A 57671-nucleotide genomic window follows, 5' to 3' on the forward strand; every position below is an offset into this window, starting at 1 on the left:
CGCCCGCCCCGGCCGGGTCAAGGAAATCATTGACGTCCCGTTCGGACGCCCCCGCAGCATGCAGATCGAAGCAAGCCCCGAGTTCGCGTCAATGAAGCAGGATATCTGGGATTCATTGCGCGACGAAGTCCAAGCATCTCTGAGGTATTCCTAACATGACTACAACCATCCACGACCAAACCAAAGCCCCGGCCGACGTCGAACTTCAGGGTGCTATTCAGCGTGAGTTCTCCCGGGAGCAGCGGCTCCGCTTCCGTGACCTCTCCCTGTCCATCCTGACTCCGGTCCTGCTCCTTGCCCTCTGGGAGCTGCTGGCCCGCAGCGGTGCCGTCGATGCACGACTGTTTACCCCGCCCACCCAGATCGCGGTGCAGGCGTGGAGCATGATGGAAAGCAACGAACTCTGGAAGCACACAGGAGCCACCGTGGCGCGGCTGAGCGTTGGTTTCGCGTGTGGCGCCGTGGCAGGCATCGCCGTCGGCCTGTTGATGGGTGTCTGGCGGCCTCTGCGCGCCGCACTCGGCCCGACTTTCACGGCCCTCTACGCCCTGCCCAAGATCGCGATCCTTCCGCTGCTGCTGCTCATCTTCGGCCTCACCGAGACTCCCAAAGTGCTCAGCGTTGCCATTTCGGTATTTTTCGTCATCCAAATCAACACCCTCGCCGGCATTGTCCAGATCGATGCGCGCGTGCTGGAAGCTGCCCGCGCTTACAAGGCCACCGGGTTTAAGTTGTTCCGGCATGTGCTGCTCCCCGGAGCAACGCCGGCGATTATCACCGGCCTCCGAGTCGCTGCTGGAATGTCCGTCATCGTTATTACCGCTGTGGAGTTTGTGGCGTCGAACGACGGTCTCGGTTACCTCATCTGGAATTCCTGGCAGCTGTTCCAGCCCGCCAAGATGTACGTCGGGCTGATTGTTGTTTCCCTCGTGGGCGCGCTGGTGACAGCACTGGTGCTTCTCCTCGAGCGGGCAGTACTTCCCTGGAAATATTCCAATGGATCAAAAAAGAAGGATAAGAAGTGAAAATCAGACTAAAATTTTCTGCCGCAATGGTGCTGGCAGCCCTCGTGACGACCGGATGCAGCGCCGAATCCGGTGCGGAAGCCGAAGGACCCGAAATGACGGGGGTGAGCGTCGGCATCGTGCAGCTGCCCATCTTTGCTCCCATCTACGTTGCCGATGCCAAGGGATACTTCGAAGACGAAGGCCTGGAAGTGACCCTGGAAACGGTTAAGTCCGGCCAGGATGCCATTCCTTTGGCTTCCAGCGGCAAGCTCGACGTCGTAGCCGCCGGTTTCTCGGCTGGAATGTTCAGCGCCATCGAAACCGGCCTCGACATCAAGGTTGTAGGTTCGATGGGTGTTGCAGACGGCAATACTGAAGAGAGCCCTACCAGCCTGGTCGTTTCGAAGGCATTGGCCGATGACAACCAGATCAACGGAGTCGAAGACCTGCGTGACCGGAAGGTCGGCGCTGCCGGCGGTGCCGGTGGAACCGGCGCGTTCCTCCTGGCCTTGGCACTGGAGGAAGCAGGCCTGGGCATCAACGACGTCGAGGTCGTCAACCTCGGCAACCCGGATATGCCTACGGCCATTGCCAACGGCAGCCTCGATGCAGGCTTGATCTCCGCTCCGTTCTCTACGCTGGCCATCAGCGACGAGACGGCTGTCCAGCTCAGTGTTCCCCCGGCAGGTACCTCCGGTACCGGAATGATCTTCGGCGGGCACTTCGCAGGCTCCGACAACGCGCAGAAGTTCTTTAATGCCGTAGCGCGCGCGGCCAAGGACCTCCAGGGTGAGGATCGCTACTCGGACGAGAACCTGAAGATCATCGGTGACGCCACCGGACAGACTGCCGAGGAAGTCAAGGCCGTCCCGCTCTACACCTGGCTTCCCAACCTGGCACCCCTCCCTGAGCAGCTGGCCAAGATGGAGGAAGTGTGGATGGCGTCCGGCGCGATCGAGTACGCAGATCCGATTAAGCAGGACAGCTATGTCGACTCCAGCTTCTCGGAGAATGCGAAGTAGCTGACCTTTCTAGTTCATAGGGCGGGTTTCCATTCGGGGACCCGCCCTCTTCGCGCTTCGAAGCCTGCCCCAGGGAGGGACGCTCGGCACGCCTTTGCCTTTCGGATATCACCATGAAAACCCGCAGGCGCGGAACCGTGTTCGCCATATCGGAGCTAACATGGGGCACTCGAGCAAAGGAGAGTCCCGTGGGCAAGGTGGTTATGTACGCCTCGGTGTCGGTGGACGGCTTCATCGCGGACAAGCACGACCAGCCCGGACCACTGTTCGACTGGTTGCTCAGCGGTGACGTGCCGTTGGACGATAGCGGCGAGTTGAAGGTGTCGCAGACGTCCTATGACTACATCCGGCCGTACTGGGACCAGATCGGGGCGACAATCGCGGGCCGTCACGTCTTCGACCTGACTGATGGCTGGGACGGGAAGCCCCCGGGCGGGGTCGCCCATGTGGTCGTCGTGACTCACCGGCCGAAGCCTGAGGGCTGGGACCCCGAGGCGCCGTTTCACTTCGTAGACAGCATCAAGGCAGCCGTGGCCAAGGCGCAGGAGCTTGCGGGTGAGCGTATCGTCGAGGTTGCCGCGGGCGACGTCGGTGGCCAGGTGTTTGCCGCCGGCCTGGTCGACGAGGTGCGCATGGACGTTGTGCCCGTCGTATTTGGGTCGGGCAAGCGCTACTTCGGGTCGGTCCACGCACAGCACCTGCTGGAGGATCCCGATGTCGTGATCCAGGGCAACCGGGTGCGACACATGCGCTATCGGGTTCGGCGCTGACTAATCTCCAACCAACAGCCGAAAAGGCCAACGGAGCGTTGCAGTAATTGAGCTGCCGGATCATCGCCACAACCGCAGACCTGCCTAAAGGATGTTCCCGCACTCCCAGGCCTCTCCGTTCATTTGCAAGCAGGCAACCAGTTAGCCGCGGAATTCTTGGGCTACGGTTACTGCCCCGGCACCAAGAGCCTGCTGTCCTAGGATTCCCGTTTCACGTGAAACGACAGCTCTCTTGATTGGGCACAACCATTCCCGGGGTCCACTACAGGTCGTGATTGGTCGGCTGGGTCTATCGAGCAGTCCGATCTTCGGTCCCGCTCTCCAGCTGCTCGCCGTCCGCACCAGAAGTGCACTCACAACGGCTACCGATATTCTCACTACCTCGGTGTGGTGTTTCTCCGGCGCAGCGGTCAGCGTGGGTGATGCGTGGGAAATCCTGTGGCGTGGAGTGCACGGCGGCCACCGTGTTCAAATGCAGTGGCGTTCAAATGCAGTGGCCACTCGGGTACCGGGCCTCGCAGAGCGAGTGAAGAGGGTTCCAGGAGGCCTTGCGCCAGCCCATCACGGCAACCCATCGAGAGGGGTACGGTCTCCGGCATCTTGAACCGGCGTCAGCCTGCGGCCGTTGAACATCTTGATGACCATGTTGCCTGCTCCAGGGATTTGCCCTGAGTACCGATTCCACCAGCTGACAACCTCTTTCATCCCGTTGCTGCGCTCTGGAAGCCTAGAACTCCCCACAGCGCGGATGGTCCTCCGCTGCTTTTATGAGCTGACTTGCCCTGCGGCCTTGACCCCGACTCCCTCTCGGTCAGCATGGGACGCCTTTAGAGATGGTTGATGAGTCGCGAGATCATGACAGTGACGAGTGCTTTCTGAGACTGGGCGGCCGTTTCCCCTCCGATCCACGGCTGGCCTGACACCCCTAAATTCCCTCTCGGTCTATGGAATACTCCGCGGGGTCCATGCCGGATGCCACCGAGTAGGACAGTTATTCACCACTATCCGATATCCCTGGGCGACCGGTCCGTGAAAAGCTCAACCAGATGGCCTCAGCCCGCTGAGTCACTCTGGAACGACACCGGGACCACAAAGGACGTGCATATCCCTTGTTGCCAGCTTCTACCGCTCCACAGAACCGTCGGCATGAACGCTGCCGGCCACGACCACGTGTTTGCCTGCAGGACCCCACGTGCAGGCTGTCCCAAGCAAGGGCTGACCCTGGATGGTTAACCATCGCCTCGTACCCGGCCATTTGCTCCCACGTGAATGCGACACCCATCGCAACAGTGCCCACAGCAAGGGATTCTCTTATGTCGAGTGCACCATTCCCTGAGGCTCCTCCAAGCCTGACTCGGGGGGGGGTAGGTCGCCTCAGTATTCCAACACTTCGCTCCTCGCGATGTCGACGCACCCCTAGCACTCTCGTCCCCCCCTGTTCGATAGCCCGCGGAAGCCGGAGGGGACACCCACTTGGCATCAGCCATACCTCCCGCCCCATGCCCCATATCTCCCCGCATCCCCGCTCCTACGAGTATCAAGTCGATCCCCGTTGTTACCCCGCTTTAACCGCCTCATCGCTAGAAGCGGCAATGCTGCCGCCAAGCGTTTCACGTGAAACATTTGCCTGCTCAGTGAGACTCTGTGCTTTCAACTGAGTGCTCCTTATGGTGGTCAGCCCATGGGAGTCCCTACTCGCCGGCGCATATCCCCAGCGAGTAGACCTGGCAACCCACCTTGTGGTGGATTCTGCTTCCGGCGCATGAGAATACGAAGGACGGTGATCCTGACAAGACGGTCGGTACAAGGTGACGGTCCGGGTCATAAGTGGTTTGTTGCGGAGCACTGGCCAGGGCATCGCCCGGACCAAGCGCGACAATGTTTCACGTGAAACAGCGGGCAAACGCGGCGGTCCACAATGCAGCGCACCCGTGGGCCAGCGTGGTGCGTCGGCTCACCCCCACTCTGCTTTGCTCTGCTCCGCTCCGCTCTCATCTGCTCTACTCCGCCGCACCGCACTGTCCTGCACGGGACTGCTCGGGACTGCGCAGAAGCCTCAGTAAGCATCCCTGGCGGCAGGAAGGAATCCTTAGGCAGCGAACCCCAGGAGCATGCCTCGGCGATAATCGCCCCGCAGCCTTTGGGTGGCACTGAGCCCCCGTATTGAGAAGGGAGCCGCTTGCTACAGCGGTGGCCCAGGCATGCAGAGACTGGCGGGCAGGGCATCTCTGGAATCGAGGGCGGTCCTCCCACTCTTCAAGGTCAAGGCATTCCATCACTGATAGTCGTTCCTTGAACAGCAACGGGAACGGTTTTTGTTTACGGACGATAAGTGATGAAGTCTTTTAGATTTGCGTCCTGCGCGTCTACTGGACGGAGAGCCCAGTGGAATCCGGTGAGCCATGCTTTCACGCCCAAGGTCCGCAGAATCTATGAGCGCGGGTTCTGGGAGCCCATGCTCAGTTTCGCCAAATCAGCGCTGAGGCCTTCGTGTTTCACGTGAAACCGAACTCATTCTTGCTGTCATCCAGGCGCGCGTAATGGGAAGGCAGTTCCCATAGGGGGTTACTGTCAGGATCTTTGACTGCATGCCGATGCTCTGCATATTGGCTGATACTCATACAGGGTCGCTTCATGGAAGCGTACACTCCCGAGTGGGTAACCTGTAGCCAGAGACTTCTGCACCAAGCGGCGTTATTCGGTGTTTAGCGATTGCTTATCAATAAGGGTAGATACTCAAGATATAGAGCTTCTAAGGCAAGCGCCTATTCTCTCTCCAGTAATCGGCTAGGGCCCCAAGACACCCCTAATCTCCGCCCATCTCTTCGTTATACCCCGCCGTACATGACCAGACACTTGTTTCACGTGAAACGGGACAACGAATCGCACCCGTTCTCCGGCGATCATCAGGCTCAACCCAAGCATCGATACTGCCTGTTCGACCGGTGAATCGGCTAGCTGAGAGCGCGGTATGTGGAGGATTATATGAAGGCGGTAAGTCTCCGCCTGGGCAGTACGTCGAGCCCGTTGTCTACGCTGCAGCCCAGCCCACGGTCCCTTGCCCGAGGTTCCACAGCTCCTTGCTTCTTTCTTGTTTCTTCTTGCAATCGCTCTTGTGTACTCCATTTTTCAATCGGGACAGCTGTTTTCGGTTGTGCTGACGGTGCTTGTGGATTAGCGTGTAGTCCTTTCGGGTAGTCGACGGTAGTCAAACCGGAACGGCCCGCGAGCAGAGAAGTTTGAGTAGCGTCTCCATCCGCTATCGCCTGAGGTCGGCAGTGGACCTGCGAAACTTTCGGTACGCAGTGCGCGGAGACGAGCGCTTCCCTGCGCAGAAGGCCGCCTGTATCTGACCCAACTACAAAGATTCGGATCGGTCACCCGTCCATGTTTCACGTGAAACGTCCGCAGTATGAACATGTTGTAATGCTGAACTCGCGTCTAGAGGCCTTCTGAAGTCTTCCAATTTGATTCGAATGCGAGGATCACGTCTGCAGCAGGTAGAAACTGATCGAATTCAGGACCGATATGGTCGAACCGAACCGCTTCACATCTCCAGACATAAAGCTGTCGTGGCTCTGCAGTGCCAAGAGACGAAAAAGGCCGCCTGTTTCACGTGAAACAGGCGGCCTTTCGAGTCAAAACTACTCCGCTGGCGCGGGGTTCAGAACCCCCATGATCCGGTTCAGGTCCTCAACACTGGCAAACTCAATGCTGACTTTGCCCTTCCGTGCACCCAGAGTGATCTTCACGCTGGTATCCAGGCGGTCTGAGAGGGAATTTGCAAAGTAGTCGAGGCGCTCATGCCGTGCGCCTGCTTTCGGCTTCGCTTCCTTTGCTGGCCGGCGGATACCGTCGGAAAGGGATACAACCTCTTCCGTCGCCCGAACAGACATACCCTCAGCGACGATTTTCTGAGCGAGCTTCTCCATTTCGGCTGGGTCGTTGAGTCCCAGGAGCGCGCGGGCGTGGCCGGCAGACAGGACACCGGCCGCCAGGCGACGCTGCACGAGCGGAGGCAGCTTCATCAACCGGAGAGTGTTGGAGATCTGCGGACGGGAGCGTCCAATCCGTTCCGCCAGTTCTTCGTGCGAACACTCGAAGTCGTCCAGGAGCTGCTGGTACGCAGCGGCCTCTTCAAGCGGATTCAGTTGGCTGCGGTGCAGGTTCTCCAGAAGCGCATCACGAAGCAGATCCACGTCCTGGGTGGAACGGATGATCGCAGGAACGAAATCAAGTCCAGCCTCGCGGCTGGCACGCCAACGCCGTTCACCCATAACAAGCTCGTAGGGATGATCGGCATCGCCTTCGGCGGACGGACGAACCACAATGGGCTGCAGGACGCCGATCTCACGGATAGAGTGCACCAGCTCGGACATGTCTTCTTCATCGAAGACGCTGCGCGGCTGCTTGCGGTTGGGATGAATGGAATCAATGGGCAGTTCAGCAAAGCGCGCGCCCGGAACTTCCAGAAGCGTTTCACGTGAAACGTCATCAACGGACGTATCCGCTGCGGAAGGTACGTCGCCGGGCGTTGGTTCCACTATCTCAGCGGCCGCTGCCGCGTCCCCTGTCGCCTCAGACGGCTCAGCTGGGGACGGGGTGGCTGCAGGGCGCTTAGATGCCGCTGCAGGCCGCTTGGCTGGCTTTGCAGCGGCTTTAGGTGCTTCCTTGGCCGCAACGGTGGAGGCCTCTGCAGCTTCAGGTGCCTCGGCTGGCTCGGCCGCTGCCTTGGCACGGGCACTTGCCGACCGGGTTGCTGTGCCGCGGCCCGCAGACTTTTTGGGTACGGGTGCCCGGAGGGCATCCTTGTTGATTCCCGCACCGCGGCGGCTGCCGCCAGCACGTCCGGGAGCAACTTCATCGCTCGCCGCCGCGAAGAACAGGTCCACAGGCCTCCCGGCACGGGATCCCTGCGCGGTTTCAGTTGTCTCAGAAGCCTCGGCAGTACTGGGAATCAACGCACCCAGACCCCGGCCCAAACCCCGACGCTTCTCGGTCATGGGTAAGTCCTTCCCTTATGCACACAGCAAGCGGCATGGATTGATTGTGAGAGTATTCTACGGTTCGCCGGCAGGATCATCCGGCAACCCTGAAGGGGGTGTCTAAGAACGCTGGGCGATCTCAGCAGCGGCCTCGAGATACGAAAGAGCGCCGGTTGAGGACGGATCGTAGGTCATAACGGTCTGCTGGTAGCTGGGCGCCTCGGAGATTCGTACGGATCGCGGTACAACGGCAGCCAGGACCTGCTGCGGGAAATGCTCCCGGACCTCGGCAGCTACCTGAGCGGCCAGGTTGGTGCGGCCGTCATACATGGTGAGCAGGATCGTAGAAACAACCAAATCTGCATTCAGGTGTTTCTGGATCATCTCAATGTTCTTCAGGAGCTGGCTCAGCCCTTCCAGTGCGTAGTACTCGCACTGGATGGGAATCAGAACTTCCTTGGCAGCCACAAAAGCGTTGACAGTCAGCAGGCCCAGGCTCGGCGGGCAGTCGATGAAGATGTAGTCCAGGCGCTCTTCACCGGCTTTTTTGCGTTCAGCGGCGTAGACGTCAATAGCGCGGCGGAGGCGCTGTTCCCGGGCAACCAACGAAACGAGTTCAATCTCCGCTCCGGCCAGGTGGATCGTCGCAGGCGCGCAGATCAGGTTCTGGATGTCCGGGCACTGCGCAACCACCCTGCCCAGCGGCAGGTCATCAATGAGCACATCGTAGATACTCTCAACCTCTGCCCGGTGGTCAATGCCCAGTGCGGTGGAAGCATTCCCCTGCGGGTCAATGTCGATAACCAGGACATTCAGTCCGGCCGACGCCAGAGCGGCCGCCAGGTTAACGGTGGTGGTGGTTTTACCCACGCCGCCTTTCTGGTTGCTGACCGTCATAACGCGCGTTTCGGCCGGACGCGGCAGTACGCGTCCGCGGAGCCGTTCGCGCCGCCGGTTTTCACTGGCAAGCTCGCGGGCCAGTGGGGTGCTTTCATCCATCAGGTCCATAACGTCTACCGACTCGGACGGAACGACCGCCTGGCCGGCTACACCACCTTCGCTGGTCTCGGAAACAGGCACATGGGATGCGCCGGCAGACAATGTTGCAACAGCATGTCCTGTTTCACGTGAAACAGGCAAGGGCGGCTGTGGTTCTGCAACTTTTTCGGGTTGATTCCTTGAAAACGTGGATGAGAAGGCAGAACCCAGCGCAGCAAAGGGGGGAATTCGTTTTGCGGCAGAATCGCGCACACTCACCTGGACATGCTCACTTTCACAACATAAGGCATTACAGCCACCAGCCTATCGGCTGCCCCGCCAAAACCCCGGATCGACCGGGGTATGTACACAACGCGTTTAGTCCCTAAACCACGATCCGGACGACCGTGGTGTGTTCTTCCAGCACGTCCTCCCCAGCCGTCACCACTGAGGTTTCCTTCCCGCCGAGCTTACGGATCTGCTTGGCGGCCTTTTCAATCTCTTCCGCAGCACTGCGGCCCTTGATGGCCAGCACCTCGCCGTGGCCCTGCAGCAGCGGAATGGTCAGCCCGGCAAGACCAGACAGGGCGGAGACAGCCCGCGCCGTCACGACGTCGACCTTGACCTTGCCAACCACCTGTTCCGCGCGGCCGCGGATCACCTCGACGTTGTCCAGCCCCAGGTCTTCCACAACCTCGTTGAGCCAGGTGACCCGGCGCTCCAGCGGTTCGATCAGCGTCATGTGCAGATCCGGCCGGGCAATCGCCAGGCAGAGCCCCGGAAGGCCGGCGCCGGAACCGACGTCGGCCACCTTGCTTGAGTCCGGGATTAGATCAGCGACGACAGCACAGTTCAACACGTGCCGGCTCCACAGGCGTGGAACTTCGCGCGGACCCAGCAGCCCGCGTTCCATGCCGGATGTGGCCAGGTGCTCCACATAGCGTTCGGCCAGCGGCAGCCGGGAACCGAATACCCTGACCGCTGCAGCATGCTCGGCAGGCGTAATTTCAACCACGAAAACAGATCCTTGTCTTAGCGAGTCTGAGAGATTTTCCGGCCCGCAAGCCTAGGAATCGGCGAGGGAGACCACAATATGCCGGGAAGGGCCTTCACCCTCGGACTCGCTGATGAGGCCGAGCTCCGCAACGGCGTCATGGACGATCTTCCGCTCATAGGCGCTCATCGGTGCCAGCGCGATGTCCTTGCCGGCGGTCTTGGCCCGGGAAACGGCGTCTTCCGCAATCCGGTGCAGCTCTTGGCTGCGCTCCTTGCGGTAGCCGGAGATATCCAGGACCAGCCGGGAACGGTTATCCGTAGCCGTCAGCACCGAGAGCCTGGTTAGCTCCTGGAGGGCTTCCAGGACCTCTCCGTCCTGTCCCACCAGGGACTGCAGCCCGGAGTCGTCCCCTTCTTCGGAGACTACGGAAATGTAGGTGCGTCCGCTGCGTACTTCGATGTCGATATCGCCATCGATGTCGGCAATGTCCAGCAGCTCTTCCAGGTAGTCGGCTGCGACGTCGCCTTCTTCCTCGAGGCGGCCCGCTGCTCCGCTTTCAGCGGGCTCCGGCAGTTCTTCCACAGACTCTTCGACGTGCTCAGTGCTCATCTTTTCTTCCTGTTCTTGCGCTGGGGCTGCTGGCGCTGGGCCTTGGACAGTGCGGGAACTTCTTCAACCGGCTCGGCCTTCTTCTCGCCCAGCAGGGGAACCATCGGCAGCCCCTTCCGGGCACGGCGCTCGGCGAGTGCCTTCGCTGCGGGAGAACCCGGTGTGGGCATCCGGCGGATGACAAAGAACTGCTGCGCCATGGTCCACAGGTTTGTGGTGGTCCAGTAGATGAGGACACCAATGGGGAAGTTGATGCCGCCGATGCCGAAGACCAGGGGCAGTACATAAAGCATCATCTTCTGCTGGCGCATGAACGGGCTCTGCAGCGCCTCTTCAGACATGTTCTTCGACATGATCTGCTTCTGCGTGATGAACTGCGACGCGGTCATGGCGATGATCATGATGACCGAGAGGACGACGACGGAGACGTGGCCTTCGGTGCCGAAGCCGTGCAGCAGCGAAGAGGAAAGCGGAGCGCCGAGGATGGTCGCTTCATCGAACTGCGTGATGGCGGCCGGAGTCAGGGCACCAATACCCTCTCCGCCTGCGCTGGCGCTGGAGACGCCGTTCAGCACCTGGAACAGCGCGAAGAAGAACGGCATCTGGATCAGCATCGGCAGGCAGGCAGCGAACGGGTTGGTCCCGTGCTTCTTGTACAGCGCCATCTGCTCCTGCGTCATGGCCTGACGCGAGAGCTGATCAGTCTTGCCCTTGTACTTCTGCTGGAGCTTGCGCAGGTCCGGCTGCAGCGACTGCATGCCGCGCTGCGCCTTGATCTGCTTGACGAAAACAGGAATGAGGGCGGCCCGGATGACAATCACCAGACCGATGATGGACAGCGTCCAGGTCCAACCCGATGCGGCATCCATCCCGAGGAAAACGAATCCCTCGTGGAAGATCCACATGATCCATGACACCACCCACTTGAAGGGGAACAGTATCGTGTCGAAGAAACCCATTTACTCTCCTAAGCCGCCGAGCGGCTGTCTTCGTCTGCCGGAATCACGGGATGATTCAGCACAATGATCCTGGGGACCGATTCCTGCGGCCACGTCCTGCGGCCTTCGGGCACATGGTCCACTCCGCCGTCGTTCCACGGATGGCAGCGGACAAGCCGGCGCGCGGCAAGCCACGTTCCCTTGACGGCACCGTGAATGGTGACGGCTTCGAGGGCGTACGCCGAGCATGATGGAAAAAACCGGCACACCGGCCCGTAGAGCGGGGACACCACCTTGCGGTAGCCCATCAGAAGTCCGATCAGGACGTTCCGGGGAAGGTGCCAGAAAAAAAGCATGATGGGCAGGAAAAAGGCAGCGGGAAGAGAAGCCTTCGCCGGTTTGCTACCGGTTCGGCCCATCTTTAGCCCCTCCCTCACCTTTGTGGTCACTGCCGCGAAAGCTTGCCTATGCATGCAGAGAGGGCACCAGCGTAGTCGGCGCTTAGTTGCGCCCACGATGCCGATGCCGCCGGCGGCAGTGCCCTGACCACAATGTCCAGCCCCGTAGGGTGGTCGGCCAGGCTCTGCGCTGCTGCTTCTCTCAGTCTTCTCTTAACGAGGTTACGTGTCACGGCGTTCCCGACCGCCTTCGACACAATGAACCCGACGCGCGTTGGCGCGGCCGGGTTGGACACTGCGTATAAGACTACGTTCCGGCGCCCGCAACGGGCACCGGAACGTACGGTATGGGAAAAATCCGCCGCCGAACGCACCCGGTTCCTCGCGGCCAGCATTCAGGACGCCAGGAGGGTGGGACAGAGCTGCTGAGGCAGCATCGGCAAACCTAAGTCTGTTTTATGCCGACAGTTCGGTACGGCCCTTGCCACGGCGTGCGGAAAGAATGGCACGGCCGGCACGGGTACGCATGCGAAGGCGGAAGCCGTGCTTCTTGGCACGACGGCGGTTATTCGGCTGAAAAGTCCGCTTGCTCACGGTGGTTACTCCAAGACAATCTGCGCTGGCGCTTGCTGCATCAAGGGGAAAGCACAAGCGGCGCTCTTTTCATGTGACTGACTACACTCAACCCGGACCTGGACCCTGATTCCCAGAACCCTGATGGGCATGAATGAGTGCAGATAGCAGACACAAAGGACTACTCAACGTTAGGTGAGACCCCGTTTGCAGTCAAACCGGGGGCCGCGGGGGCTGTTCATACAGAATTTTCCACACCTGTGGACAAGTGCCCGCATGGGTCCTTCCCGGTCAAATGTGAGTCCCGCCCCAAGTCAAGCAGGGACGCCGGATTCCGGCTACCGACAGCCGAACTGATGCTCTAGGCTTGGCGCTGGGTGTTTATCCACGACTGTGTATAACTCTGTGGATGACTCTTCCGGATCCAGGCCTGGATTCCGGTTTCTTAAACCGCCCCCTGCGGGCGTCACGAGAGGTTTTTGTGGGTACGGACGAAATCAACGACGTCGGCAGTTCCTGGCGCAAGGTCATCAGGACGCTGGAGACCGATGACAGGGTTTCACCCCGGCAGCGCGGATTCGTGGTTCTTGCCCAGGCCCAGGGCCTGATCGGCACGACCCTGCTTGTGGCTGTTCCCAATGAGCTGACCCGCGAAGTGCTGCAGACCCAGCTCAAGAACATCCTTGACGAGGTCCTCAAGACTGTCTTCCAGGCGGACATCCAGTGTGCCTTCGTCATTGACGCGGATCTGACTCCCGTCGCCCAGGCCGAACCGGAGCCCGAGCCCGAAGAAGCAGCCCCCTCGCCAGTGCCGACCGGCGAAAGCGCTCCGTCGCCCACGCCGCCGAGCACCTCACAGGAATTTGGCCGGCTGAACCCCAAGTACGTTTTTGAGACATTTGTCATCGGATCCTCCAACCGGTTTGCCCACGCCGCCGCCGTTGCCGTGGCCGAAGCTCCGGCAAAGGCCTACAACCCGCTGTTCATCTACGGGGATTCCGGGCTGGGCAAGACCCACCTGCTGCACGCAATCGGGCATTACGCCCGCCACCTCTATACCGGGATCCGTGTGCGGTATGTGAACTCCGAAGAGTTCACCAACGATTTCATCAACTCCATCCGGTACGACGAGGGCGCCAGCTTCAAACAGCTCTACCGCAACGTGGACATCCTGCTGATTGACGACATCCAGTTCCTGGCGAACAAGGACGCGACGCAGGAGGAGTTCTTCCACACCTTTAACGCGCTCCACAACCACAACAAACAGGTGGTCATCACCTCCGACCTGCCGCCGAAGCAGCTCTCCGGGTTCGAGGAACGGATGCGCTCACGCTTCGAGTGGGGTCTGCTGACCGACGTTCAGCCGCCGGAACTGGAAACCCGGATCGCAATCCTCCGGAAGAAGGCGATTGGCGATTCCCTGAGCGCCCCCGACGATGTGCTGGAGTACATCGCCTCAAAAATCTCCACCAACATCCGTGAACTGGAAGGCGCCCTGATCCGGGTAACCGCCTTCGCCAGCCTGAACCGCCAGCAGGTCGACGTCGGCTTGGCTGAGATTGTGCTCAAGGACCTGATCACCGACGACGGCGCCCAGGAGATTACGGCCGCCTCGATCCTCGGTCAGACGGCAGCCTACTTCCAGATCAGCCTCGAGGAGCTGTGCAGCAAGTCGCGGACGCGGACTCTGGTCACTGCCCGGCAGATCGCGATGTACCTCTGCCGTGAGCTGACTGACATGTCGCTGCCGAAGATCGGGCAGGAGCTTGGCGGGCGGGATCACACCACTGTGATTCACGCGGACCGCAAGATCCGGGAACTGATGGCCGAGCGGCGGGCCATCTACAACCAGGTCACTGAGCTGACCAACCGAATCAAGCAGCAGCAGCGCGAGGCTTAGATCCGCGTCAGCGCGCGGATTAGAGGGCCCCTCAGGGGCTCGAAATTAACACGTGTGGACAAGGGTGTGGATAACTCGGTGGATAACACCTCTCAGCGGGTATTGCCCTGTGGATACGCGGAACTGCAAAATAGTTCCCAACAGCCCCGCCCTGCACGTAGGCTGAGCGTCCACAGGTTATCAACAGGCTTAAAACGCCGGAACGCCCGGCAGGGTCGAGTTATCCACAGTATCCACAGCAGTTATTAACACTACGAATCTTAAGAAATTGGGTTCCACCAAATAACATCCGACCTTCCGGACCAAACATCCGATGTTCCATCTGCCTGCTCCGCAGGTCCTGGAACGGGTGGGGTGAACCCCTTTGGGCATTGGCACAATGGCCGCTGTGAATGGATCCTCGTCCCCCGGTAAATGACAACCTGCCGGCGGTAAGCTGGCACAGGGTATTGTTGTGATTCCCAGCGGGCAGACCGGGCGTCCTGGCAGCCCGAAATGCTCCCTCACGTGTTCATGAAAGTTCAGTAGTACTGATAAGTACGTTGTGAAAGGCGGCACCCTGCAGTGAAGTTCAGAGTTGAGCGGGATGTCCTGGCCGAGGCGGTTACGTGGACAGCACGGTCCCTCTCACCCCGTCCGCCGGTTCCCGTCCTTTCCGGGCTGTTGATCAAGGCCGAAGCCGGTGCCTTGAGCATCGCCAGCTTCGACTACGAGATCTCAGCCCGCCTCCAGATCCCGGCAGATATTTCCGACGAAGGAACCATTCTGGTCTCCGGACGCCTGCTGGCAGAGATCTGCCGCAGCCTCCCGTCAGCACCGGTTGAAGTCGAAACCGACGGATCGAAGGTGACTCTCACCTGCCGCAACAGCCGTTTCAACCTGGCTACGATGCCGGTTTCGGAATATCCGGAACTTCCAGCACTTCCCGACGTCAGCGGCGTCGTCGACGGCGACGCATTCGCCCAGGCAGTTTCCCAGGTGATCATTGCCGCCAGCCGTGACGACACCCTGCCCATCCTGACCGGTGTCCGGATGGAAATCGAAGACGATCTCATCACCTTCCTAGCTACCGACCGGTACCGTCTCGCCCTCCGCGAGCTGTCCTGGAAGCCGGCAACGCCGGGGATTTCCACGAGTGCCCTGGTCAAGGCCAAGACCCTGAACGAGGTTGCCAAGACCCTCGGCGGCGGAGGAGACCTGAACATCGCGCTCTCCGGAGACAGCGAACTAATCGGGTTCGAAAGCGGCGGACGCCGTACGACCTCCCTGCTGGTCGACGGCGATTACCCCAAGATCCGCTCACTCTTCCCGGAAAACACACCCATCCACGCAACTGTGGAAACCCACGCGTTGGTCGAAGCTGTCCGCCGCGTTTCCCTGGTTGCGGAGCGCAACACCCCGGTGCGCCTGGCCTTCACTGACGGACAGGTAACTCTCGACGCCGGAACCGGTGAAGATGCCCAGGCCTCCGAAGCCCTCGAAGCTTCCCTGGTCGGCGACGAGATCACCGTCGCCTTCAACCCGCACTATCTCAGTGAGGGCCTTGGGGCTTTCCCCAGCAAGTACGTCCGCTTTTCCTTCACCACCCCGCCGAAACCTGCAGTAATTTCCGCGCAGGAAGAACTCACCGGAGATGACCAGGAAGACTACCGGTACCTCCTGATGCCGGTAAGGCTTCCGAACCAGTAAAGGCTTTCATCTGCATTTCGAGAGCCTTTCCGTCCACTGACGTGGACGACGGAGAGAGGAACCGACATGCATATTGGCCTTATCGGACTGGGAAAAATGGGTTTCAGCATGCGCGAGCGGCTGAGGCAGAACGGAATCCAGGTCACCGGCTTCGACCGGGACCCGGTAATCAGCGACGTTGGGTCCCTCGCGGAGCTCGCTGCTGAACTGCCGCCGCCGCGCGTTGTATGGATCATGGTTCCCAGCGGCGAAACGACGGCTGCAGTCATCGGCGACCTCGCTGCACTGCTGAGCAGCGGAGACCTGGTGATCGAGGGAGGCAACTCCCGGTATACCGAGGACAGCCGGCACGCGGACCTGTTGGCGGCCAACGGGATCCGGTACCTCGACTGCGGGGTTTCCGGAGGGATCTGGGGCAAAGACAACGGTTACGGGCTGATGGTCGGCGGTAATCCTGCAGATGTGGCGGAGGCTATGCCGGTCTTCGACGCGCTGCGGCCTTCCGGACTGCGGGCAGACAGCTTCGTCCACGCTGGAGCCACGGGAGCCGGGCACTACGCCAAAATGGTGCACAACGGCATCGAATACGGCCTGATGCAGGCGTATGCCGAGGGTTATGAGCTGCTTGCTGCCCAGAAGATCATCGGCGACGTTCCGGGGGTCCTCCGCGCCTGGCAGGACGGAACGGTCATCCGCTCCTGGCTCCTGGAACTGGCAGTGCGTGCTGTCGAGGAGGACCCGGGACTGACCCGGATCACCGGTTTCGTGGAAGATTCCGGGGAAGGCCGGTGGGCCATCGAAGAAGCCCTGTCAGCTGAGGTCCCGGCACCGGCGCTCACGGCCGCCGTTTTTGCCCGGTTTGCCTCCAGACAGGAGGATTCCCCAGCCATGAAACTGGTGGCAGCGCTGCGCGGACAGTTTGGCGGGCATGCCGTGAGAGCAGCCGATTCCGCGGCACCAGGACAAAACGCCGGGCCTCCGAACGCTGCCGAGCAGGCAGTAGGGGACGCGGGCGGGCCGGAATAGCTGGGCGGTAGGCTGGGAACAGACCCGGAACGGCACCGGCAGGACAGGACTTGAGGACACTGACAGGACGGAAATACCAGGTGGAGCAGCGTGTACGTTGATTACCTTTCGCTGACGGGATTCCGCAGCTACGGGCAGCTTGATCTGAGCCTGAAACCCGGAGTGAGTGTTTTTGTCGGCCCTAACGGCACCGGCAAAACCAACATTGTCGAATCCATCGGCTACCTCGCCTCGCTCTCCTCCCACCGGGTGAGTTCGGATGCCCCGCTGGTGGCCTTCGAGGCCGAACAGGCCCTGGTCCGGGCCCGCGTGGTCCGCGGAAACCAGGCCACGGCCCTGGAACTTGAAATCAATCCGGGCCGGGCGAACCGGGCCAGGATCAACCGGGCCAATCCCGTCCGCGCGCGGGACATCCTCGGTATCTGCCGCACGGTGCTTTTCGCACCCGAGGACCTGGCCCTGGTCAAGGGTGATCCCTCCGCCCGGCGCCGTTTCCTGGACGACCTGATCGTGTCCCTGGTGCCGCGGCATGCAGCCACCCGTGCCGACTATGAGCGCGTGCTGAAGCAGCGGAACGCCCTGTTGAAATCGGCCAGGGCAAGCGGGCGCTTCACCTCTGCCCACGAGGCAACACTGGAGGTCTGGGACCACCACATGGCAGCTGCCGGAGCGCAGCTGGTGGCTGCACGCCTGCAGGCCCTGGACCAGCTCAGTCCGCATCTCGCGGGGGCCTACAAAGACCTGACCGACGGTTCAAAGACTGCCCGGGGCATCTACCGCTCGACGTTGCTGGGGCAGGTGGACGACGACGGCGCTGCGGACGGAGCCGCGGACGCCGCCGATCTGCTGGGGCTCAGCCAGGAGGAACTGCAGGAACGTTTCCTGCAGGCCTTCGCCGCGAACCGGAAACGCGAAGTGGAACGGGGGATTTCCCTGGTCGGACCGCACCGGGACGAAGTCGAGCTCGTCCTGGGACAGGCGCCGGCCAAAGGTTATGCCTCCCACGGGGAGACCTGGTCGCTGGCGCTGGCCATGCGGCTGGCTTCCTTCTACCTGCTGCGGGATGACGACGATTCTCCGGGCGCCGGGCCCATCCTGATCCTGGATGATGTGTTCGCCGAACTCGATACCGGACGCAGGGAGCGGCTGTCGGCGATTGTTGCCGGCGCCGAACAGGTGCTGGTGACCGCGGCGGTTGCGGAGGACATCCCCGCTGCATTGGACGGGGAGCAGATTCCGGTCATTCCGGGAGGCGTCAGTGTCGCCGCCGGATGAGACCCCGCAGCCTGCCGATTCCGGTGACGACCGCCCGGACGCCGCCAGGGAGCAGCTGAACCGGATGCGGCAGGCAGCCCAGGCCCGCGGCAACCAGCGGGCTCCGGTGAGCCGGCGCAAACCGGGCCAGCGCCGTCAGGCCCCTTTCGTTCCGGGGGAATACACCGGGCGGGATCCCCAGGGACTCGGCAAGGTCTTCACCCGTTTCGTCAACGAGCGCGGCTGGAACTCCCCCGTCGCGGTGGGATCCGTGATTTCACGCTGGGAGGAGCTGGTGGGCCCTGATGTCAGTGCGCACTGCAAGCCGGAGTCCTTCTCCGACACCACCGTCCAGGTCCGCTGCGACTCGACCGCCTGGGCCACGCAGCTGCGCCTGCTCCGCTCCACGCTGATTGCACGATTTGATGCAGAACTGGGTCCCGGCGTCGTCACCCGGATTGAGGTCATCGGTCCGGCAGCACCCAACTGGCGCAAGGGACTGCGCAGCGTCAAGGGCAGGGGACCGCGGGACACCTACGGCTAACCGGCCCGGTGTTGCCTGAGGGAAAAAAGTTGTTGATATATAGCCGCATTTGTGCTCCCCTTCACACCCGCTGGGAGGTGCTTAGCGGGGTGAAAAACCCTCCGGACGTATCGGGCCTCATCGGACGGCAGGAAAATGGCTCAAAACCTGCTTTGGTGGCCGCTGGTAGGGTGTTTTGGCGCGCAAAGATACCCGCAGCACGGTAGAATTGGTACAGAGGCACCCTCTCCCGCTGGACAGGGTGCCAAATTCTGACCGACACAAGAGGAGTCGACAGCACCTGTGGCTAACGACAAAGAGCTAGACAACACGGAGTCCGCACCCCAGGAACGCAGCGACCAGCCGGCCCCGCATGAATACGGCGCCAACGAGATCACTGTGCTGGAAGGCCTCGAGGCCGTTCGCAAGCGTCCGGGCATGTACATCGGCTCCACCGGTCCCCGCGGCCTGCACCACCTGGTTTACGAGGTGGTGGACAACTCGGTTGACGAAGCCCTGGCGGGTTTCTGCGACCGCATCGATGTGACGCTCCAGGCCGACGGCGGCGTCCGGGTCTCTGACAATGGCCGCGGCATCCCTGTTGACATGCACCCGACGGAGAACATGCCCACCGTCCAGGTGGTAATGACCATCCTGCACGCCGGCGGCAAATTCGGCGGCGGCGGGTACGCCGTCTCCGGTGGCCTGCACGGCGTCGGCATCTCCGTTGTCAACGCCCTGAGCGCGCGCGTGGAAACCGAAATCAAGCGTCAGGGTTTCACCTGGCAGCAGAGCTTCGAAAACGGCGGCCACCCCGTGGGCGGACTGCGGCAGGGCGATCCCACCGACGAAACCGGCACCACACAGACGTTCTACCCGGACCCGGAGATCTTCGAGTCGACGGAATTCGACTTTGAGACCCTGCGTGCACGGTTCCAGCAGATGGCCTTCCTCAACAAGGGCCTGCGCATCGTGCTCACCGATGAGCGTGCCCTGGACGAGACAGCCACGGAGATCGCCGAAGCGGATACCGGGTCCGAGGACGCTGCGCCCAAGCACCGCACCGTGGACTACATGTACGCCAACGGGCTGCTGGACTACGTCCAGCACCTGAACAGCTCCAAAAAGGTCGAGGTCATCCACGACGACATCATTGCCTTCGAAACCGAAGACAATGACAAGAAAATGGCCGTGGAAATGGCCCTGCAGTGGACCACAGCGTACTCAGAGAGCGTCCACACCTACGCGAACACGATCAACACCCATGAGGGCGGCACGCACGAAGAAGGGTTCCGTGCAGCCATGACCTCACTGATCAACCGGTACGCGCGCGAAAAAAACATCATCAAGGAAAAGGACGACAACCTCACCGGAGACGACATCCGTGAGGGCCTCACCGCCGTCATTTCCGTGAAGATCGCCGAACCGCAGTTTGAAGGCCAGACCAAAACCAAGCTCGGCAACTCCGAGGTCAAGGGCTTTGTGCAGCGCGTGGTCACCGACCAGCTGGGCGACTGGCTGGAACGCAACCCCGGCCCCGCCCGCGACGTCATCCGCAAATCCATCCAGGCCTCCCAGGCCCGGCTGGCCGCACGCAAGGCCCGCGAGTCCACCCGCCGCAAGGGCCTGCTGGAATCCGGCGGTATGCCGGGCAAGCTCAAGGACTGCTCCTCCAAGGACCCCTCGAAGTCTGAAATCTACATCGTGGAGGGTGACTCGGCCGGCGGTTCGGCTGTCCGCGGCCGGAACCCCGAAACCCAGGCAATCCTGCCCCTGCGCGGCAAGATCCTCAACGTGGAGCGGGCCCGGCTGGACCGGGCGCTCGGCAACGCCGAAGTCCAGTCCATGATCACGGCTTTCGGCGCCGGAATCGGCGAGGACTTCGACGTCGAGAAGGCCAGGTACCACAAGATCGTGCTGATGGCTGATGCCGACGTTGATGGCCAGCACATCACCACCCTGCTGCTGACGCTGCTCTTCCGCTACATGCGGCCCCTGATCGAACAGGGCTACGTGTACCTGGCGCAGCCGCCGCTGTACCGGATCAAGTGGTCCAACCACCCGCATGACTACGTCTACAGCGACCGGGAACGCGATGAGACCGTGGCCCGCGGCCTGGCGAACAACCAGCGCCTCCCGAAGGAAAACGGAATCCAGCGCTACAAGGGCCTGGGTGAAATGGACTACACCGAACTCTGGGACACCACCATGGACCCGGATCACCGCACCCTCCTCCAGGTCACCATGGATGACGCCGCCTCGGCGGACCAGATCTTCTCGGTGCTTATGGGTGAGGACGTCGAATCCCGCCGAAACTTCATCCAGCAGAACGCCAAGGACGTGCGCTTCCTCGACATCTGATGCCTTTGGGCCGCTCCGGCGGCCCGAACGCAGCGGCAGCCGGAGCGAATTGTCCGGCCCAGGTAACGCACATGGACTTGAACTTAGAACGGAACAGAACCAATGAGTGATGAGACCCCGGAAGTTCCCGGCGGCGAACTCGAACCCGTCAGCGGGAACGTCCTCTCCGACCGCGTAGAGCAGATCGACCTGCAGACCGAGATGCAGCGCTCCTACCTTGACTACGCCATGGCGGTCATCGTGGGACGTGCGCTTCCGGATGTGCGCGACGGCTTGAAGCCGGTGCACCGCCGCGTGCTCTACGCCATGTACGACGGCGGCTACCGCCCCGACCGTGCCTTCAACAAATGCGCGCGCGTGGTCGGCGAAGTCATGGGCCAGTACCACCCGCACGGTGACTCGGCGATCTACGATGCGCTCGTGCGTCTCATCCAGGACTGGGTCATGCGTGCACCGCTGGCGCTGGGCCAGGGCAACTTCGGTTCCCCCGGTAATGACGGCGCTGCCGCACCGCGATACACCGAAACCAAGATGGCGCCGCTGGCCATGGAAATGGTCCGTGACATCGACGAGGAAACCGTCGATTTCATGGACAACTACGATGGCCGCAACCAGGAACCCACGATCCTGCCGGCCCGTTTCCCCAACCTGCTGGTCAACGGCTCCTCCGGCATCGCCGTCGGCATGGCCACCAACATTCCGCCGCACAACCTGCGCGAGGTCGCTGACGGCGTGCAGTGGTACCTGCAGCATCCGGAAGCATCGAACGAGGAACTGCTCGAAGAGCTGATCAAGCGGGTCAAGGGACCCGATTTCCCCACGGGTGCAACCATCCTGGGCCACAAGGGCATCGAAGATGCCTACCGCACCGGCCGCGGATCGATCACCATGCGTGCCGTGGTCAACGTCGAAGAGCTCCAGGGCCGCACCTGCCTGGTAGTGACGGAACTGCCGTACATGGCTAATCCGGACAACCTGGCCATCAAGATCGCCGAGCTGGTGAAGGACGGGAAGATCACCGGCATCGCCGATATGCGCGATGAGACCTCCGGCCGCACCGGACAGCGCCTGGTCATCGTGCTCAAGCGCGACGCCGTGGCGAAGGTGGTGTTGAACAACCTTTACAAGCACACCCAGCTGCAGGAAAACTTCGGTGCCAACATGCTGGCGATCGTGGACGGTGTGCCGCGTACCCTGAGCCTGGACGCGTTCATCCGCCACTGGGTCACGCACCAGCTCGAAGTCATCGTCCGCCGCACCCGGTACCGGCTGCGCAAGGCCGAGGAAGTCGCGCACATCCTGCGCGGTCTGCTCAAGGCCCTGGACGCCCTGGACGAGGTTATTGCCCTGATCCGCCGTTCCTCCACCGTGGAGGAGGCCCGCAACGGCCTGATTCAGCTGCTCGATATTGATGAGCTGCAGTCCCAGGCCATCCTGGATATGCAGCTGCGCCGCCTCGCTGCGCTGGAGCGGCAGAAGATCCAGGACCAGCACGCCAAGCTGGAACTGGAGATCGCCGAGTACAACTCGATCCTGGCCTCCGAGGAGCGCCAGCGGCAGATCGTCAGCGATGAACTCGCGGAGATCGTCGACAAGCACGGCGATGACCGCCGCACCAAGGTCCTGATGGGCTACGACGGCGACATGAGCATGGAAGACCTCATTCCTGAAGAGGAAATGGTCATCACCATCACCCGCGGCGGCTACGTCAAGCGGACCCGGAGCGACAACTACCGGGCCCAGCACCGCGGCGGCAAGGGAATCCGCGGCGCCCAGCTGCGCGGCGACGACGTCGTCGAGCACTTCTTCGTCACCACCACCCACCACTGGCTGCTGTTCTTCACGAACCTTGGACGTGTCTACCGCGCCAAGGCCTACGAACTGGCTGAAGCCGGCCGTGATGCCAAGGGGCAGCACGTGGCGAACCTGCTGGCCTTCCAGCCCGGTGAGCACATCGCCCAGGTGCTGGACCTGCCCGACTACGACGCCGCTCCCTACCTGGTGCTCGCCACGAAGCGAGGACTGGTCAAGAAAACCCAGCTCCGGGACTACGACACGAACCGGTCCGCCGGTGTTATCGCCATCAACCTGCGTGAGGGCGACGAAGTTGTGTCAGCCCAGCTCGTCAGCGAGACCGATGACCTGATGCTCGTTTCCCGTAAGGGCCAGTCCCTGCGCTTCACCGCCACCGACGAGGCCCTGCGCCCGATGGGCCGCGCGACGTCCGGCGTGACCGGCATGAAGTTCCGGGAGGACGATGAGCTGCTCGCAGCGGATGTCATCACCGAGGACTCCTACGTGTTTATCGTCACTGAGGGCGGCTACGCCAAACGCACCAGTGTCGAGGAATACCGTGTGCAGGGACGCGGCGGCCTTGGCATCAAGGTTGGCAAGTACAACGAGGACCGCGGACACCTGGTCGGCGCAATGATTGTGCAGGAAGAGGATGAGGTCCTGGTGGTCATGCAGGGCGGCAAGGTTGTCCGCTCCGCTGTCGCCGGTGTTCCGGCCAAGGGCCGTGACACCATGGGCGTCATTTTCGCCAAGCCGGACAAGAACGACAGGATCATCGCTGTGGCCCGGAACTCCGAACGGGACCTGCCGGTGGACGCTGCGGAAGGCGAGGCCGGCTCCGGCAGCGAGTCTGTGGAGGCACCAGTGGATGAAGTACCGTTGTCAACAGAGGAAATGGCTGGGCCCGACGCGCAGTCAGCAGACGATGGAGGTAGCGAGTGAGCTCGACCAACTCAAATGCCAGGCCCAGCGGCGGCCCGCGGGTGAAGACCCCGGCACGGCCCGCACAGCGGCCTGGAACGGGTCAGAGCGCGTCCGGCAACCGGCAGCCACTGGTTAAGCCGGCTCCCAAGGCCAAGGCCCGCAAGGCCCGCCTGCTGGTCAGCAAGATCGACCCGTGGTCGGTGCTGAAGATGTCCTTCCTGCTCTCCGTCGCCCTCGGCGTGGTTACGGTGGTCGCAGCAATCGTGCTGTGGACCGTCCTGGACCTCACCGGCATCTTTGACCGCGTAAATGACCTGCTTGGTGAAATTGCCGGGTCCGAGTCCGGTGGATTCGACCTTCGGGAGTTCGCCTCGCTGGGCCAGGTGGTGTCCTTTGCCACCATCATCGCCGTGGTCAACGTTCTGCTGCTGACGGCCCTGTCGATGCTGTCAGCCGTGCTGTACAACATTGCCTCGACCCTGGTCGGCGGCATCGGCGTCACCCTCACCGACGACTGATTTTCCGGGTTTCCGGCGCAGGATCCTGTCCTGCGCCGGGGGCCCGAAGGGCCCGATTTGGGTTCCGGCCGGGGGTACGGTAAAGTCATATCTCGGCCCGGTGAGGTATCGGGGCGTATAGCTCAGGCGGTTAGAGCGCTTCGCTGATAACGAAGAGGTCCCAGGTTCAAGTCCTGGTACGCCCACGGACGATCATGAAAATTGATCGGCCACAACGGCAAGGAGACACTGTGAAGAAGTTGTTCGCAATTGCAGCAGCCGCAGCAGCAGGCGTCTTCGTCTTCCGGAAATGGCAGGAAACTGCCGCGGAGAAATCCGTCTGGAAGGCTTCGACCGACAAGGTCGAATAGCTCCGCACGGACTGGATTGGTTTGAACACCCGCGCGGGTGGGATATACTGAATCAGTTCCAATTCGGGGGCATGGCGCAATTGGTAGCGCACCTGCTTTGCAAGCAGGGGGTTCGGGGTTCGAGTCCCCGTGCCTCCACCGAAAGAAAGTCCCGGCCACATCGGCCGGGACTTTCTGCGTTGAAGACCGGGCCAGCCGAAAGCCCCTGGGCTCCCGCCCCGGCAGGACACCAAGCAATAACCTTTTCCCATGACATTTTTCCTTGCGGTGGTTGGCGTGCTCGGAGTCTCTGCCTCCGGCCCCATCATGGCGGCAACAGCAGCCCCCGCCCTGGCCATCGCTTTCTGGCGCAACGCCCTGGGCGCCGTCATCATGGGCGTACCCGCCGGCCTGCGGGACCGTAACGGCTTCCGCAGCCTCAGCCGCGCCGAGGTCAAGTGGGCAGCACTGGCGGCCCTCGCCCTCGCGCTGCACTTCGCCTGCTTCATCACGTCCCTGCGGCTCACATCCGTAGCGGCGGCCACCGCCCTTGTCTGTCTGCAGGCCGGATGGATCGCGCTCTTCGACGTATTCCGCGGAAGACGCGTCGCTCGGCAGACCCTCGCCGGCTTGCTGGTGGCCTTCACCGGCGTCGTAGTCATCACCGGCTTCGACGTGGCGCTCTCGCCCGAGGCCCTGATGGGTGATGCGCTGGCACTGGCCGGCGGCGCCCTGGCCGGTCTGTACACCCTGGCAGGCGGCAAGGCCCGCCGGACCATGTCCACCGGTACCTACACCACCCTCTGCTACGGTGCCTGTGCCGTGATTCTGCTGATAATGTGCGCGGTTTTCCAGGAGCCCCTGATCGGGTTCGAGCCGGCGGCCTGGGCCGGAATCCTGGCAGTGACCGTGATGGCACAGCTGCTCGGCCACACGGTATTCAACCATCTGCTTGCTGTCATCAGCCCCTTGGTGGTGTCGATGATCATCCTGCTCGAGATTCCCGGTGCCGCCGTCCTGGCAGCTCTCTTCCTTGCCGAAGAGCTTCCCGGCGGCACATACGCCGGGCTGGGTATCATTCTGGCCGGGCTCGCGGTCGTCCTCTGGGGACAGGCCCGGGGGCGCTCCCTGTCCTCCCGGGGAGCGCCGGAAAACCAGCTTCCCCCGGCGCCGCCGGCGCTGGGCGGAGACATCGAAAAATAGTCTCCGCCCAGGTGCGGAAACCGGCTTAAAAAGGAAGGACCCCGGATACCCGGGGTCCTTCCGCTGCGTTGCCTTTGCTGTTACTTCTCCGGCTTCTCAGCCTTCGCCTCAGCGGAGGTATCCGCGTGGGCGCCCGGCTTCGCAGCCGTGGCTGCGGCGTCCTTGCTGTGCTTGGCGGCGTCGGCAACCTTTTCACCGGCCTTGGCCGCGGAAGAGGCAGCAGCCTCCTTCACACCCTGTGCGGCTTCCTTCGTCTTCTCAGCAGCCGTTGAGAGGCTCTCCTGGGCCTTCTCAGCGGGAGCGGCGGGCTTAGGACCTGCGGGCTTGCTGCCCTCGGCCGGAGCAGGCGGTGCCGGTGCGGGGACCGGAACAACGGCGGGCTTGGGCTGGGCCGGTGCAGGCGTCTTCCAGGGATCTTCGACCGGGCGGGAAGCCCGCCATGCGGCAACTGCCGCTACAACTGCTGAAGCGATGATGCCGAAGACGAGCCAGCCCTTGCCGCCGCTCTTCTGCTGCTTCTTCAGTTCCTTGGCGGCCTTGGCCGCGGCCTTCTGAGCCTGCTTCAGTGCCTTCTTGTTGCCGGTGGCCTTGGCCACGGCAGTCTGTACGGGCACAGAGGCATTTCCGAGTCCGCGGGAGACGGAGTCAGCGGCGTCGCCAAGCCGGGTTGAGATCGTGGGGATGTAGCTGTCCACGACCTTGTCCTTGGCATGGGTCAGGGCCGGTGTCGCCTTGTCGAGGGTGGTCTGGATCCGCGGAGTGGCGTCGTCAACGACCTGGCTGATCCTGGGGCCGACCTTGTGGAGTCCGTCCTGGAGCCGGGGAGTCACGACTGCAACACCCTGAGCGATCTCGTCTGCAGCACGTTTGAGCCCGTCCTGAATTTTCGGTGAAGCGGTTTCGATCCCCTTTTCGATGCGGGGAACTGCCCAACCGACGGCGGCCTCTACCTTGGGGGTTGCCCAGTCACGTGCCGATTCCACGCCTGCGGTGACATTCGCTTCGAAGTCACGGGCAATGCGGTCCTTCTTATTCAAAACTACCTCCCGGGATAGTGACGGTTCAGCCTTAGCCTACGTGCAATGGCTGTTCTGTGCTATCAGCGGACCGCTGGGCCCGAAGTTTTCACTGTGCGCTGAACAGCCCGGTTTCCGCGCGCTCAAAGGGCTGCCGTGGAAGAATGAGGTCATGACTGCTATTCCTACCGCAAAAGCGACCCTCCATACCTCCAAGGGCGATATCCGGATCAATCTCTTCGGTAACCATGCCCCGAAGACGGTCAAGAACTTCGTCGGCCTGGCAACGGGTGAGATCGAGTGGACCGATCCGGCCACCGGCGAGAAGACCAGCCGGCCGCTCTACGACGGCACCATTTTCCACCGCATCATCAAAGACTTCATGATCCAGGGCGGCGACCCGCTGGGCCGCGGCACCGGCGGACCGGGCTACCAGTTCGACGACGAGATCAGCCCCGACCTGGACTTCACCAGCCCGTACAAGCTGGCCATGGCCAACGCCGGCATCCAGATGGGCCGCGGCACGAACGGTTCCCAGTTCTTCATCACCTCCGTTCCCACCACCTGGCTGCAGGGCAAGCACACCATCTTCGGTGAAGTAGCCGACGATGAGTCCAAGGCCCTGGTCGACGAACTGAACGCAGTTGCCACTGACATGCGCGACAAGCCCACTGAAGATGTCGTTATCAACAGCGTTACCGTGGAGCAGCTCTAACCTGTTTGGCAGTACACCCCGGCCGGGCCTCCGGCCGGGGTTTTCCCATAAAAGCCCCTGGAGCCCAACCCAACATGTCCTACGGAATTCCGGCCGGCCCGCCGGCCCCTGAAGTACCTGTCTGCCCGCGGCATCCCGACCGCGTCAGTTATATCCGCTGCCAGCGCTGCGGGCGGGCCGCCTGCCCTGAGTGCCAGCACAGCGCACCGGTGGGCATCCAGTGCGTGGACTGTTTCCAGGACAGCCGCCGGAACACCCCCGCCTACCGGACTCCCTACGGCGGCGCCGCCCGGACCGGCAAACCGGTGGTCACCACAACGCTCATGATCCTGTGCGGAATCGCTTACGCCCTTCAATGGCTGGTGCCGGGCTTCGCGGAACAGTTCCTGTTCGCTCCCATCCTCGCAGCGTCCGAACCGTGGCGGCTGATCAGCGCTGCGTTCCTGCACTCCCCCGGGTTTATCCTGCACATCGCGTTCAACCTCTATGCGCTGTGGCTCCTGGGCCGGACCCTGGAACCACTGCTGGGGCGGGTCCGGTTTATCCTGCTGTACCTGATTTCCGCGCTTGGCGGCTCTATCGGTGTCCTCATGCTGGCACCGGCCTTCCAAGCCGTGGTGGGCGCTTCAGGCGCCATCTTTGGGCTGTTCGGCGCACTGTTCGTCATTCAGCGTCAGCGCGGCGGGGATGTTAAGGCATTGCTGATCCTCATCGGGATAAACCTCGTGCTGGGGTTCGTCTATCCGAGTATTTCCTGGCAGGCGCACCTGGGCGGATTGGTGACAGGTGCTGCCTGTGCCGCGGTGCTGGCATATGCTCCCAAGGGCCCGCGCAGGTCGCTGGTGCAGTTCGGCGGCCTCGCCGTGATCGCCCTGGTGCTGCTTGGCCTCGCCTTCTTCTGGACACCCAGCTTCTAGCTGCCCGCCGTCCTTCTCTCAGCAGGCCTCCGGTAAAGCCGGGGGCCTGCTGCGGTTAACCGCCTTATCCCGGTCCTGCCTCCCACAGCCGGATGGTTATCCACAGAGATACCCACATTGTTAATAACTTACAGGCGTGTAACTCAGCGCTCCGCAGGTGCCGAAACTGGCACCATCCGGTTCATTCTATGGACCCGACCGCGTTATCCACAGGCTTGGCTCAGAGTTATGCACACTCGGTGGGAAACTCTCTTCCGAAGTTATCCAGTGCTGCGTCTGAGTTACACACATGTAATTCCACAGCTGTGGATAACTATATTCCCCGGCAACACGGCAAATCTGCTCGAACTGACCACAGAGTTACCCACAGTTGTGGATAACTCTGTGCACATGGTGGGTACAACCTAGGCTCGGTTCAGCTCAAGTTATCCCCAGCTTTTCCACCTGGTCCTGTGGAAAAGCCGGGGATGGGGCCCCCGGGGTAGCTGCCGGTCAGGTGGCGCCGTTCTGAACAGGTTATGCACGCCTGTGGATAACGCCCTGTGGAGAAGTTGCCCCGCTGTGGGTAAGGCTGTTTAAAACACGAAATCCCGGCAGGCGGATGACCGCATACCGGGAGTTGTGGTTAGTGTGTGGGAGGGTTAGCGCCAGCGGGTAGTCATCAGGAAGCCGGCGATTGCGAGTCCGAAACCGACCAGGATGTTGCCTGATCCCAGTGCAGGGACCGGATACACGCCCTCGGAGATGTAAAAAACGATGATCCAGATCAGCCCGATCAGCATCAGGCCAAACATCACCGGCTTGTACCAAACCGGATTGGGTTTCGGTGCGGTTTTTCCCTTGGCAGCAGCGGGTGCCTCGGCGGCTGACGGCTTCTTGCGGGACTTTGACTCGGGCACGGATCCTCCTAGCGGAACCGGCTCACTTCATGCCGGTGCGGTTATGGTCTGTGGGAAGGTCCGCGTGCCTCGCCCCTCAGACCGGTGCAGCGATATCCTGACTGGGTATCGGCGGTGAGCTGGGTGGCTTGCAGGTTCCCCTCTGCCAATCGTAGCGAATGACCAGCACCAAAGTGCCCGGTACCACCGGCAGAGCAGAGAGAGGACCGGGACCGGTTGCACAGTTCAACGGATGACATCGCGGGAACCGAAACCAGTGTGCCCGAAACCCGCCGGACACGGCGGAACTCCTTGAAGGGTGCAAAGCGCGGACGGGGCTCCCTGGCAGTCCAGGTGATTGGCGAACTGCTGATTACCGCAGGGTTGGTGCTGGTCCTGTTTGTGGTCTGGGAATTGTGGTGGACCAACATCGAGTCAGACCGCCGGCAGGAACAGGCCATGGAGCAACTCTTTTCCGGGTTTGACACCCCGCCGGCCTCCGCCGGCGCGGGGGCTCCGGAAAACTACGGTGATCCGTCGGTGCTGCCCGTCCCCGGCGCTGAAGGCGACACCTTTGCCGCGATCTATATCCCCCGGTTCGGCCCGGAGCATGCCCGGCCGGTTACCCAGGGCGTGGGAACGGAGGTCCTGGATACCCTGGGTCTTGGCCACTACCCGGAAACGGCCATGCCCGGCGAAGTCGGCAATTTCGCTTTGGCGGGCCACCGGCAAACCCACGGCCAGGTCCTTGACGCCGTCGACACCCTGGTTCCCGGGGATCGCATTTATGTGCAGACAGCGGAGGGTTATTACACCTATGTCTACCGGAACAGCCAGATTGTCCTGCCGGACCAGGTCGACGTTCTGGCCCCGGTCCCCACACAGCCCGGCACAGTGCCCTCAGAGCGGATCCTGACGCTGACTACGTGTAATCCGCGGTTTGGCTCGCAGGAACGGTTCATTGCGTACGCGGTGATGGAGTCCTGGCAACCCGCGTCGGCGGGACCCCCGGCTGAGATAGCAGCAATTGCAGCGGCCAAGACAGGAGGACAAGGATAAAATGTACGCTTGGATCTTCCGGCATCTGCCCGGCCCGCTGTGGGTACGCATCATCACGTCTGTAGTGCTGGCCGCGGGCGTGGTGCTGGCACTGATGGTCTATGTTTTTCCCTGGTTCTCGGAATTCAGTTTCCTGGGCCCACTGACGGATTCAACGATTGGCGGTTCCTGAGGCAATGAGCACGCGTATTCTCGTGGTCGATAACTACGACAGCTTTGTCTATACCCTTGTGGGCTATCTGCAGCAGCTGGGCGCCCAGACGACTGTGGTGCGCAACGACGACCTGAGCCTGGCGGAAGCCAAAGAGCTGGCGGCAGCCCGGGACGGTGTGCTCGTCTCCCCCGGACCAGGGGCCCCAGCGGACGCCGGGGTCTGCATCGAGCTCATCCGCTGGTGCAAGGAGAACGCGAAGCCGATGCTGGGGGTCTGCCTGGGGCACCAGGCACTGGCCGAAGCCTTCGGCGGCACCGTCACACACGCCCCGGAACTGATGCACGGAAAAACCTCCGAAGTAGAGCACCACGGGACGGATGTCTTCACCGGGCTGCCCAGCCCGCTGACGGCCACCCGCTACCACTCCCTGGCTGCAGTCGCGGACCGGATTCCGGCGGAGCTCGAAGTCACCGCACGGACTGCCAGCGGCATCATCATGGGACTGCGGCACCGGACAGCCCCGCTGTCCGGCGTGCAGTTCCACCCGGAATCCGTGCTCACCGAGGGCGGCTACCAGATGCTGGGCAACTGGCTGGAAGGCCTTGGCCTCGAAGGCGCCGCAGCACACGCAGCGACGCTGAGCCCGCTGATCAGTTCGGGTTCATAGCGCCTGCCGCTGCTAGTCGTCCCGCCGGTTACCGGAGCTCGACGGCGATGAGGACGAACTGGGCGACGCCGACGCCGACGGCGACGGGCTTGCCGGCTCCTTGGCGACCGTCAGCGTGATGGTGCTGCCCTGCGGAACATCCGATCCCGGCGGGGCGCTTTGAGCCGTGACAGTACCCGGTTTCACCACCGAGTTTTCGACTTCCTCCACTGTCACTTCCAGCCCGTAGGCAGGATCTGCCAGATAGGCCCGGGCCTCTTCGATGCTCACGTCCACGAGATTGGGAACGGTGACCTTCCCGGAGGAGAGCACCAGGTCCACGGTGCTGCCGACCTGCACCGAGGTTCCGATTCCGGGCCTTGTTTCGATGACCCGCCCCTCGGGAACGACCGGGCTGTTAGCGGTGACGGTATTCCCGCCCTGCAGCCCCATAAGGCGCAGGACATCCCTGGCCTGGGCCTCGCTCATGCCAGGCAGGGTATCCGGGATCGCGACCGCTGACGGCCCCTGGGACACGAACAGCGTGATATCGGCGTCGAACAGCGTGTTCGTGCCAGCAGAGGGAGAGGTTCCGATGGCCAGGCCCGATTCGACCGTGTCGCTGTACTGCGGCTCGATTACGGGTGCCCGGAAGCCTTCACCGGTTATGGCGTTGATGGCTTCGGTCTGGGTCATGTTTTCCACGTCCGGGATGCTCCCGGCCACGGGTGGAGGCGGCGGCTGGTTGGCCAGGTTGTAGGCGAAAATGCCTCCGGCCGTGAGAAGCAGCGCCAGGGCAAGGAACAGCGTGAGCATCCAGGCCCGGCGGCGCTTCTTCTGCTTGGGGTCGCGCTCCTGGTCATTGCCCACGGACAGCCGGGACGGACCTTCTTCTTCCTGGAGGTCGTCTGCGGACATGCTCGTAAGCGGCCCACCCTCCATGACCCGGGCCATGGCACGGGTCCGTGGTTCCTCTTCGGGCCAGGGCTGCACAGTCGTTTTGGGGATCTGGATGGCCTCGGTGGCGCCGGTCCGTTCCGGTTCCAGCTGGCCACGGCGCGCGGCCTGCAGCGCCTCACTGAAGGCATGGGCGTTCTGGTACCGCTCGTCGCGGTCCTTGGCCAGCCCGCGTTCCAGTACCGAATCCAATGCCGGCGAAACCTCGTGGTTGAAGCTGCTGGCCTTGGGCGGCTGCTCGCGCACATGCTGGTATGCCACAGACACCGGGCTGTCCCCCACAAAGGGCGGGCGTCCGGCCAGCATCTCAAAGAACAGGCAGGCTGCGGAATACAGGTCGCTGCGTGCGTCGACCGTTTCGCCGCGCGCCTGTTCCGGAGAGAGGTACTGCGCGGTGCCAATGACTGCCTGGGTCTGCGTCATCGTCGCTGCAGAGTCAGCGATGGCACGGGCTATCCCGAAGTCCATGACCTTGACCCGCCCATCGGCGGCGACCATAACGTTGGCCGGTTTAATGTCGCGGTGCACAATCCCGGAGCGGTGGCTGTACTCGAGGGCAGCCAGTACACCCAGCGTGTAGTCCACAGCCGCATCAATGCTGATCTCGCCGGCTTTGATGAGGTCCCGGAGGGTGCGTCCGGAAACGTATTCCATCACGATGAAAGGCAGGCGGACCTCGTCGCGGGATCCGTCTTCCGCCTCCTGGTCACCGGTGTCATACACGGAGACTATGGAGGGGTGGTTTAAACCGGCGACCGCCTGTGCTTCCCGCCGGAACCTGGACTGGAACAGCGGATCACGTGCCAGGTCCGGGCGGAGCACCTTAATCGCCACTGAGCGTCCCAGCCGGGAGTCACGGCCGAGGTAGACGTCAGCCATACCGCCGCGGCCGATGAGTTCACCTACCTCATACCGCCCGTTGAGGATACGGTCAGTGTTCAGTGTGGGGTGTCCTTTCAGGAAGTCCGCGCTCATGGTCGTTACGGGCTGGCGGGGCCGGAGGCTCCCGCACCTGGTTGTGCGGTTTCAGCGGGAGGCCCGCTGGAAACCACGATTGTCACTGTAGATCCCTGGGCAACGGTGGCGCCTTCACCCGGATTGACGCTGATGACGGTGCCCTCCGGCTTGGAATCCTGCTGGGTGACCCGGTTAGGAACCAGTCCGGCATTCACGATGGCCTGGCTGGCAGCCGACGCCTGGGAATCCATCAGGCCACCGGGGACGGTAACCATGGCAGGGCCGCTGGAGTAGGTGATGGCTATGGCATCGCCGCGGGACAGCGGGCCGACGGGGTTGACGTCGAGGACGGTGCCTTCCGGCTGGTCAGAGGCCACAGGGTTGCGGCTCACGGCCAAACCGAGTGCGCTGAGTTCCTGCGACACGGCATTCACATCGCGGCCCTGGTACTGGGAGGCGTTGATGGTGATCTCCGGAGCAGTTGTGCTGGGGCTGCCGGACGGAGTGGTCGGTGACGGCGAGCTCGAGGTCGGTGACGCGCTGCTGCGCGTTGAACTGGCCGATGTGGACGGGGAGTTCGACGTCGAAGGTGAGTTCGTGGTCTGGTTGTCGCCTGCCGGATCGGAGTTCAGGTTCACGGCGATCACGGCAATGATGGCGATCAGGACCAGGGACAGGAACACGATCAGCGGGATCAGCCACTTCTTGCGCCGGGGCTGGTCATCGTAGTCGTCATCGCTGCCGTAGCCGTCGCCGTCGTTATCGACGTCCTCGTCGGTCCATTCGCGGGACGCGGCCACTGCACCGGTTGCCTGGCCATTTGCTGGGGAGGATGCCACCGGAAGCGCGGAGGTCGAGGGGGACGTGTCCACCACGCGGGTGGCGGAGGTGTTGCCGGGCATCGGAACCGGTGCCGTGACGGTGCTGGTGGCAGCGGTGCCGGCGGCACCGAAGAGGAGCATTCCCGGGACGGCCTGCTCTGCGGCGCGGATATCGCCGCGGCGGATGGCCGCGACGGCACGGGCCAGGGCCTCGGCGTCGGACGGCCGGTCCGCCGGGTCCTTGGCCAGCATGGACATGATCAGGGCACGCACCGGAGCGGGGATGGATTCCGGCAGCGGAGGCGGGGTGTCATTGACCTGGGCCAGGGCAATGGCGATCTGGGATTCGCCGGAGAACGGACGGGTGCCGGCCAGCAGTTCATATCCGATGACACCGAGGGCGTAAATGTCGCTGGACCCGGTGGCCTGCTGGCCGGTTGCCTGTTCGGGTGCCAGGTACTGGGCGGTCCCCATGACCTGGCCAGTGGCGGTGAGCGGTACCTGGTCGGCAAGGCGCGCAATGCCGAAGTCGGTGATCTTCACCCGCCCATCGGGCATGATCAGCAGGTTGCCGGGCTTCACATCGCGGTGTACCAGGCCCTGGCGGTGGGCAACAGCCAGTGCCGTGGCGGTCTGGCCAATGATGGAAAGCGTCCGGTCCGGGGAGAGGACCTTTTCGCGTTCGATAATGCTGGAGAGCGGCTGGCCCGGAACGAGTTCCATTACCAGGTAGGCCGATCCCTCCTCCTCGCCGTAATCGAACACGTTGGCGATGCCTTCGTGGTTCAGCAGGGCAGTGTGGCGTGCCTCGGCGCGGAAACGGTTCAGGAAACCCGGATCGCCGGTGTACTCCTCCTTGAGGATCTTGATGGCAACGATCCGGCCCAGAACAAGGTCCCGGGCCTTCCAGACCTCGCCCATGCCGCCGATGGCTATACGATCGGTCAGCTGGAACCTGCCGCCTAAGGTGATACCCGAAGTAGGCCTCACTTATTCAACACCGCCTCTAGGAGTTTTTGCGCGCTTGGAGTGGTCAATTGGGATCCGGTGGTCAGGTCAACGTCTTCCATGACGATGGAAATGGCCACCTGGGGGTCATCTGCCGGGGCGAAGCCGGTGAACCAGGCATTATCGCCGCGTCCCTCGACTTCGGCGGTGCCGGTCTTGCCCGCCACCTTGAACCCCGGAACACGGGCGGCTGAGGCAGATCCGTTGTCCACAACGCTCACCATCCAGTCCGTCAGCTGAGCGGCAGTCCCCGGGCTGACTGAGGTGTTGAGTACCGTGGGCTCAGGCTCATCGATGATGGACAGGTCGGGTGCACGGACCGCCTTGATCAGGTTTGGGGTCATCTGCACGCCGTTATTGGCGATCGCCGCAGAGATCATGGCTACCTGCAGCGGGGTTGTGGTCACGCTGCCCTGTCCGATGGAAGACAGGGCGAGTTCGGCCTGTCCCTCCGTGTCGGGGAACTGGCTGGCGGTGACATCCGTGGGGATGTTCAGTGACTGTCCGAAACCGAACTTCTCCGCCTGCTGAGCCAGAGCGTCCTCGCCGACGTCCCATGCGACCTGGGCGAACACGGTGTTGCAGGACTGTTCGAGGGCGAACTGAAGGTCAGCTTCGCTGCGGGTTGAGCACAAACCGTTGGTGAAGTTCGGAAGCGAAATCGTGGTGCCCGGCAGGGGCAAAGCGGCGGGGTTCGGAATGACCGATTCCGCGTTGTACTTACCGGTTTCCAGCGCGGCTGCTGCGACAACTAATTTAAAGGTCGATCCCGGGGCCAGGAGGGACTGGGTTGCCGGATTTATGTAGGGGGAGAGCCCTGGAACACCCAGCAGCGCTTCCATGTTGGCCTCTACCTCGGCGGTGTTGTGTCCTGCCAGCAGATTTGTGTCATACGAGGGTTTCGAGACCATGGCCAGGATATCGCCGGTCTTAGGGTCCATCATCACGATCGAGCCCTTCTGGCCGTCGGGAATCAGGTCGTAGGCCATTTGCTGCAGGTCAGGGTCGATGGTGAGCTCCACGGAAGCCCCCTCGGCCTGGGCGCCGGAAAGCAGCTGGACCAGGCGGTCGTAGAACTGCTGGTCGCTGTTGCCGGTCAGCTCGTCATTCATGGCCTGTTCCAGCTGGGTCACGCCATAGACCAGTGAGAAGTAGCCGGTGACGGCCGAATAGAGCTCGGCATCGTTGTAGACCCGCTGGAAGTTGAACTGGTCGTTCGAGGGGACGGATTCAGCGATAGGCACTCCGTCCACCAGGATGGAGCCGCGGTTCTGGCCGAAGTCCTGGTAGAGGCTGCGGACGTTGATGGGGTTGTCGTTGAGCTCCTCGGCGGCAAAGAACTGGACATAGGTCAGCGAACCCAGGATGGCCAGGAACATGGCCAGGGCCACGACCCAGCTGTTGCGGATGGCCTGGTTCATGCGCGCCTCACCTCTGTGGTGTCGGTGCTGGGGCGGCGCAGCGGGTTTCCGGTGCCGGCTGGAGAGGCCAGGGCAGGCTCCATATCATTCATCAGGCCGGTGGCGGCGGGGCGCCGGGCGGCGTTGGAGATCAGCAGCAGCAGGGCAACGATGATCCAGTTGGCCAGCAGCGAGGAGCCGCCGGCAGACATAAACGGCGTGGTCAGGCCGGTCAGCGGGATAATCCGTGTGACTCCGCCGATCACCACGAAACACTGCAGGGCGATGGTGAAGGACAATCCGCAAGCCAGCAGCTTGCCGAACCCGTCCCGTGTCCCAAGCGCGGCCCGGAAGCCGCGCGAAACCAGCAGCACGAAAAGCAGCACGATCGCGAAAACGCCGATCAGCCCGAGTTCCTCCCCGAGGGCGGCGATGATCATGTCCGAGTTCGCATAGGTCACCAGGTCCGGACGGCCCTGTCCGAGTCCGGTTCCGGTCATACCTCCGCTGGCCAGGCCGAAGAGTCCCTGCACGACCTGCCAGCTGCCGCCGGGATTACGGTCGATGACTTCAGGATTGAAGGCGTTAATCCAGCTGTCGATGCGCAGTGCCACATGGCTGAACAGCTGGACGGCGACCAGTCCGCCAGCACCGATCAGCGCCAGGCCGATCAGGACCCAGCTGACGCGGCTGGTCGCAACGTAGATCATGGCCATAAAAAGCCCGAAGAACAGGATCGACGAACCCAGATCGCGCTGGAAGACGAGGACACCGATGCTCACGCCCCAGGCAGCCATCATGGGCCCCAGGTCCTTGAACCTGGGGAACTGCAGCGGGCCTACCTTCCGGCCGGCGAGCAGGATCAGGTCCCGGTTCGTGGAAAGATACCCGGCAAAGAATATAGCAAGCGTGATTTTGGCAATTTCGCCGGGCTGGAAGGTTCCGAAGCCCACATTGATCCAGATCCGGGCACCGTTGATGGTCAAGCCGAGCGGCGTGAGCGGCAGCAGGAGCAGGACGGCGCTGACAATCAGTGAGATGTACGTGTACCGCCGCAGGATGCGGTGGTCCTTGACCACAAACAGCACACCGATGGCCGCAGCGACGGCGACGGCGCTCCAGAGCAGCTGGCGGTCGGCGGCCGTGTCCCCCTCGACGATGTCCAGCCGGTGGATCATGGCCAAGCCGATGCCGTTCAGTGCGGTGACGATGGGAAGTATTACCGGGTCGGCATATTTGGCCCGGAATCGAAGGACTATGTGAAATGCCAGGACCAGGGCTACGAGTGTGCCTCCCTGAACCCAGAAATCTGAGTCGAAGGCACGGTCTTCATCGATGCCGACAAGCATGTTGGCGCCCACGCCCACGCCGAGGGCGAGGAGGAGGAGAACGGCCTCGACGTTGCGGCGGGACTTGGCGGGAGCGGCGAGTTCGGACATCATTCCTGTCCTCCGCATGGGTTGGTGACCGAGGGAGCGGAATCCGGGTCCGCAGTGGCCTCCAGTGCATCGGCGAGCACGGTGGCCGACGGCGACGGCGACGGCGCAGGTTCCGTTTCCGAAGGGGCCGGGCAGAGGATGGCTTTGGCGGTGCCCCGAAGCTGGTCAACGATCTCTTCGGCGTGGACGAGGTCCCGGGCAGGGACGGTGTCGTTCACCCGGCTGCGCCAGTATTCGGGCAGGCTGTCGACAGGAATGTTGGTTGTCTCCGTAACCTGCGAGAGCTTGATCGGCCCGAGTGTCTGCGAGACCCCGTTGAAGATCGCGACGCGGTTATCCGAAGAACCGACGTAATAGCGGGTCTGGGTCCAGGCATAGCCAACCCACAGCACCGATGCCAGCAGGGCGGCCAGGACCGCCAGCACTACCAGGAGGATCCACCGCCTGCGCTTGGGCGGTGCCTCGGTTTCCACGGGAGTGTCCGGGGAACCGGCGTCGTCCGCCTTATGCATCAGCATGCGCGCAGCGCGGCGCTCCGCTGTCCGTTCGGTGACGATGGGGATCTGGCCGGTTTCCGTAGCCAGGGAGGCAGCGCCAACCAGGACATGCGGACGGGAGGCCAGGTCCTGGCGGATCAGCTCAGCCCGGACGGGATTGTCGACGTCACGGTCCCCGTCATTCTCGGGAACCGCCTTCTCCGGCCCATCCGCTGCAGCGGGACCGGGGATAGCCGTGTTTCCCGTTGCCTCGGCTGAGGAAGATGCAGCAGAATGCTGGATAACTGTTCCGCCGGTGACCGGCGCGGGCTCCCGCTGTGTGTGCTTGACCTCAGCAGCGGTTTCCTCAGTAATCTCCACGATGGCCACCGTGACGTTGTCCGGAGAGCCGCCGGCAAGCGTCAGGTCCACCAGGGTGTCGACGGCGTCGTCAATGTCTGCCGGCCCGCGGAGAACGGACTCGATGTCGCTGTCGCGCAGCACGGCGTTGAGTCCGTCCGAACAGAGCAGCCACTTTTCCCCGGCCGCGACCTCGAAGGTGGCCAGGTCAAGTTCCGGGCTGGCGTCAACGTCGCCCAGGACCCGCATCAGAACGTTCTTGTGCGGATGGATCTCGGCTTCCTCAGGCTTCAGCCGGCCTTCATCGATGAGCCGCTGGACAAAGGTGTGGTCAACGCTGATCTGCTCGAAGACGCCGTCCTTGAGCCGGTACGCCCGGGAATCGCCGATATGCGCAAGAGCGGCGCGGTTTCCCTGCAGCAGCATGGCGGTCACGGTGGTGCCCATGCCGGAAAGCTCCGGGGACGTCGTGACAAGTTCGGAGAGCAGCGAGTTGGCCGCCTGGATCTCGTCAGCCAGTACGGTCACGGCTTCGTCATCCAGGTCCGGCCGGTCCAGATGGACGAGGTCAAGAACGGTGGAGGCAGAGGCAACGTTTCCACCGGCGTGGCCGCCCATACCGTCTGCGACGACAGCGAGGTAGCGTCCGACGTAGGCCGAATCGTCATTCTTGAGCCGCACCATACCCACGTCCGAGCGGGCAGCGTATCGAAGGACCAAAGCCACTGCTAAGGCCTCAATTCGATGACCGTTTTGCCGATGCGGATCGGCACGCCCGGGTCCACGGGCTGGGCACGGGTCAGCTGGGAACCACCCAGGAATGTTCCGTTGGTGGAACCGAGATCTTCAATGAACCAGCGGCTGCCCTGTGGGAAGAGACGGGCGTGCCGGCCGGAAGCGTAGTCGTCCTCCAGGACAAGGGTTGCTTCCTGCGCACGGCCCAGCAGAATGGGGCTGGACGCGAGCTCCAGGGTTGTTCCGCGAAGGGGCCCTTCGGTGACAACCATCTGGCGGGCCTGGACTCGCGCCGGTGCCGGAGCTTCACGTTCAAGCGCCGGATTTTTGCGGACCTGGCGTGCGGACGGAGTTCCGGTGCGGTTCCGCAGGCCTAGCACCAGGTCACGCCGGATTGCGCCGACAACACCCAGGACCATGGCCCACAGCAGAATCAGGAATCCATAGCGCAGCAGCGTCAATGTCAGGGAGCCGTCCATCAGCGCCCCCCGGGCCGGATCGGAAGGAGACGGAAGGTAATGCGCGTCCGTCCCATGGCAATGGTGGAGCCGTCGGTGAGGATGGTTTCTCCCTGTACTTTTTGGCCATTGACGAAGCTGCCGTTGGTTGAACCCAGATCCACGGCCCGGACTGTGCCGCCCTCGGTCCGAATCTCGAGGTGGCGCCGGGAAACCCCGGTGTCGTCCACAAGGATGTCGGCTTCCGAGGATCGGCCGAGGACAACTGAGGCGGCATTCAGGGAATAGCGCTGGCCGTCTATGTCCAGCACGGGCTGCATGCGGGTGGGGCTTTGCCGGGGCGCCGGAGGCTGGGGGTGGCGGGGGCGGCTGCGCCGGACTTCTCCGTGGCGGAATCAACCTCGAGCGAACCGGGCTTAAGGGAAGAGTCCCTGGTGAAGGACACCCGGACGGGACCCTGCAGCGTGTAGGTCTGGCTGCGTGCGTGCTTGATGACGACGTCGCAGAGCTCTTCGGCGAGCGGCGCGCCCCATTCCTGGGCGCGGGCAAAGTCTTCGTCGGAAAGGCGGGCGGTGAAGACATTCGGCGCGAGAGTGCGGCCCTGGCCCAGCGTCATGGACTTCTCGTCCAGTTCGCGGCGGAGGGCGATCGCCAGTTCGAGCGGTTCAACGCGTCCTGAGGAGCCGCTGGAAAACGCTCCCCGGACTATCCGTTCAATGCCGCGTTCGACGTTGTCGAGTAGGCCCATCTCCGCCTCCTTCCCTATGCCTAGAGTTTGCACTGCCTGCTGAAGACCTGATCCTGCCCTGCTTCCGACCCAATCTCCCGGTGGTGATCCGTAAACGTATCTGCGCCATACCCTGCCAACCGCCGCCAACCGCCGGAATGCAGGCGTGCAGACAGGACCCATGTCTATCCAATCCGATACTACTGGGGTCAGCTGATAAATGTCTTAACACCCTAGCGGTGTCCCGGGGCGTTGATTTCCGGCTTTCCTGGACGGTGGCCCTGACCGGGGCAGGACCGGCGGGGCACCAGACCCCGGATTTTCGGCGGACTTCCGGGCCTGGTGCGCCCCCTGGGAAGGCTCACTGGGGTCCGTCGGAGCCTCGTTTAGGTGTTTGGCGCAAATGCCGGTATGCTTGATTCTGCTGTTCCCGAGGAATCGGAATGCTGAATCTCATCTTTGATGGTGACATTCACCGCATTACCTCCACGGGAAGACACTTTGCGCGAGTGGCGGAACGGCAGACGCGCTGGCTTCAGGTGCCAGTGTCCGAAAGGGCGTGGGGGTTCAAATCCCCCCTCGCGCACGTTATGAAAATCACCCCGGTCAATTGGCCGGGGTGATTTTTTTGTGTCCGCTGCCGGGCCCGTTGCCTGGGCTGCCTTGCTGGCTTGGTAGCTTGGTGGATTGGTGACCCGGGGCCCGGGAGGCCCGGAACGGCGGCAACGAAATTCCTTGCTCGCAGAGCTCGCCGGAATATTAAAGCCGCCGAACCCGGGCCTCCCGGTCCCCTGTTTTCCCGGCAACTTGCGGGGCAGGGACAGGGGGATGGGGGTCGGAGCCGCCTAACCCGGGCCTCCCGGCCCCCTGTTTTCCCGGCAACTTGCGGGGCAGGGACAGGGTGATGGGGATCGGAGCCGCCTAACCCGGGCCTGCCGGCCGCACACCTGGGACCTCTGCAGAGACAGAGACAGGGGCGGCGGCCGGGAGAGGGTGTGCTAGGCGGTGGGCTTCTTGGCTGCTTCTTCCTTGACCCGCTTGGCTTCGGCACGGACAGCAGCGAAGCTGGCACGCTCGGCGACGAGCCACTGGGGCGGAGCTGCAAGCAGTTCGGTGATCTGCGCGGTGGTCAGCGGATCCGTGATGCCGCCCCGGGCCAGGCCGCCGATGGAGATGTTGAGCTTTTGGGCTACCACCGGACGGGGATGCGGCCCGTTGCGGCGGAGTTCCGTCAGCCATTCCGGAGGCGTGGCCAGTAGTTCGTCGAGTTCGGCGCGGGTAACAGGGTTCTCCTGGAACTCCTTCGGCGCGGCGGGAAGGTAAATGCCCAACTTCTTGGCGGCCGTTTCAGGCTTCATGGATTGGGAAGATTTTTGGGGCGTCATGGCTTAAGGGTATCCGGCGTCCCCGCAGGTGGTGGTGGGCTAGTGTGAACAGGTGTCCCAAGAGTCCCTGCCGCCGTCCGGTTCGGCGGCCCCGCCGCTGAAAATCGCCTATGTTCCCGGAGTGACCCCGGGTAAATGGATTTCTCGCTGGATGGAACGCCGCCAGCGGAGCCTCGAAGCCGAACAGGTTGACGAAACAGCTGTTCTGGCGCGTCTGGAAAGCGCCTCAGCGGACCTGGTGTTCCTTCGGATCCCGGAAGCTGGATTCCAGCGCCCGGAGGGTCAGCACGCAATTCCGCTTTACCTCGAGCAGCCGGTGGTGGCAGCACCCAAGGACCATCCCGTTGCGGCGTTCGAAGAGGTGGAGCTGGCCGACCTGGCTGGAGAGAACCTCATGGAGGCAGCAGAACTGGGTGGAACCGCCATGGCACTGGAGGTTGTTGCTTCCGGAGCCGGATTGCTGATCCTGCCCATGCCTGTGGCACGGATCCACTCGCGCCGGGACATCATCAGCCGGCCGGTGCATGGCGTGGAAGGGACCCGGATTGCCGTGGCTTGGCGCGAGGACGCCGAGGACCCGGACATTGAGGAGTTCATCGGGATAGTCCGCGGACGCACGGCCAACAGCTCCCGTCAGCCTTCGGCACAGTCAGAGCCGGTGAAGACCCGGAAGTCCAAGGCCGGCAAGTCTGCCGAGGGAAAGCCAGTTCCCAGAACCACCGGGGGCCGGCCCGGAGCAGGCAAACCCGTTAGGAAAACCGGGAAGAACCAGCACGGCACATCGGATAAGGCCGGCAGCAGGTCCCGACGCCGCCCGGGGAAGGGACGCGGATAGCGCTCCCTGTCCCGGACTTTCCTGCCGGGTTTCTAAGCCAGCCACCCGCGGAGCGAAGTGAACCCGGCTTCAATGACCCCGTAGATGGCATAAACCGAGACCGGAACCATGATTGCCCATTCCCGCCAGGACCCGGCGCGGCCGATGATTGGTATGGAAAGGGAGCCGCTGGCCTTCCACAATTTGGACAGCAGCGGCATTGAGGCAATTTTCCGGGGGCGTTTTATCCGCAGCGGCCACAGCACCATCACGCCCTGATGAGTCAGCAGATCGCCGATGATGTGCACTCCGACACCGAGTCCGACGGCGATGGGGAGCCAGCCGTTGTTTTCCGGCGCGTACAACGCGATAAACAGTGAGAGAAGGATGGCCAGCAGCCAGCTGCGGGCCGCTCCGCCGGCGATTTTGAGGGCTTTCAGGGCGAAACCCATCAACAGGACAGAAAGCAGGCCTGCGCCGATTTCCACGGTCCCGAGTCCGGGAATCTCCGTGGTCATTTCGCCCAGTGCACCGGCCAGTGCGACGAAAACGGCGAGCCCGAGCAGGGAATGGGTTCCCCGGCGGTGACCGCCGCTGATCCGCTCTGTGATGCGGGCCAGGATCCGGGTCAGGGGTGGGAGGGAATTCGCGATGGTTCCACTGTGGTGGTCGAGGTCCGGGAGCAGCGCGGCTCCGGCAGTCAGTAGGGCTCCGCTGACAACGCCAAGCGGAGTGACCGGGTACCAGCCCAGTGCGTAGGGGGCGGTTGAGGCTACGGCTACCCATGCCGCTGCGCCGCTCGCGGCGTGATGGCCACCCATCATGGTGTGTTGCGTTCCTTCCGGGCAGTTCATGCGCCGGAATCCCGGCAGTGTTACATGCTGTCACCTGCCACTGACATTGCAGCGGCAGTGGTCCGGCACGGTCGATGCGGACCTGCTTCAGGGCACCCTTAGGCGTTGTCCAGGAGGAGCTGGTCCAGGATTTCAGCCGTGATCTGGGCTGGAGTCCTGAGGATGTCGACGGTGATGCCCGGCTCGTCTGCGGCCAGCGGTTCCAGAGCGGAGAGCTGGGAGGGCAGCAGGGACGCGGGCATGAAGTGTCCGCGGCGGGACTGCATCCGCTCGGCAAGCAGCTCGGGTTCGCCGTGCAGATGCACGAAGTGGACCTGCCCGTCCGCCTGCGCCAGTACCTCGCGGTAGCTGCGCTTCAGCGCGGAACAGGTGATGATGGTGCAGCGTCCGTTCCGGGCCTGGGTGCTCATCCAGCCGGTGATGGCGCCGAGCCACGGCCAGCGGTCGTCGTCAGTGAGGGGTATCCCGGAGGTCATTTTGTCGATATTGGCGGTGGGATGGAATTCGTCTGCCTCCGCGGCGATCCAGCCGAGGTGTTCGGAGAGCAGCGTGGCGGTGGTGGTTTTACCCGAACCGGCGACACCCATGATGACCAGATGCTGGGTGGGGTGATTCACGGTACTGCTCCTCAGGACGCCGTTGTCGCCGAAGATGGGATGCCCACGCTTCGATCCATGGTGCTGTCAAAGGTATCACCATAGACTGGGAGGGTTACGCCCCCTGAGGGCTACGCTGGATGAGGCTGGTCACGGACCTTGCCGGACCGCAAAGGATGCGCCTTGCAGGACAATGGAGTTTTTGAGCAGGACAGCCCTGCAGCCGAGGTGATGAACAGCCGGATCATCGAGGTGGTTGGCCGTGACATCGTGACCGGAGTGCTTGCTCCCGGGAAACGGCTCACACTTGTTGGCCTCCAGGAGCAGTTTGGCGTCTCCCGCACCGTGGTTCGCGACTGCATGCAGATCCTTGAGGCCATGAACCTGGTCTATTCGAAGCGGCGGATCGGAATTGTCGTCCTGGAGCCGGAACGCTGGAATGTCTACGATCCGCGGATTATCCGGTGGCGGCTGGCCGGGCCGGGACGCAGCAGCCAGTTCCGCTCGCTGACCGAACTGCGCATCGCCGTCGAACCCCTTGCCGCGGCTGGAGCGGCACGTGCTGCGAGCGAAGAGCAGCGCCGGTCCCTGCAGGATTTAGCGGAGCGGATGCGCCGGGACGCCCATGATCCTGAAGCCTTCCTCGCAGCAGACATCGCCTTCCATACGCTGCTTCTGCAGGCCAGCGGCAACGAAATGTTTGCCTCGCTCCGCGAGGTCTTCGCGGAGGTGCTGTCCGGCCGGAGCCGGCAGAACCTGATGCCGGCAGGCCCCCGCCCTGAAGCCCTGGACCTGCACGCCGGCGTGGCTGACGCCGTCGGGCGGGAGGATCCGGCTGCGGCCCGCGCGCAGATGGCTGAGCTGCTTGTTGAGGTGGAGGAAGCGATCCGGCTTCACGGCTGACCCTCCAAAGAGAACCGGCCGGGTCCCGCGATGCGCGGGGCCCGGCCGGGGAATCTGTGCGGACTAGACCGTGGCGTCCTTGTTGGCGCCCTTCGCCGTCACCACGCTGGCGGTCGGCTTGATGTTCTCCGCGTCGACCATCCAGGCGTACTGCTCCAGCTTGCCGATGAATCCGTGCAGGATATCCGCCGTCGTCGGATCCTCTTCGTCAACCTGGTCATGGACATCCCGCATGGTCTTGACGGTGCCCTCCAGCAGGGCGACGACGAGCGTCACCGTGTCCTTGGTGTCAACCAGGCCTGACGGGAACGGCGGAAGGGAGGTGCCTTCGGCTACGGCCTGGCTGCGCCCGTCCGGAACCGCCTGCAGTGCGCGCATACGTTCGGCAAGCTCGTCGGCGAACAGGCGGGCGTCTTCGATGATCTCATCCAGCTGCAGGTGGAGGTCCCGGAAGTTCTTGCCGACCACGTTCCAGTGGGCCTGCTTGCCCTGCAGATGAAGCTCGATCAAGTCCACCAGGATGGACTGCAGGTTGGTGGTCAGCTGCTTTGATGCCTTCATGTTTCCTCCAGTGTTGACGAAAAATGTTGACTTCCGGCCAAGGCCGGGGGCGAAATCTTCCGTCCCCGCCGGGGCCGCTATAAGCAAGCTTACCTTCAGTTTGTGATCCGTTGTCCAGTTCGTTAAGGTGGGGGATCAGGGTCCAATAAGGTCCCTTACTATCGGACAGTACTATCGAACTTTCGTCCATCAGGAATGTCGCTACCGCGATCGAAGGGACAGTATGAGCACCGTAGAAGAATCCATTGACGTTGCAGTACCCGTGAATACCGCCTACAACCAGTGGACGCAGTTCGAGACCTTTCCGCACTTCATGAAGGGCGTCGAATCCGTTACCCAGGTCACTGAAAAGGAATCCAGGTGGGTCACCAAGGTGGGCGGGGTGGAACGGACCTTCGACACCACCGTTACCGAGCAGCACCCGGATGAGCGTGTCGCCTGGAAGAGCACTGACGGTAAGTCACACGCCGGTGTGGTGACGTTCCACCGCCTGAGCGATACCGAAACACGGGTGACGGTCCAGCTGGACTGGGATCCGGAGACTTTCGCAGAAAAAGTCGGCGCCGTTATAGGTGCTGACGATCACCGGGTTAAGGGAGACCTTAAGCGGTTCAAAGATTTCATTGAGTCAAGGGGAACTGAGACAGGTTCCTGGCGTGGAAACGTGGACGCTGCCCCAACGGCGGCCACGGGCGATCCGGGCCTGAAGGCTGCCCCAACGGCCGACCCCTCGCTCGATGATCCGGAGTCGGGCGGCCCCAGGGCAGCAGGCATTTAGCCGGCAGCCTGCCCGAACCGGAACGGAAAGCCCGGTGCCCCTCCCTGAATCAGGGAAGGACACCGGGCTTTTTGTGTGCCCCGGCTTAGGCGGCGGGCCTCGGCACCTGCGGTTTCAACCGCACGGTGCCGAGGCTTTCTCCGGAAGACCGGCTAGGCGGGTGTTACCCTCCGGCGGCGTTCCAGCCAGAGGACTCCGGCTCCTGCAAACAGGATCAGCAGCCCGGCCCAGAGCATCAGCATTCCAGAGCTGCCGGTGTCCGCCAGCTTGCCGTCGGTGGTAGCCTCCACGAGCGCCGGACCGCTTTCGGCTGACGGATCCTTATCGAGCGGCAGTGCCGGCCCGGGTTCCACCGGCGGCACCGGGAAGCCTGCCGAGGACCCTCCGCCGCCGGTGACGGACGCAACGTTCTCGACCACGGTTCCCGGCGCGGCGGTAACCTTCGCGGATACCGTCAGCTCCCGGCTCTCGCCCGGCGCGATCCCGGCATCGTGGAGACATTCAACCAGCGAACCTGCGGGCGGACAGGTCCACCCGTTGCCCTCTGCGGAAACAAACTCCAGTCCCGCGGGCAGATCGTCCGTCACACTCACCGGAGATACGGAGGTGTTCTGGCCGGTGTTTGTCACGGTGATCAGGTAGTCGGCCTGGTGGTTGGAGTAGCCCGCCAGTTCCTTCTTGATGTTCCAGTCCACCAGCGGAAGGACGGGTGCCGTGTCGGTGGAGCTCACCGGAGGAGAGCCCGGAGCGCTGGCCGTGGCCGTGTTCTCAACCTCTGGATACGCGGCGGCCAGAACATCGACAGTCAGCACCAGTTCGGCCGAGGCACCGACGGCAAGCTCGCCCGGCCGTGCGCAGTCAACCAGCTGGTCTGTGGCGGTGCAGGACCAGCCGTCACCGGCCGCGGAGACAAACCGGAGGGAATCCGGCAGGTCGTCGGAAAGAACCACCGGCCCGGGAGTTGCTGTCGCTCCCGTGTGGGTAACCGTCAGGGTGTACGTTCCCTGGCTGCCGACGGCGAACCCGTCGTTGTGGACCTTGTTCAGTGCCAGCGCGGCTGAAGGATCGACGTCGAGCCGGTCGTCCGTTGTCACGCTGCCGGGCAGGTCCGGGTCCGTGGAGGAAGCCGCTGCCGTATTGACTGCCGAGGGGTAGGCAGCCGGTTCCACCATCACGGTGACGATGATGTCATCCGCGGACTCTCCGGGAGCGAGGGTCCCCGGATGGTCACAGGAAATGGTGCCGCCGGCCTCAGTGCAGGTCCAGCCGTTCCCCGTGGCGGATTCAAACGTCAGTCCGTCCGGGAGGACGTCAGTGACCTGGAGGTCCTGGACGTCGGACGTTCCGGTGTTGGTTACCGTGAGCCGGAAGTCCTTCACCTCTCCGACCGTGCCGTTGCCGACGTGCGACTTGGCAATGCCCAGGGAGAGGACCCGGTCCACAGATACCGTGGCCGTTCCGGTGTTGTTCGCCGGCACGGGATCGGGTGTGGGTGAGGAGACAACGGCGGTATTCACCATGTCCGCTTCCGCTGCGTCCGCCGCAACCATCACGGTCAGGACCAGCGGTTCCGCGGACTCACCTGGCGCCAGCGAACCGGCATAGGTGCAGGAGATGGACTGCTGGGGATCGTGGCCGGTGGGCGCCGCACCAGGAGTGCAGATCCATCCGGTGCCGGCTGCGGACACAAAGCTCTGGCCCGCGGGCAGCGTATCCGTGACAGTCAGCGGACCGGTTGCCGTGCTTGGCCCGTTGTTGCTGACAGCCAGGGTCCAGTCCATGGTTGTTCCGGCCTCGACGACCGCGGCCGAAGGCGCCTTGGTCAGTTCCAGGTCGGCGCTGGCAATGATCGGTACATCCACCGGCGCGGGATTGGTGACGGTCGACGGCGTGCCGCTGGTCAGTTCGGCAACGTTCTGGACGGTCAGGACCCCGTTGGCGGGGGATACCGGAACCGCCGGATCCACTGCGGCCAGCACCGTGATCGGCGGCTGGGCGCCGATCGCCGCCGTCGGCCGTTCACACAGGACATCCTGGCCGTGAGCCTCGCAGGACCAGCCTGCACCCGACGCCGAGACAAAGGTCAGGTACTGCGGGAGGGTGTCCCGGACTGTCACCGATTCGGCGTTGCCGGGGCCGGCGTTCGCCGCCTGCAGGGTGAACTGGGCGGTGGTTCCGGCGACGACCGGTGCGGGCGTGTCCAGGGTCTTGACCAGCGAGAGCGCAGACTCCCGTAGAACTGTGGTCGGATCAGTGCTGTGGTTGTTGGCCGGATCCGGGTCCGGAACCGTACCGTCACCGGTCACATAGGCGGTGTTGGAAAGCTGGCCCTGGACATCCGCGGCGATGGCCACCGTCATGACCAGGGAGATTGACCCGCCGGGCGCCAGGCTGCCCGGGTAGTTGCAGGCAACCAGCTGGCCTGCGGTAGTGCAGCTCCAGCCGGCGCTGGCGGATACGAAGGACATGCCAGCCGGCAGGGTATCCGTGACGGCCAGGGAACCGCCACCGGCAGCAAGGCTCGAATTCGACGGCCCGTTGTTGCTGACCACCAGGGTGTACGCCAGGTTTTGTCCGGCTACCGCTGCGTCGGTGTGCGATTTGGCCAGCGCAAGATCGGCGCGGGCCGTGGTGGGCCCGGTGCTGGTGCTGCTGTTCGGCGCGGGACCGGTCTCCGGGGTGCTGGTGGAAACCGACGCCGTGTTGGCGATGCTGACGCCGCCGCTGGACGCGGAGACCAGGACGGTCAGATCGAAGCTGGTGGGGACCGCCGGTGACGCCGCGGCCAGCACACCTCCATTTGCCGTATAGGCGCAGGAGACATCCTGCTCCGTGGCGGAGCACATCCAGTCACTTCCTGAAGCGGAGACGAAGGTCAAGCGGGGATCCAGCTGATCTGTGACCACCACGTCCCGGGCCGCAGAGGGCCCGTAGTTCGTGACGGCAACGGTGTAGGTGGCCTGCTGGCCGGCGACCAGGTCCTGGGAGGACAGGACCTTGGTGATGCCCAAATCCGTGACCTGCCCGGGAGTGGCGGTTGCGGTATCCGTGTTGTTCTCTGTCGGCTGGGGTTCGCCGTCCGGAGCTTCCGGGGTAACCGGGGTTACGGTGGCCGTATTGGTGACTGCCGCCGTCGTGCTGGAATCAACCGCCAGCACCAGGGTCAGCAGATTGGCTTTGGCTCCGGAAGGAAGGTCCGATCGGTAGCTGCAGGTGACTTTGCCGTCCGCCGGTGTTCCACAGCTCCACCACGTTCCGGAGGCCGAGACGAAGGTGGTGCCGGCTGGAATGGTATCCGTGATGGTGAACCCGCCACGGGAAACCGATGGCCCGGCGTTCCTGACCTCCAGCGTGTACGTGGCCTGCTGCCCGGCCACCATGGAGCCGGTCAGGTCCTTGCTGAGCACCAGGTCCGCATAGGCGGTGACGCGGGCGGTCGCGGTATCGGTGTTGTTTTCCGGGACCGGGTCATGGGTTTGCCCGGTGACCCGTGCGGTGTTTGTCAGGACGGTGCCCTGGCCGCCTCCGATGACCGAGTAGGTGACGGTGATCGGCTCGAACGAGGCGCCGGAAGCCAGTGTCCCAGCCCGCGTGCACTCCATCGTTCCGATCTGGCATGCCCAGCCCGTACCGGAAATACCGGTGACCGTGGCGGCGTTCTGCAGGTCGAAAGTGTCCTTCACAGTGAACGGTCCGGCTGCCGTGTCAGGCCCGTTGTTGGTCACGGTCATGATCCAGGAGCCGTTCAAACCGGCCACCGGGGCCGTGCCGACCGTCTTCTCGATCGAGAGGTCAGCAGAGGCAATCTTCGCTTCCGCACTGGTGGGCGGCCCGGAGTAGCTCCCGGTCTGGTTGCCGGGCTCACCTGTCCGGTCGGTGCCTGTGGGCGTGGCCGTGTTGCGGTGTGCGGTGGCCATGCCGACCGCTGCCTCGGTCGCCGGGACGGCCTGGTACGTGATCGTCAGCGACCGCCCGGAGGGCAGATCACCAAGCCTTGCCCAGGTCAGGTTCCGGACTCCGGAAATATTGGGTTCGACGGCGGCTGCAGCGCCGGTGTTGACGCTGACCCGCGCGCTGTCGGCAACGTAGGTCCAGTTCTCCGGAAGGGTGTCGGTGGCGCCGGCGGCGAAGGCCGTTCCCCGGCCGGAGTTGGTTACCGTGACCTGCCAGGTGAAGGGCTGGCCCCGGTAAGCGATGCCGCCGCTGGGAGTGGATTTGGCGGCGCCCAGCTTCGGGAAGTCCGGTGTGACGGTCGCCGTCGCTTCGGGACCTGTATAGGTTCGTCCAGCGTCAGCCGGGTCCGTTCCCGGCAGCGACGTGTAGGACGAAACCTTGACGGTGTTCTTCAGACCCGCCGCGGTCAGCTTCCCGGATGCCGCCAGCGTGGCGGTATAGGTCAGCTCGACCGTTGCTCCCGGTGCGATCTGGGGGATGGTCCAGGTGATGGTTCCGCCCCCGGTCTGGGGGTCGGCGCCTTGCAGGGCACCACCATTGCCCAGCGAGGCAGCATCGACGAGGACATTGGACGGTATGACGTCGGTGACCACCACATTGTGGGCGGTGCTGGCGTTGGCGCCGCTCCAGTTGGTTGCCCGGACGGTGTAGGCGAAGTTCTCGCCGGGTTCCGGCGTGGTGTTGGAAACCACCTTGGTGATGCTGACCTTGGGCTCCAGGACCTTGACGGTGGCCGAAGCCTTCGGGCCTTCCTCATCGAAGGGATAGGCCGGGGTTGTGGGCGCCGGCTGGCTGACCGTGTCCCAGACCGGGTAGGCCGTGTTGGTCAAGATTGTCCCGGCTGCTGGTGCTGCGGTGGTGGCCAGCTTTGCCGTGTACTGCACAACGAGGAGCCGTTCCTGGGGGCTTGCCGTGAAATCGCCCAGCAGGAAGCCGGCCTTTTGTCCGTCGGCGCCCAGATAAGTCGTATTCGCACCCACAGGCGTGATGCTGTTGATGTCGATTCCGGCCGGGAGGGTATCCAGGACGGTGAGGTTGTAGAAGTTGATGTTGGCGGGAACCGTGGTTGTGACCGTGTACGTAACGGTTTCACCCTTGCGCGCCGAGGCAGGGTTCGCCGTCTTCGTTACGGTTGCGCCAGCCACCTTGACTGCGCTTGTTGCCTGGGTGGTGTAGGTCCGGACATCGCCGTCGGCCTGGGGAGCAGTCAGGCTGCTGCCCGCGAGCCGGACGGTGTTGGTGTAGGTCAGTGACCCGGCCGTCGCGTTTTCCACCTCGGCCGTGTAAGTGCGCACTTCCGAAGCTCCGGGGGCCAGGTCGCCGAGATTCCAGCTGATGAGGGTGCTGCCGGCCGCGCAGCCAGCCTCCGCGGCAGTGAGGACCCGGTTGTCCAAACCGGTGCTGGTCAGCCGCAGTCCTTCCGGCAGGCAATCCGTCAGGACCGCATTGTGCAGCACCGATCCGGAAGCGTTGCGCCCGGTAACGGTGTAGGTGATGACATCGCCGCCCTGGACCGTCTGGCTGGAGGCCGGGCGGTCGTTGGTTTTGGTGACTCCCGGTGCCGGTTCCACAATGCCGGTCTGGGCGGTGGCGGTCCGGTCTGCCGGGCCGGTCGCCCCCGGGTACGTTCCGGCGCCGCTCGAGAGCGTCGCGGTGTTGGTGCGGATGGTGCCGGCCGCATTGGCCTGGAGATCAGTAACCACGGCCTCAATGAGCAGGGTGAAAACCTGCTCCTGGGGTGTGCTGTTCTGATAGGTCCCAAGGTTCAACGTGACCGTGCCATCGGTTCCCACGGCTGGAGGGGTGCTCCCGGTGTAGCCCGCCGGAACGGTGGCGATGAGCTTCGGCTGGCCGTTGTCCTGCAGCACTGCGAGGCCAGCGGGCATGGTGTCCTTGAGCACTCCGTTGTACACAGTGGTGCCTGCCGGAATGCGGGCGGTGACGGTGTACGTCACCTTTTCCCCGATGGTTGCCTGGGTTGAGGACCCGGGCATCGGTTCCGAACCGGTGTTGCCTGCTTCGCCTACTGCCGAAGTCACGCCCTTGGCAACGGCAGCAGACGGAACCTGGACCAGCGCATCGTCCCGGACCGGGTCGGGATCCTGATCCAACTTGTCCACAGAAGTGTCAATGTTCTCGCCGGGGTAGTGCGTGACGGTGCCGCCCAGGTTGGTGGCTGCTTCGTAGGAACGGACGTGAGCCGTGTTCGTCAACCGCTCGGAAACGCCCAGGTAGGAGGGCATCGTGACCTCGTAGGTCAGATCATGGCTGGCACGCGGTGCGATGCCAGCGATATTCCAGGTCAAGGCGCTGTGGTCCGCATTGCCCGCGAAGGTGGGGTGTCCGGCTGCTCCGGGGTCGGTGCAGGTGCCGCCGCCCGGATTGGTGACGTCGGTGCAGCGGATTTCTTCCGGGAGCACATCCCAGACCTGAACGTTGCTCACAGTGCGGGAGGAGCTGTTCCCGACTGCGAGCGTGTACGTCACGTTGTCTCCCTGGCGCACCTGGGCCGAGGAAGCTGACTTCTCGATACTTACCGGGGTTTTCTCGGTGAGGAAGTTGACCTCATCGCGGTGCGAACGGGCCAGACCTGCGGTGTTAGTGGCACGCAGCTTGGCCAGGTTCCCGGTCTTGTCCCCGGTCTGGGCCGGGGCGGCATTAACGATCGCGCTGAAGACGACGGTGAAGACGCTGCCGGCCGGAACCACCCGGCTCCCGCTGACGTCGTTGCCCAAGGTCCAGGTGAGCAGGCCCTGGTCTGCGCTGAACTGCACCCGGGGGGTGAACCCGGAAACCGTGGCGGAGCCATCCTCGTAGGTGAGGTTTGCGGGCAGGAAGTCTGTGACAACGGCGTTGCGGGTTTCCACGGCACTGGAGAATTTCACCTGGATCTCAAAGCACACGCGGTCGCCCTTGGCGAACGTGACGTCCTCTGTTCCGGTCGGGTCGGCACGGTACTCGGCGCTCGAACACGTCATCGGAGCGGAATCGAGTCCGATCCTCTTGATCAGCGACTCGGCGTCGGTGTTCAGGCCAGCCGACGACGGATCGGTCACGCTGATTGTTCCGGCATCCACGGTATTCGCCGGGATCGGGGTGGTGTCCGCTGTCTGGGAGACCTTGTTTTCGAAGGAGTCGCCGGCGGAGGTCGGAGTATTGTTCAGCGACCCGCCGCTGTAGTCCTTCCGCATCAGGGCTTTGTACGTCAGCGTGATGCTGCCGTTGGCATCAACCTGGACGTTCGGTTCAAATTTCAGGGTGAAGGTGCCGGCCGCCGGGTCATGGGTGACAGAGGTGTAGGGAACCGAGGGCTCATGGCCGCTCAGTCCGCAATCAGCGGGCTGTCCGGTGTAGGTACCCAGCGGGCACAAGCCGTCAGGAAGGACGTCGGTGATGACGATTCCGTTGCTGGACGCGTACTCGCTGGCATCGAGCCGGAGCGTGTAAGTGACGACCTCGCCGGCATCAAAGTTCTGCACGTTGGAGGACTTGAGGATGCGCAGGTCGTGCACCGTAACGGTGTGCTGGGCCTTTGCCATGACCTCGGGAGGACCATCGGCCTCCACCTTGCCGGAGTACCGGCCGGCGGCTTCCACATAGTTGGTGGCCTCGTCGCCGCCGTCCACCTGACGGGTCGGGGCACCGGTGTTGTTGTCCAGGTTGGCGGCCTGGAGCAGGCTTTCAGGGGCGTCAGCATCAGTGAACAGGGTGTTCTCCAGCAGCGGTACGCCCGCGGCATAACGGATCTCGGTGACCTGGCCGGTAGCCATGGTGCCCAGTTCCCAGACAACCTTTGTGTAAACACCGGCCGGATATCCCGCAGGATTCTGGACCGTCTCAACCGTCTTCGGGCCGATGCAGGGGGTAACAGCGGGTGTTCCGGTCAGCCAAGAAGCGCCGGAAAACTCGACCGATGCGCTGTTGTCCACCGCTCCGCACCCGAGGAATTCGAGGTTTGCGGGCAGATAGTCCGTGACCAGTACACCGTCGGTAGCAGCGAAGGAGTTATTGGTGACCTTGACCGTGTACACGGTGGTCTGGGTGTGCACTCCGCGAAGGAGTTCCGCTTCAGGGCTGGGCTCGGACTTGGCGACTTCGAGGGCAGTAACGGCCGTTGATACCGGGCCGCTGGCTGCCGAGGCGGAGAAGCTTGTGGTCCGCGCCGTGCCGTCCGGGGCAAAGGCGGGCACCGTGCGCGGGTTCGTGTTGGAGTACACATCGGCGTTGTTGCTGAACGTATTGCCCACCGGATGGCTGGCGGGATCCACGCTAACGCTGAAGCTGATTCCGTTTGAATCGTTGGGCTGCAGGTCGAAGGCATCACGCCAGATGAGGGTGGTCTGCCCTGGGAGGGGCTTGTCTGCGATCACCAGCGGCTCGTTGCCTGCCGGCGTTGTGCTCCCCGGGACGTATCCGACGCCTGCGGGCAGGACATCCCGGAAGGAGACGTTGTACTGCGCTGCACTGCCCGTGTTGGTGGCCGTGAGGGTGTAGGGCATAGACCCATTAACGAGGACGGTTTCCGGTGCCTCCTTCCCCAAGGACAATCCGGTGTCGGCAGCGGCCGCCGGCAGGGCCGGTACCACCAGTCCGGTTACCAGAACGGATACGGACAGCAGCAGAGCAAGCAACCTGCGCAAAAGAGGCCCCCAGGAAAAATCCGCAATTTGTCAAGATCAAAGAGCGGTTTGAATACAAACAGGACCACCATATGAGTGCAGAGATTGGCTCCCCGGTCTTAAAACGGGGCTTTGCAGTATCTTGAGGGAATCTTTCGTATTTTCAGAGGATTGCTCAGGTGAACAGCCTTCTCAATCCGTAACACCCCGCATATTAAGCCGGGTCCAGGTCCCGGACGGCAGGTCCTTCCAGGAGTTCGCCCGTGGCGCTAAAGCGTGAGCCATGCAGCGGGCAGTCCCAGGAAGTTTCAGCGTCATTCCAGCTGAGGATGCCGTGCAGATGCGGGCAGATGGCGGACCGCCGGGTAGTCACCCCGTTGACCGTACAAACTGCCACCGGGGAACCGCCCTCCCTCACAACGACGCCGAGCCCCTCTCCTGGCGCGGTATGGGCGCTGCGGGCCAGCCCGCCAGCCCAGCCGCTGATCATCTGCAGGCCCACTTCGGCGTTGTCCTTCACCGTGGTCACGGCGTCCGGGACGCTGATCCTGGCTCTAAAGAGGTTCCCGGCAGGATCCGGCCCGCCCAGGATCCGCGAGGAGATTGAGAGGGCCGCCGCCGCACCGTTGGTCATTCCCCACTTGTTGAACCCGGTCGCAGCGTAGATCCGACGCCCCAGCACCGGGAGCTCTCCCACGTACGGGACGGCCGCCGCCGGCTGGTAGTCCTGCGCAGACCACTGATAATGCGCTTCCTCCACAGCAAAATGCTCCCGGGTCCAGCGGGAGATATCCGCCAGCCGGTCCCTGGTGTGGGCGGCCCGGCCCACCGGATGCCCATTCCCGCCAACCAGGAGGTATCTGCCGCCTCCTGCCTCCGCCGTCCGCAGTGACCTGGCCGGCTGATCCACGGAGAGGTACATGCCTTCCGGCACCGGACCGGCTACGGGGAAGGCTGCGGCGTAGGAACGCATCGGCTTCACGACGGCGAAGTATCCGCCGCGGTCCAGAATCGGAATTCCTGTTGCCAGGACGGCAGAACCGGCCTCCAGATCGCCCGCCGCAGTGATCACCCGTATCCGGTCGCCGGTATGCCTCACGTCCGTGACGCGGATTCCCTGCACCAGCACCCCCGACCGCCGCCTCAATTCCGCGGCAAGTGCACCCAGCGCTTCCACGGGGTGGAACTGCGCCTGGCCAGGGAGTTTCAGGGCAGCCTGGACGGGGAAGGGGAGTCCGGTTTCCGTGCTGCTTTGAACAGTCAGACCCGCAGCACGGCAGGCGTCCCGTTCGTCCGCCAGGACGGACGCGCCCTGGTCCGTGACGGCGTAGGTCCAGGCATCACGCACCTCATAACTGACACCCGCTTCGGTGCAGAACTGCAGCAGCCAGTCCTTCCCCCGCCGGTTTGCGTTGATGTATTCGGTAGCGGTTCCGGTGTTGTGATGCTTTGCCACCGTGGAAACCACACTGCCCTGCAGCAGGCTGATTTTTGCCGTCGTATGGCCGGTGGTGACCGCCCCTGCCTGCCGCGCCTCAAGCACCGCCACCCGGTGGCCGCCCCGGGCCAGCAGGACAGCACTCACCAGGCCGGTGAGTCCGGCTCCGACGACCACCGTGTCATAGGACGTGCCCGGGATGAAGGGGTCCGTGGGAATGGCTGGCGCGGTATCGATCCAAAGGGACTGCATGACGGTCCTTCCTGGGCGGGCCTCCAGCCCACAGGTTCGGAGGCCATCCGTCAAGGTGCCTGCCGGTCCCGGGCGCTGCGACCGGAGATGCTAAGTGTGCTTCCCATTTAGCAGCGTCTGTGCCACAGTTTAATGCGTACCATTACGGGCCTCCGTATGGCCGGAGTCCACACTCTCCGCCGGAGATAGGAGTTGGCCATGGCATACGCAAGCAGCAGTCAAGGGCTTTCCGCCCGAAGGACAACCGCCCAGGTGGCAGCCCTTGTTTTTGGCATTGTTTTCCTAGTAATCGGCGTCCTCGGTTTTATCCCCGGAATAACCACTAATTACAGTGCGCTCTACTTTTCCGGTTACGACTCCGAGGCCGTCCTGCTTGGAGTTTTCCAGGTTTCCGTGCTGCACAATGTGGTTCACCTCATCCTCGGATTCCTAGGGCTCTGGATGGCTAGAACCCACTCATCCGCCAAGACCTACCTCATCGGTGCCGGCGTCCTGTACCTGCTCCTGTTTATTTACGGGTTGATCATCCCGCTGAACGGGGCCTGGAACTTTGTGCCGTTTAACTGGGCGGACAACTGGCTGCACCTTGGTCTGGGAGCGGTGATGATTATTCTAGGTTTCGTCCTCGGGGATGACCGCGCCCGCAGTGGGGGCGGCAGCCGGGGTTCACCCGGAGAAGGCAGCATTCCCAACTAGCAGCGGGTTCACCGGAAGGCACGGCTGGAAAGCCGTGCCTTCCGGTGTGTTTTGGCGGCCACTGAGGTCCGGTAATTCAGTGTTACTTCAATTTCGGAGTCTTGCCCCCAGGTTGTAAATTAGGAAGCACCCTTAGAAAGGAGCTGGGTCCGTGCCGTATGAGCCGACTCTTGCTGTTCCCCGGGCATCGGGCCCCATGGCGACTTTCGCTGTGGACCGCGGCACCGGAGGTGCTGCATGATCAGTCCTGTCCAGCTCCGGCCAGAACCGCTTCCGGCCGCTGAGATGGACGCACTGGCG

General features: G+C 63.2%; 45 protein-coding genes, 3 tRNA genes and 2 pseudogenes (2 of these 50 only partly in view). 27 read left to right on the top strand and 23 right to left on the bottom strand.

What is annotated here, in order from left to right; all coding sequences use genetic code 11:
• The 4 genes from ArtHe_RS14830 to ArtHe_RS14845 form a co-directional block, all read left to right on the top strand.
• On the top strand, positions 1 to 154 hold the 3' portion of the coding sequence (locus ArtHe_RS14830; RefSeq protein WP_066300453.1) for an ABC transporter ATP-binding protein. The gene continues 638 nt to the left of window position 1, outside the view; 154 of the gene's 792 nt are visible here — the last part of the coding sequence; its start codon lies off the left edge, out of view; the stop codon is at positions 152 to 154.
• A gap of 1 nt (position 155) precedes the next feature.
• Positions 156 to 1025: an ABC transporter permease gene (locus tag ArtHe_RS14835; protein WP_066300455.1), complete on the top strand. Its 870-nt coding sequence runs from the start codon at positions 156 to 158 to the stop codon at positions 1023 to 1025.
• On the top strand, positions 1022 to 2029 hold the full coding sequence (locus tag ArtHe_RS14840) for an ABC transporter substrate-binding protein (RefSeq protein ID WP_248317649.1): 1008 nt from the start codon (positions 1022 to 1024) through the stop codon (positions 2027 to 2029). Before ArtHe_RS14835 ends, ArtHe_RS14840 begins: the two co-directional genes overlap by 4 nt.
• 188 nt (positions 2030 to 2217) lie before the next feature.
• Positions 2218 to 2799: a dihydrofolate reductase family protein gene (locus ArtHe_RS14845; RefSeq protein WP_248317650.1), complete on the top strand. Its 582-nt coding sequence runs from the start codon at positions 2218 to 2220 to the stop codon at positions 2797 to 2799.
• Between the two features lie 3644 nt (positions 2800 to 6443).
• On the opposite strand, the gene ArtHe_RS14850 is transcribed toward ArtHe_RS14845, so the two are convergent.
• The 8 genes from ArtHe_RS14850 to rpmH all read right to left on the bottom strand — a co-directional run bounded on the left by ArtHe_RS14850 (position 6444) and on the right by rpmH (position 12298).
• Positions 6444 to 7802 carry a ParB/RepB/Spo0J family partition protein gene (locus ArtHe_RS14850; protein ID WP_248317651.1) on the bottom strand — a complete coding sequence of 453 codons (1359 nt, stop codon included), beginning with the start codon at positions 7800 to 7802 and terminating at the stop codon, positions 6444 to 6446.
• Between the two features lie 102 nt (positions 7803 to 7904).
• Positions 7905 to 9041: a ParA family protein gene (locus ArtHe_RS14855; protein ID WP_246168365.1), complete on the bottom strand. Its 1137-nt coding sequence runs from the start codon at positions 9039 to 9041 to the stop codon at positions 7905 to 7907.
• 106 nt (positions 9042 to 9147) lie between these two features.
• Positions 9148 to 9777: a 16S rRNA (guanine(527)-N(7))-methyltransferase RsmG gene (rsmG, locus tag ArtHe_RS14860; protein WP_248317652.1), complete on the bottom strand. Its 630-nt coding sequence runs from the start codon at positions 9775 to 9777 to the stop codon at positions 9148 to 9150.
• A gap of 51 nt (positions 9778 to 9828) precedes the next feature.
• Positions 9829 to 10368, bottom strand: a complete 540-nt coding sequence (locus ArtHe_RS14865) for a R3H domain-containing nucleic acid-binding protein (protein WP_248317653.1) — start codon at positions 10366 to 10368, stop codon at positions 9829 to 9831.
• Positions 10365 to 11327, bottom strand: a complete 963-nt coding sequence (yidC, locus tag ArtHe_RS14870; RefSeq protein WP_066300464.1) for a membrane protein insertase YidC — start codon at positions 11325 to 11327, stop codon at positions 10365 to 10367. The genes ArtHe_RS14865 and yidC overlap by 4 nt, the downstream gene beginning before the upstream one ends.
• Before the next feature lie 8 nt (positions 11328 to 11335).
• On the bottom strand, positions 11336 to 11662 hold the full coding sequence (yidD, locus tag ArtHe_RS14875; RefSeq protein WP_248319819.1) for a membrane protein insertion efficiency factor YidD: 327 nt from the start codon (positions 11660 to 11662) through the stop codon (positions 11336 to 11338).
• 89 nt (positions 11663 to 11751) lie between these two features.
• The gene (gene rnpA / locus ArtHe_RS14880; protein ID WP_083521673.1) at positions 11752 to 12099 is read right to left on the bottom strand and encodes a ribonuclease P protein component; all 348 of its coding nucleotides are present in this window, start codon (positions 12097 to 12099) and stop codon (positions 11752 to 11754) included.
• Between the two features lie 61 nt (positions 12100 to 12160).
• Complete coding sequence (gene rpmH, locus ArtHe_RS14885) at positions 12161 to 12298, bottom strand: 50S ribosomal protein L34 (RefSeq protein ID WP_022892375.1); 138 nt, start codon at positions 12296 to 12298, stop codon at positions 12161 to 12163.
• A gap of 460 nt (positions 12299 to 12758) precedes the next feature.
• Here rpmH and dnaA point away from each other — a divergent pair, with 460 nt between their 5' ends.
• From dnaA to ArtHe_RS14945, 12 genes are all read left to right on the top strand, one after another.
• On the top strand, positions 12759 to 14177 hold the full coding sequence (gene dnaA / locus ArtHe_RS14890; RefSeq protein ID WP_066300466.1) for a chromosomal replication initiator protein DnaA: 1419 nt from the start codon (positions 12759 to 12761) through the stop codon (positions 14175 to 14177).
• A gap of 564 nt (positions 14178 to 14741) precedes the next feature.
• Complete coding sequence (gene dnaN, locus ArtHe_RS14895) at positions 14742 to 15866, top strand: DNA polymerase III subunit beta (protein ID WP_248317654.1); 1125 nt, start codon at positions 14742 to 14744, stop codon at positions 15864 to 15866.
• 66 nt (positions 15867 to 15932) lie between these two features.
• Entirely contained in the window at positions 15933 to 16892 is a 960-nt protein-coding gene (gene gnd, locus ArtHe_RS14900) for a phosphogluconate dehydrogenase (NAD(+)-dependent, decarboxylating) (RefSeq protein WP_248317655.1), read from the top strand.
• 90 nt (positions 16893 to 16982) lie between these two features.
• The gene (gene recF, locus ArtHe_RS14905) at positions 16983 to 18167 is read left to right on the top strand and encodes a DNA replication/repair protein RecF (RefSeq protein WP_248317656.1); all 1185 of its coding nucleotides are present in this window, start codon (positions 16983 to 16985) and stop codon (positions 18165 to 18167) included.
• On the top strand, positions 18151 to 18690 hold the full coding sequence (locus ArtHe_RS14910) for a DciA family protein (protein ID WP_248317657.1): 540 nt from the start codon (positions 18151 to 18153) through the stop codon (positions 18688 to 18690). Before recF ends, ArtHe_RS14910 begins: the two co-directional genes overlap by 17 nt.
• A gap of 282 nt (positions 18691 to 18972) precedes the next feature.
• Positions 18973 to 21030 (top strand): DNA topoisomerase (ATP-hydrolyzing) subunit B, encoded by a 2058-nt coding sequence (gyrB, locus tag ArtHe_RS14915; protein ID WP_066300478.1) that lies wholly within the window; start codon positions 18973 to 18975, stop codon positions 21028 to 21030.
• A gap of 102 nt (positions 21031 to 21132) precedes the next feature.
• On the top strand, positions 21133 to 23766 hold the full coding sequence (gyrA, locus tag ArtHe_RS14920; RefSeq protein WP_248317658.1) for a DNA gyrase subunit A: 2634 nt from the start codon (positions 21133 to 21135) through the stop codon (positions 23764 to 23766).
• Positions 23763 to 24266, top strand: a complete 504-nt coding sequence (locus tag ArtHe_RS14925) for a DUF3566 domain-containing protein (RefSeq protein WP_066300483.1) — start codon at positions 23763 to 23765, stop codon at positions 24264 to 24266. The genes gyrA and ArtHe_RS14925 overlap by 4 nt, the downstream gene beginning before the upstream one ends.
• 111 nt (positions 24267 to 24377) lie before the next feature.
• A tRNA-Ile gene (locus ArtHe_RS14930) sits at positions 24378 to 24451 on the top strand.
• A 45-nt stretch (positions 24452 to 24496) separates the two neighbouring features.
• Positions 24497 to 24616, top strand: a complete 120-nt coding sequence (locus ArtHe_RS14935) for a DLW-39 family protein (protein WP_215727394.1) — start codon at positions 24497 to 24499, stop codon at positions 24614 to 24616.
• A 65-nt stretch (positions 24617 to 24681) separates the two neighbouring features.
• Positions 24682 to 24754: transfer RNA gene (locus tag ArtHe_RS14940), tRNA-Ala, on the top strand.
• 111 nt (positions 24755 to 24865) lie between these two features.
• Complete coding sequence (locus tag ArtHe_RS14945) at positions 24866 to 25798, top strand: DMT family transporter (RefSeq protein ID WP_248317659.1); 933 nt, start codon at positions 24866 to 24868, stop codon at positions 25796 to 25798.
• Positions 25799 to 25878: 80 nt separating this feature from the next.
• Here the strand turns inward: ArtHe_RS14945 and ArtHe_RS14950 are convergent, their stop codons facing one another.
• On the bottom strand, positions 25879 to 26835 hold the full coding sequence (locus ArtHe_RS14950) for a hypothetical protein (RefSeq protein ID WP_248317660.1): 957 nt from the start codon (positions 26833 to 26835) through the stop codon (positions 25879 to 25881).
• 151 nt (positions 26836 to 26986) lie between these two features.
• On the opposite strand from ArtHe_RS14950, the gene ArtHe_RS14955 reads away from it, so the two are divergent.
• Positions 26987 to 27529 (top strand): peptidylprolyl isomerase, encoded by a 543-nt coding sequence (locus ArtHe_RS14955; RefSeq protein ID WP_066301039.1) that lies wholly within the window; start codon positions 26987 to 26989, stop codon positions 27527 to 27529.
• A gap of 224 nt (positions 27530 to 27753) precedes the next feature.
• Positions 27754 to 28446: a rhomboid family intramembrane serine protease gene (locus ArtHe_RS14960; protein WP_349238361.1), complete on the top strand. Its 693-nt coding sequence runs from the start codon at positions 27754 to 27756 to the stop codon at positions 28444 to 28446.
• 641 nt (positions 28447 to 29087) lie between these two features.
• Here the strand turns inward: ArtHe_RS14960 and ArtHe_RS14965 are convergent.
• The gene (locus ArtHe_RS14965) at positions 29088 to 29345 is read right to left on the bottom strand and encodes a cell division protein CrgA (protein WP_248317663.1); all 258 of its coding nucleotides are present in this window, start codon (positions 29343 to 29345) and stop codon (positions 29088 to 29090) included.
• A gap of 291 nt (positions 29346 to 29636) precedes the next feature.
• On the opposite strand from ArtHe_RS14965, the gene ArtHe_RS14970 reads away from it, so the two are divergent.
• Genes ArtHe_RS14970 through ArtHe_RS14980 form a run of 3 tightly spaced genes read left to right on the top strand, consistent with a single transcriptional unit; the run spans position 29637 to position 31204 of the window.
• Positions 29637 to 30383 carry a class E sortase gene (locus ArtHe_RS14970; RefSeq protein ID WP_248319820.1) on the top strand — a complete coding sequence of 249 codons (747 nt, stop codon included), beginning with the start codon at positions 29637 to 29639 and terminating at the stop codon, positions 30381 to 30383.
• 1 nt (position 30384) lies between these two features.
• Positions 30385 to 30555 carry a hypothetical protein gene (locus ArtHe_RS14975; protein WP_169795750.1) on the top strand — a complete coding sequence of 57 codons (171 nt, stop codon included), beginning with the start codon at positions 30385 to 30387 and terminating at the stop codon, positions 30553 to 30555.
• 4 nt (positions 30556 to 30559) lie between these two features.
• Positions 30560 to 31204, top strand: coding sequence for an aminodeoxychorismate/anthranilate synthase component II (locus tag ArtHe_RS14980; RefSeq protein ID WP_248317664.1), 645 nt, complete (start codon positions 30560 to 30562; stop codon positions 31202 to 31204).
• Positions 31205 to 31216: 12 nt separating this feature from the next.
• Here the strand turns inward: ArtHe_RS14980 and pknB are convergent, their stop codons facing one another.
• From pknB to ArtHe_RS15015, 7 genes and pseudogenes are all read right to left on the bottom strand, one after another.
• Positions 31217 to 33115, bottom strand: a complete 1899-nt coding sequence (gene pknB, locus ArtHe_RS14985) for a Stk1 family PASTA domain-containing Ser/Thr kinase (protein WP_248317665.1) — start codon at positions 33113 to 33115, stop codon at positions 31217 to 31219.
• 5 nt (positions 33116 to 33120) lie between these two features.
• The gene (locus ArtHe_RS14990) at positions 33121 to 34908 is read right to left on the bottom strand and encodes a protein kinase (RefSeq protein ID WP_248317666.1); all 1788 of its coding nucleotides are present in this window, start codon (positions 34906 to 34908) and stop codon (positions 33121 to 33123) included.
• Positions 34905 to 36347, bottom strand: a complete 1443-nt coding sequence (locus ArtHe_RS14995; protein ID WP_066300501.1) for a penicillin-binding transpeptidase domain-containing protein — start codon at positions 36345 to 36347, stop codon at positions 34905 to 34907. The genes ArtHe_RS14990 and ArtHe_RS14995 overlap by 4 nt, the downstream gene beginning before the upstream one ends.
• Positions 36344 to 37765, bottom strand: a complete 1422-nt coding sequence (locus tag ArtHe_RS15000) for an FtsW/RodA/SpoVE family cell cycle protein (protein ID WP_174522143.1) — start codon at positions 37763 to 37765, stop codon at positions 36344 to 36346. The genes ArtHe_RS14995 and ArtHe_RS15000 overlap by 4 nt, the downstream gene beginning before the upstream one ends.
• Complete coding sequence (locus ArtHe_RS15005; RefSeq protein WP_248317667.1) at positions 37765 to 39327, bottom strand: PP2C family serine/threonine-protein phosphatase; 1563 nt, start codon at positions 39325 to 39327, stop codon at positions 37765 to 37767. Before ArtHe_RS15005 ends, ArtHe_RS15000 begins: the two co-directional genes overlap by 1 nt.
• Positions 39328 to 39329: 2 nt before the next feature.
• Positions 39330 to 39815 carry an FHA domain-containing protein gene (locus tag ArtHe_RS15010; protein ID WP_066300510.1) on the bottom strand — a complete coding sequence of 162 codons (486 nt, stop codon included), beginning with the start codon at positions 39813 to 39815 and terminating at the stop codon, positions 39330 to 39332.
• Positions 39815 to 40542, bottom strand: a pseudogene (locus ArtHe_RS15015) (DUF3662 and FHA domain-containing protein). The gene ArtHe_RS15010 and the pseudogene ArtHe_RS15015 overlap by 1 nt, the downstream one beginning before the upstream one ends.
• Positions 40543 to 41024: 482 nt before the next feature.
• On the opposite strand from ArtHe_RS15015, the gene ArtHe_RS15020 reads away from it, so the two are divergent.
• A tRNA-Leu gene (locus ArtHe_RS15020) sits at positions 41025 to 41107 on the top strand.
• Positions 41108 to 41519: 412 nt separating this feature from the next.
• Here ArtHe_RS15020 and ArtHe_RS15025 read toward each other — a convergent pair.
• The gene (locus ArtHe_RS15025; RefSeq protein ID WP_248317668.1) at positions 41520 to 41879 is read right to left on the bottom strand and encodes a DUF5997 family protein; all 360 of its coding nucleotides are present in this window, start codon (positions 41877 to 41879) and stop codon (positions 41520 to 41522) included.
• 79 nt (positions 41880 to 41958) lie between these two features.
• On the opposite strand from ArtHe_RS15025, the gene ArtHe_RS15030 reads away from it, so the two are divergent.
• Positions 41959 to 42741 (top strand): substrate-binding domain-containing protein, encoded by a 783-nt coding sequence (locus ArtHe_RS15030; protein WP_248317670.1) that lies wholly within the window; start codon positions 41959 to 41961, stop codon positions 42739 to 42741.
• A gap of 32 nt (positions 42742 to 42773) precedes the next feature.
• Here ArtHe_RS15030 and ArtHe_RS15035 read toward each other — a convergent pair whose 3' ends face one another.
• Both ArtHe_RS15035 and ArtHe_RS15040 read right to left on the bottom strand, forming a co-directional pair.
• Positions 42774 to 43544: a metal-dependent hydrolase gene (locus ArtHe_RS15035; protein WP_248317671.1), complete on the bottom strand. Its 771-nt coding sequence runs from the start codon at positions 43542 to 43544 to the stop codon at positions 42774 to 42776.
• A gap of 128 nt (positions 43545 to 43672) precedes the next feature.
• A complete protein-coding gene (locus ArtHe_RS15040; RefSeq protein ID WP_248317672.1) occupies positions 43673 to 44191 on the bottom strand; it encodes a gluconokinase in 519 nt (172 codons plus the stop codon).
• Positions 44192 to 44353: 162 nt separating this feature from the next.
• Between ArtHe_RS15040 and ArtHe_RS15045 the strand changes: the two genes are divergently transcribed.
• Positions 44354 to 45073, top strand: coding sequence for a FadR/GntR family transcriptional regulator (locus ArtHe_RS15045; protein WP_248317673.1), 720 nt, complete (start codon positions 44354 to 44356; stop codon positions 45071 to 45073).
• Between the two features lie 63 nt (positions 45074 to 45136).
• Here ArtHe_RS15045 and ArtHe_RS15050 read toward each other — a convergent pair whose 3' ends face one another.
• A complete protein-coding gene (locus ArtHe_RS15050) occupies positions 45137 to 45634 on the bottom strand; it encodes a DNA starvation/stationary phase protection protein (RefSeq protein WP_066300529.1) in 498 nt (165 codons plus the stop codon).
• Between the two features lie 223 nt (positions 45635 to 45857).
• Between ArtHe_RS15050 and ArtHe_RS15055 the strand changes: the two are divergent.
• Positions 45858 to 46304 (top strand): annotated as a pseudogene (locus ArtHe_RS15055) (SRPBCC family protein); the annotation flags it as partial.
• 260 nt (positions 46305 to 46564) lie between these two features.
• Here ArtHe_RS15055 and ArtHe_RS15060 read toward each other — a convergent pair.
• Both ArtHe_RS15060 and ArtHe_RS15065 read right to left on the bottom strand, forming a co-directional pair.
• Positions 46565 to 54952, bottom strand: coding sequence for an isopeptide-forming domain-containing fimbrial protein (locus tag ArtHe_RS15060; protein WP_282568730.1), 8388 nt, complete (start codon positions 54950 to 54952; stop codon positions 46565 to 46567).
• Between the two features lie 247 nt (positions 54953 to 55199).
• Positions 55200 to 56675 (bottom strand): FAD-dependent oxidoreductase, encoded by a 1476-nt coding sequence (locus ArtHe_RS15065; protein ID WP_248317676.1) that lies wholly within the window; start codon positions 56673 to 56675, stop codon positions 55200 to 55202.
• Between the two features lie 198 nt (positions 56676 to 56873).
• Here ArtHe_RS15065 and ArtHe_RS15070 point away from each other — a divergent pair, with 198 nt between their 5' ends.
• Both ArtHe_RS15070 and ArtHe_RS15075 read left to right on the top strand, forming a co-directional pair.
• Positions 56874 to 57371, top strand: a complete 498-nt coding sequence (locus ArtHe_RS15070) for a DUF4383 domain-containing protein (protein ID WP_248317677.1) — start codon at positions 56874 to 56876, stop codon at positions 57369 to 57371.
• Between the two features lie 237 nt (positions 57372 to 57608).
• Positions 57609 to 57671: the 5' end (the start) of an acyl-CoA dehydrogenase gene (locus ArtHe_RS15075; RefSeq protein WP_248317678.1), read on the top strand. It continues 1014 nt past the right edge of the window; only the first 63 of its 1077 coding nucleotides appear in the window; its start codon is at positions 57609 to 57611; its stop codon lies off the right edge, out of view.

Origin of the sequence: Arthrobacter sp. Helios, from assembly GCF_023167125.1 — a bacterium.
In the GTDB taxonomy this organism is placed as follows: Bacteria; Actinomycetota; Actinomycetes; order Actinomycetales; family Micrococcaceae; genus Arthrobacter_B; species Arthrobacter_B luteolus.

Coding starts and splice junctions, on each gene's coding strand:
- ArtHe_RS14835 (WP_066300455.1), top strand. CDS start 156: ATGACTACAACCATCCACGACCAAACCAAAGCCCCGGCCGACGTCGAA.
- ArtHe_RS14850 (WP_248317651.1), bottom strand. CDS start 7,802: ATGACCGAGAAGCGTCGGGGTTTGGGCCGGGGTCTGGGTGCGTTGATT.
- ArtHe_RS14865 (WP_248317653.1), bottom strand. CDS start 10,368: ATGAGCACTGAGCACGTCGAAGAGTCTGTGGAAGAACTGCCGGAGCCC.
- yidC (WP_066300464.1), bottom strand. CDS start 11,327: ATGGGTTTCTTCGACACGATACTGTTCCCCTTCAAGTGGGTGGTGTCA.
- yidD (WP_248319819.1), bottom strand. CDS start 11,662: ATGCTTTTTTTCTGGCACCTTCCCCGGAACGTCCTGATCGGACTTCTG.
- rnpA (WP_083521673.1), bottom strand. CDS start 12,099: ATGCTGGCCGCGAGGAACCGGGTGCGTTCGGCGGCGGATTTTTCCCAT.
- gnd (WP_248317655.1), top strand. CDS start 15,933: ATGCATATTGGCCTTATCGGACTGGGAAAAATGGGTTTCAGCATGCGC.
- gyrA (WP_248317658.1), top strand. CDS start 21,133: ATGAGTGATGAGACCCCGGAAGTTCCCGGCGGCGAACTCGAACCCGTC.
- ArtHe_RS14945 (WP_248317659.1), top strand. CDS start 24,866: ATGACATTTTTCCTTGCGGTGGTTGGCGTGCTCGGAGTCTCTGCCTCC.
- ArtHe_RS14955 (WP_066301039.1), top strand. CDS start 26,987: ATGACTGCTATTCCTACCGCAAAAGCGACCCTCCATACCTCCAAGGGC.
- ArtHe_RS14975 (WP_169795750.1), top strand. CDS start 30,385: ATGTACGCTTGGATCTTCCGGCATCTGCCCGGCCCGCTGTGGGTACGC.
- ArtHe_RS14980 (WP_248317664.1), top strand. CDS start 30,560: ATGAGCACGCGTATTCTCGTGGTCGATAACTACGACAGCTTTGTCTAT.
- pknB (WP_248317665.1), bottom strand. CDS start 33,115: ATGAGCGCGGACTTCCTGAAAGGACACCCCACACTGAACACTGACCGT.
- ArtHe_RS14995 (WP_066300501.1), bottom strand. CDS start 36,347: ATGAACCAGGCCATCCGCAACAGCTGGGTCGTGGCCCTGGCCATGTTC.
- ArtHe_RS15000 (WP_174522143.1), bottom strand. CDS start 37,765: ATGTCCGAACTCGCCGCTCCCGCCAAGTCCCGCCGCAACGTCGAGGCC.
- ArtHe_RS15010 (WP_066300510.1), bottom strand. CDS start 39,815: ATGGACGGCTCCCTGACATTGACGCTGCTGCGCTATGGATTCCTGATT.
- ArtHe_RS15025 (WP_248317668.1), bottom strand. CDS start 41,879: ATGAAGCCTGAAACGGCCGCCAAGAAGTTGGGCATTTACCTTCCCGCC.
- ArtHe_RS15035 (WP_248317671.1), bottom strand. CDS start 43,544: ATGATGGGTGGCCATCACGCCGCGAGCGGCGCAGCGGCATGGGTAGCC.
- ArtHe_RS15050 (WP_066300529.1), bottom strand. CDS start 45,634: ATGAAGGCATCAAAGCAGCTGACCACCAACCTGCAGTCCATCCTGGTG.
- ArtHe_RS15065 (WP_248317676.1), bottom strand. CDS start 56,675: ATGCAGTCCCTTTGGATCGATACCGCGCCAGCCATTCCCACGGACCCC.
- ArtHe_RS15070 (WP_248317677.1), top strand. CDS start 56,874: ATGGCATACGCAAGCAGCAGTCAAGGGCTTTCCGCCCGAAGGACAACC.